Annotated in this window: 55 protein-coding genes and 1 pseudogene (2 of these 56 running past the window's edge); 41 read left to right on the top strand and 15 right to left on the bottom strand. The window is 61.2% G+C overall.

The genetic code is table 11. The features are described from left to right. The 9 genes from CH283_RS19310 to CH283_RS19270 form a co-directional block, all read left to right on the top strand. Positions 1–31 carry the 3' portion of a hypothetical protein gene (locus tag CH283_RS19310; RefSeq protein ID WP_015586077.1) on the top strand. The gene continues 200 nt to the left of window position 1, outside the view, so only the last 31 of its 231 coding nucleotides appear in the window; its start codon lies beyond the left edge, outside the window; it ends in the stop codon at positions 29–31. Between the two features lie 38 nt (positions 32–69). Beyond that, complete coding sequence (locus CH283_RS19305; protein WP_015586078.1) at positions 70–495, top strand: type II secretion system protein; 426 nt, start codon at positions 70–72, stop codon at positions 493–495. Beyond that, complete coding sequence (locus tag CH283_RS19300; RefSeq protein WP_015586079.1) at positions 492–950, top strand: TadE family protein; 459 nt, start codon at positions 492–494, stop codon at positions 948–950. Before CH283_RS19305 ends, CH283_RS19300 begins: the two co-directional genes overlap by 4 nt. Further along, positions 950–1,417 carry a pilus assembly protein TadG-related protein gene (locus CH283_RS19295; protein WP_015586080.1) on the top strand — a complete coding sequence of 156 codons (468 nt, stop codon included), beginning with the start codon at positions 950–952 and terminating at the stop codon, positions 1,415–1,417. Before CH283_RS19300 ends, CH283_RS19295 begins: the two co-directional genes overlap by 1 nt. A 124-nt stretch (positions 1,418–1,541) precedes the next feature. Continuing rightward, complete coding sequence (locus tag CH283_RS28990) at positions 1,542–5,204, top strand: LysM peptidoglycan-binding domain-containing protein (RefSeq protein WP_015586082.1); 3,663 nt, start codon at positions 1,542–1,544, stop codon at positions 5,202–5,204. 115 nt (positions 5,205–5,319) lie between these two features. After that, positions 5,320–5,943 carry a hypothetical protein gene (locus tag CH283_RS19285; RefSeq protein ID WP_015586083.1) on the top strand — a complete coding sequence of 208 codons (624 nt, stop codon included), beginning with the start codon at positions 5,320–5,322 and terminating at the stop codon, positions 5,941–5,943. A 1,060-nt stretch (positions 5,944–7,003) separates the two neighbouring features. Beyond that, positions 7,004–8,518, top strand: coding sequence for a hypothetical protein (locus tag CH283_RS19280; RefSeq protein WP_015586085.1), 1,515 nt, complete (start codon positions 7,004–7,006; stop codon positions 8,516–8,518). Positions 8,519–8,564: 46 nt separating this feature from the next. Beyond that, positions 8,565–9,194, top strand: coding sequence for a hypothetical protein (locus tag CH283_RS19275; RefSeq protein WP_139278539.1), 630 nt, complete (start codon positions 8,565–8,567; stop codon positions 9,192–9,194). Between the two features lie 9 nt (positions 9,195–9,203). After that, entirely contained in the window at positions 9,204–9,392 is a 189-nt protein-coding gene (locus CH283_RS19270; protein WP_015586087.1) for a hypothetical protein, read from the top strand. 636 nt (positions 9,393–10,028) lie between these two features. Here CH283_RS19270 and bcmE read toward each other — a convergent pair. Further along, entirely contained in the window at positions 10,029–11,297 is a 1,269-nt protein-coding gene (gene bcmE / locus CH283_RS19265; protein WP_032364993.1) for a thiamine pyridinylase, read from the bottom strand. Between the two features lie 241 nt (positions 11,298–11,538). Continuing rightward, positions 11,539–12,245: pseudogene (locus tag CH283_RS19260) on the bottom strand (transposase); the annotation flags it as partial. 110 nt (positions 12,246–12,355) lie between these two features. On the opposite strand from CH283_RS19260, the gene CH283_RS19255 reads away from it, so the two are divergent. Continuing rightward, on the top strand, positions 12,356–13,984 hold the full coding sequence (locus tag CH283_RS19255) for a hypothetical protein (RefSeq protein WP_052049375.1): 1,629 nt from the start codon (positions 12,356–12,358) through the stop codon (positions 13,982–13,984). A gap of 34 nt (positions 13,985–14,018) precedes the next feature. Here the strand turns inward: CH283_RS19255 and CH283_RS19250 are convergent, their stop codons facing one another. Continuing rightward, positions 14,019–14,318 (bottom strand): hypothetical protein, encoded by a 300-nt coding sequence (locus CH283_RS19250; RefSeq protein ID WP_015586093.1) that lies wholly within the window; start codon positions 14,316–14,318, stop codon positions 14,019–14,021. Positions 14,319–14,382: 64 nt separating this feature from the next. On the opposite strand from CH283_RS19250, the gene CH283_RS19245 reads away from it, so the two are divergent. The 3 genes from CH283_RS19245 (at position 14,383) to CH283_RS19235 (ending at position 15,665) form a co-directional block, all read left to right on the top strand. Beyond that, entirely contained in the window at positions 14,383–14,925 is a 543-nt protein-coding gene (locus CH283_RS19245; RefSeq protein ID WP_015586094.1) for a hypothetical protein, read from the top strand. A gap of 177 nt (positions 14,926–15,102) precedes the next feature. Beyond that, positions 15,103–15,390 carry a type II toxin-antitoxin system Phd/YefM family antitoxin gene (locus CH283_RS19240; RefSeq protein WP_230591632.1) on the top strand — a complete coding sequence of 96 codons (288 nt, stop codon included), beginning with the start codon at positions 15,103–15,105 and terminating at the stop codon, positions 15,388–15,390. Positions 15,391–15,416: 26 nt separating this feature from the next. Then, on the top strand, positions 15,417–15,665 hold the full coding sequence (locus CH283_RS19235) for a type II toxin-antitoxin system RelE family toxin (protein WP_371828030.1): 249 nt from the start codon (positions 15,417–15,419) through the stop codon (positions 15,663–15,665). Between the two features lie 21 nt (positions 15,666–15,686). On the opposite strand, the gene CH283_RS19230 is transcribed toward CH283_RS19235, so the two are convergent. Beyond that, the gene (locus CH283_RS19230; RefSeq protein ID WP_032364994.1) at positions 15,687–16,307 is read right to left on the bottom strand and encodes a hypothetical protein; all 621 of its coding nucleotides are present in this window, start codon (positions 16,305–16,307) and stop codon (positions 15,687–15,689) included. A gap of 313 nt (positions 16,308–16,620) precedes the next feature. Here CH283_RS19230 and CH283_RS19225 point away from each other — a divergent pair, with 313 nt between their 5' ends. The 4 genes from CH283_RS19225 to CH283_RS19210 all read left to right on the top strand — a co-directional run bounded on the left by CH283_RS19225 (position 16,621) and on the right by CH283_RS19210 (position 19,900). Then, positions 16,621–17,124 carry a hypothetical protein gene (locus CH283_RS19225; protein WP_015586098.1) on the top strand — a complete coding sequence of 168 codons (504 nt, stop codon included), beginning with the start codon at positions 16,621–16,623 and terminating at the stop codon, positions 17,122–17,124. After that, on the top strand, positions 17,121–17,750 hold the full coding sequence (locus CH283_RS19220) for an RES family NAD+ phosphorylase (protein ID WP_015586099.1): 630 nt from the start codon (positions 17,121–17,123) through the stop codon (positions 17,748–17,750). Before CH283_RS19225 ends, CH283_RS19220 begins: the two co-directional genes overlap by 4 nt. A gap of 63 nt (positions 17,751–17,813) precedes the next feature. Next, positions 17,814–18,884, top strand: coding sequence for an ATPase AAA (locus CH283_RS19215; RefSeq protein ID WP_015586100.1), 1,071 nt, complete (start codon positions 17,814–17,816; stop codon positions 18,882–18,884). After that, a complete protein-coding gene (locus CH283_RS19210; protein ID WP_032364995.1) occupies positions 18,881–19,900 on the top strand; it encodes an ATP-binding protein in 1,020 nt (339 codons plus the stop codon). Before CH283_RS19215 ends, CH283_RS19210 begins: the two co-directional genes overlap by 4 nt. Before the next feature lie 78 nt (positions 19,901–19,978). Here CH283_RS19210 and CH283_RS19205 read toward each other — a convergent pair whose 3' ends face one another. Next, positions 19,979–20,500: a hypothetical protein gene (locus CH283_RS19205; RefSeq protein WP_015586102.1), complete on the bottom strand. Its 522-nt coding sequence runs from the start codon at positions 20,498–20,500 to the stop codon at positions 19,979–19,981. Between the two features lie 311 nt (positions 20,501–20,811). Between CH283_RS19205 and CH283_RS19200 the strand changes: the two genes are divergently transcribed. Continuing rightward, a complete protein-coding gene (locus tag CH283_RS19200; protein WP_015586103.1) occupies positions 20,812–21,441 on the top strand; it encodes a TetR/AcrR family transcriptional regulator in 630 nt (209 codons plus the stop codon). Positions 21,442–21,792: 351 nt separating this feature from the next. Here the strand turns inward: CH283_RS19200 and CH283_RS28820 are convergent, their stop codons facing one another. Both CH283_RS28820 and CH283_RS28815 read right to left on the bottom strand, forming a co-directional pair. Then, positions 21,793–22,158, bottom strand: a complete 366-nt coding sequence (locus CH283_RS28820; RefSeq protein WP_015586104.1) for a histone-like nucleoid-structuring protein Lsr2 — start codon at positions 22,156–22,158, stop codon at positions 21,793–21,795. A gap of 38 nt (positions 22,159–22,196) precedes the next feature. After that, positions 22,197–22,820, bottom strand: a complete 624-nt coding sequence (locus CH283_RS28815; RefSeq protein WP_230591901.1) for a hypothetical protein — start codon at positions 22,818–22,820, stop codon at positions 22,197–22,199. A 307-nt stretch (positions 22,821–23,127) separates the two neighbouring features. Here CH283_RS28815 and CH283_RS28390 point away from each other — a divergent pair, with 307 nt between their 5' ends. Continuing rightward, complete coding sequence (locus tag CH283_RS28390) at positions 23,128–23,292, top strand: hypothetical protein (RefSeq protein ID WP_155289035.1); 165 nt, start codon at positions 23,128–23,130, stop codon at positions 23,290–23,292. Positions 23,293–23,393: 101 nt separating this feature from the next. Further along, positions 23,394–23,861, top strand: a complete 468-nt coding sequence (locus tag CH283_RS19190) for a hypothetical protein (protein ID WP_139278538.1) — start codon at positions 23,394–23,396, stop codon at positions 23,859–23,861. 842 nt (positions 23,862–24,703) lie between these two features. Here CH283_RS19190 and CH283_RS19180 read toward each other — a convergent pair. From CH283_RS19180 to CH283_RS19150, 7 genes are all read right to left on the bottom strand, one after another. Then, positions 24,704–25,702 (bottom strand): aldo/keto reductase, encoded by a 999-nt coding sequence (locus CH283_RS19180; RefSeq protein ID WP_015586110.1) that lies wholly within the window; start codon positions 25,700–25,702, stop codon positions 24,704–24,706. Beyond that, positions 25,699–27,360, bottom strand: coding sequence for an FAD-dependent monooxygenase (locus CH283_RS19175; protein ID WP_015586111.1), 1,662 nt, complete (start codon positions 27,358–27,360; stop codon positions 25,699–25,701). The genes CH283_RS19180 and CH283_RS19175 overlap by 4 nt, the downstream gene beginning before the upstream one ends. Beyond that, a complete protein-coding gene (locus tag CH283_RS19170; protein WP_015586112.1) occupies positions 27,357–29,000 on the bottom strand; it encodes an MFS transporter in 1,644 nt (547 codons plus the stop codon). The genes CH283_RS19175 and CH283_RS19170 overlap by 4 nt, the downstream gene beginning before the upstream one ends. Further along, the gene (locus CH283_RS19165; protein ID WP_052047793.1) at positions 28,997–29,698 is read right to left on the bottom strand and encodes an HAD family hydrolase; all 702 of its coding nucleotides are present in this window, start codon (positions 29,696–29,698) and stop codon (positions 28,997–28,999) included. Before CH283_RS19165 ends, CH283_RS19170 begins: the two co-directional genes overlap by 4 nt. 2 nt (positions 29,699–29,700) lie before the next feature. Then, positions 29,701–30,672 (bottom strand): ScbA/BarX family gamma-butyrolactone biosynthesis protein, encoded by a 972-nt coding sequence (locus CH283_RS19160; RefSeq protein ID WP_015586114.1) that lies wholly within the window; start codon positions 30,670–30,672, stop codon positions 29,701–29,703. A 271-nt stretch (positions 30,673–30,943) separates the two neighbouring features. After that, on the bottom strand, positions 30,944–32,026 hold the full coding sequence (locus CH283_RS19155) for an alpha/beta hydrolase (RefSeq protein ID WP_015586115.1): 1,083 nt from the start codon (positions 32,024–32,026) through the stop codon (positions 30,944–30,946). Positions 32,027–32,081: 55 nt separating this feature from the next. Beyond that, positions 32,082–34,283, bottom strand: a complete 2,202-nt coding sequence (locus CH283_RS19150) for an MMPL family transporter (RefSeq protein ID WP_052069823.1) — start codon at positions 34,281–34,283, stop codon at positions 32,082–32,084. Positions 34,284–34,381: 98 nt separating this feature from the next. On the opposite strand from CH283_RS19150, the gene CH283_RS19145 reads away from it, so the two are divergent. Then, complete coding sequence (locus CH283_RS19145) at positions 34,382–35,020, top strand: TetR/AcrR family transcriptional regulator (protein WP_015586117.1); 639 nt, start codon at positions 34,382–34,384, stop codon at positions 35,018–35,020. Positions 35,021–35,342: 322 nt separating this feature from the next. Here the strand turns inward: CH283_RS19145 and CH283_RS19140 are convergent, their stop codons facing one another. Continuing rightward, positions 35,343–36,305 carry a LysR family transcriptional regulator ArgP gene (locus CH283_RS19140; protein ID WP_015586118.1) on the bottom strand — a complete coding sequence of 321 codons (963 nt, stop codon included), beginning with the start codon at positions 36,303–36,305 and terminating at the stop codon, positions 35,343–35,345. A 75-nt stretch (positions 36,306–36,380) separates the two neighbouring features. On the opposite strand from CH283_RS19140, the gene CH283_RS19135 reads away from it, so the two are divergent. From CH283_RS19135 to CH283_RS19040, 20 genes are all read left to right on the top strand, one after another. Then, positions 36,381–37,004, top strand: coding sequence for a LysE family translocator (locus tag CH283_RS19135; protein WP_032364998.1), 624 nt, complete (start codon positions 36,381–36,383; stop codon positions 37,002–37,004). Positions 37,005–37,208: 204 nt separating this feature from the next. Beyond that, complete coding sequence (gene argH / locus CH283_RS19130) at positions 37,209–38,726, top strand: argininosuccinate lyase (protein WP_052047792.1); 1,518 nt, start codon at positions 37,209–37,211, stop codon at positions 38,724–38,726. Then, positions 38,723–39,910, top strand: coding sequence for an argininosuccinate synthase (locus CH283_RS19125; RefSeq protein ID WP_015586121.1), 1,188 nt, complete (start codon positions 38,723–38,725; stop codon positions 39,908–39,910). The genes argH and CH283_RS19125 overlap by 4 nt, the downstream gene beginning before the upstream one ends. After that, the gene (locus CH283_RS19120; RefSeq protein WP_032364999.1) at positions 39,907–40,485 is read left to right on the top strand and encodes a formyltransferase family protein; all 579 of its coding nucleotides are present in this window, start codon (positions 39,907–39,909) and stop codon (positions 40,483–40,485) included. The genes CH283_RS19125 and CH283_RS19120 overlap by 4 nt, the downstream gene beginning before the upstream one ends. Beyond that, positions 40,482–41,306: an enoyl-CoA hydratase/isomerase family protein gene (locus tag CH283_RS19115; RefSeq protein WP_052047791.1), complete on the top strand. Its 825-nt coding sequence runs from the start codon at positions 40,482–40,484 to the stop codon at positions 41,304–41,306. Before CH283_RS19120 ends, CH283_RS19115 begins: the two co-directional genes overlap by 4 nt. A 101-nt stretch (positions 41,307–41,407) precedes the next feature. Further along, positions 41,408–42,463, top strand: a complete 1,056-nt coding sequence (locus tag CH283_RS19110; RefSeq protein ID WP_033188359.1) for an asparagine synthase C-terminal domain-containing protein — start codon at positions 41,408–41,410, stop codon at positions 42,461–42,463. Then, positions 42,460–43,203, top strand: a complete 744-nt coding sequence (locus tag CH283_RS19105) for a TauD/TfdA family dioxygenase (RefSeq protein WP_015586125.1) — start codon at positions 42,460–42,462, stop codon at positions 43,201–43,203. The genes CH283_RS19110 and CH283_RS19105 overlap by 4 nt, the downstream gene beginning before the upstream one ends. Then, a complete protein-coding gene (locus tag CH283_RS19100) occupies positions 43,196–44,662 on the top strand; it encodes a class I adenylate-forming enzyme family protein (RefSeq protein WP_032365002.1) in 1,467 nt (488 codons plus the stop codon). Before CH283_RS19105 ends, CH283_RS19100 begins: the two co-directional genes overlap by 8 nt. Then, entirely contained in the window at positions 44,644–45,855 is a 1,212-nt protein-coding gene (gene argJ / locus CH283_RS19095; RefSeq protein ID WP_306430905.1) for a bifunctional glutamate N-acetyltransferase/amino-acid acetyltransferase ArgJ, read from the top strand. The genes CH283_RS19100 and argJ overlap by 19 nt, the downstream gene beginning before the upstream one ends. A gap of 136 nt (positions 45,856–45,991) precedes the next feature. Then, entirely contained in the window at positions 45,992–47,038 is a 1,047-nt protein-coding gene (locus CH283_RS29060; protein WP_080730062.1) for a helix-turn-helix domain-containing protein, read from the top strand. 610 nt (positions 47,039–47,648) lie between these two features. Continuing rightward, positions 47,649–48,500, top strand: a complete 852-nt coding sequence (locus CH283_RS19085) for an SAM-dependent methyltransferase (protein ID WP_015586129.1) — start codon at positions 47,649–47,651, stop codon at positions 48,498–48,500. Between the two features lie 39 nt (positions 48,501–48,539). After that, positions 48,540–49,391: an SAM-dependent methyltransferase gene (locus CH283_RS19080; protein ID WP_032365004.1), complete on the top strand. Its 852-nt coding sequence runs from the start codon at positions 48,540–48,542 to the stop codon at positions 49,389–49,391. A gap of 95 nt (positions 49,392–49,486) precedes the next feature. Then, a complete protein-coding gene (locus tag CH283_RS19075; RefSeq protein WP_015586131.1) occupies positions 49,487–50,686 on the top strand; it encodes a cytochrome P450 in 1,200 nt (399 codons plus the stop codon). 13 nt (positions 50,687–50,699) lie between these two features. Beyond that, positions 50,700–51,614: a 4Fe-4S domain-containing protein gene (locus tag CH283_RS19070; protein WP_080730063.1), complete on the top strand. Its 915-nt coding sequence runs from the start codon at positions 50,700–50,702 to the stop codon at positions 51,612–51,614. Between the two features lie 6 nt (positions 51,615–51,620). Then, entirely contained in the window at positions 51,621–52,559 is a 939-nt protein-coding gene (locus tag CH283_RS19065) for a transketolase family protein (protein ID WP_015586133.1), read from the top strand. Positions 52,560–52,587: 28 nt separating this feature from the next. Next, a complete protein-coding gene (gene fas4 / locus CH283_RS19060) occupies positions 52,588–53,355 on the top strand; it encodes an adenylate dimethylallyltransferase Fas4 (RefSeq protein WP_015586134.1) in 768 nt (255 codons plus the stop codon). After that, positions 53,352–54,668, top strand: a complete 1,317-nt coding sequence (locus tag CH283_RS19055; protein ID WP_032365005.1) for an FAD-binding protein — start codon at positions 53,352–53,354, stop codon at positions 54,666–54,668. The genes fas4 and CH283_RS19055 overlap by 4 nt, the downstream gene beginning before the upstream one ends. After that, positions 54,668–55,264: a TIGR00730 family Rossman fold protein gene (locus CH283_RS19050; RefSeq protein ID WP_015586136.1), complete on the top strand. Its 597-nt coding sequence runs from the start codon at positions 54,668–54,670 to the stop codon at positions 55,262–55,264. The genes CH283_RS19055 and CH283_RS19050 overlap by 1 nt, the downstream gene beginning before the upstream one ends. A 106-nt stretch (positions 55,265–55,370) precedes the next feature. After that, positions 55,371–56,675: an NtaA/DmoA family FMN-dependent monooxygenase gene (locus CH283_RS19045; RefSeq protein WP_015586137.1), complete on the top strand. Its 1,305-nt coding sequence runs from the start codon at positions 55,371–55,373 to the stop codon at positions 56,673–56,675. A 129-nt stretch (positions 56,676–56,804) separates the two neighbouring features. Beyond that, on the top strand, positions 56,805–57,671 hold the 5' portion of the coding sequence (locus CH283_RS19040; RefSeq protein WP_032365006.1) for a phthiocerol/phthiodiolone dimycocerosyl transferase family protein. It continues 336 nt past the right edge of the window; only the first 867 of its 1,203 coding nucleotides appear in the window; it begins with the start codon at positions 56,805–56,807; its stop codon lies off the right edge, out of view.

The raw sequence follows: 57,671 nt of genomic DNA, 5'->3' as shown, positions 1-57,671 counted from the left end.
TGCACAGCGCTACCTCAACCGAATCCAGTAACCCCACCACTCGCCCAACGAGACAGGGGAGGACCAGCGTTGCTCACCGACACACATGTACCACTACGCGAATGGCTCACCCGCATACGTCGAGACGACCGCGGCGCAGCCCTCGAAACAGTCGTGGTATTCGGCGTCGTCCTACTGCTCTTCCTCATCGCAATCCAGGCAGCTCTCTACGCTCACGCACGGACCGTAGCGATTTCGACCGGTGAAGAAGCTCTACGACAAGCGCGATCGCAATTCGGCAGCGCTGCGGCCGGAACAGCGGCGGGCTACGCCTTCGCATCCACCGCCGGCCCGACGACCCTTCGAGCACCCGTCATTGTCGTCAACCGAGGCTTGCGAGAAGCAACTGTCCAGATCACCGGACAACCCATCCGCCTCATCCCCTTCTTCTCCCTCGACATCAATGTCAGCGAGACGCTTCCCGTTGAACGAGTCACTGCCCCAGGAACCAGATGAACACCGCGAACAAACTGCGCCAGCTGGCAGCCGCAGCCAGAGCCGACGACCGAGGATCGGCCCTGCAGACTGTCATCGTCGCCCCCGCCACACTGTTCCTGATCGCACTGATCGTCACCTTCGGCGTTCTCGCGCAAGCGCACCAGAAAGTAGTCCACGCCGCGAACGAGGCCGCGCGTACCGCCTCCATCGCGCGAACGGCGTTCTCCGCAGCCCCCGATGCGCAAGCAGCCGCGCGAAACGACCTGGCAGCACGAGGGCTCACCTGTTCCGCTCTCAACGTCAACACCGACCTCGGCGGATTCAGAACTCGCCCCGGCGTCACGGCTTCCGTCTCGGCCACCGTCACGTGCGTCATCTCCCTCGACGCACTCGGATTCCCGCAAGTCATGGGCTCACGGACCATCACAGCAACCGCGACTTCACCCGTCGACACCTACCGGGAGCGCGCCTGATGACCGAAGCACTACGCCGGGCGGTGGCCGCCTGCACACGGCGAGACGCGCACAACGACGCCGGAACCATCGCCATGTGGAGCGTCATCACAGCCATGGCGTTGCTGATCATGATGGGTCTCGTCGTCGACGGCGGCGGCAAAGTTTACGCCAAGCAGCGCGCCGAGCAAGTCGCTGAAGAAGCAGCCCGCGGGGCAGGACAAGCCATCATCGAACCACTCGCAGTCCGCGGTACCAACGTCGTCGTCAACCCGCTGACAGCCCAAGCCAAAGCCACCAAATACCTTGCCGCAGCAGGAATCCCCGGCGTCGTCGTGCAGACCGGACCGACAACACTGCTGATCACCACCACAACGACCTACCAACCCCGTGTCCTCGGTTTGATCGGCGTCGGGCCACAGCAGATCATCGGAACAGCCACCGTCAACCTGAACCGCACCAACCTCGGAATCCCCGGCACACCATGACCAATCGACCGCAGAGCAGACGAGTCGCAGAACTCCACGAGAAGACGGAGGACGTGATTCGACAGCTCGCGGCGCAACGCTGCACGACCCCGGCCACCCTGCAGCCATCGGAAAGGACACCCGCATGACCACCATCCGACGGCGCTTGACTGGTTTGCTCTACCTGATCGTCCTACTCGTCCTCGTCGTCGGAATTCCGCTCGCACTGTGGACATTCCGCGGCAACCCAATACCGACGACGCTGCCCGATCTCGACCAGATCAAAACAGCTCTGACCACCCAAGACGACGGATCACTCTTCCTCGGATTCGTGACCTGGATCGGCTGGCTCGCCTGGGCCACCTTCACCTTCAGCACCGTCATCGAACTCGTCGCAGCACTACGCGGCATCAAAGCACCTCAACTCCGAGGCCTCGGCTTCCAGCAGCGAAGCGCCTCCGTTCTCATAGGCGGAGCGCTCATGCTGGTAACAGCGGGCACCGCCACAGCCCAACCCCTCACCGCCACAGCACTACCGCTCTTCGACGCCCCTGCCCACTCGGCACCGATCCAAGTAACGCAACAAAGCCAACCGCATCCAGCAGAAGCCCCCGCCCGCCCCATCAACGGGGAAACCATCACGGTGCAGCAGGGCGACAGCCTATGGAAACTCGCAGAACGCCACCTTGGCGATGGCTTTCGATACACCGAGATCAAGCAACTCAACGCCGACGTCCTGACCGTCGACGGATGGCTGCAACCAGGATGGAAACTTCAGCTCCCCGCCGCCGCACCCACAACCGTCGACGGGGCCTACACAGTTCGAGAAGGCGACAGTCTCTGGAGCATCGCCGAGCAACATCTGGGTGACGGACACCGCTACAAAGAAATCATCAACGCCGACGGAACTGCACCGTCGACAATCATCCACGTCGGCCAGCAGCTCACCGTCAACGATCAAACCGCCGAGACCGTCACGCCCGAACCGGGTCCGGTTGCTTCCCCCGACCCGGCCCCGGTTGCTGCCGCTCCTGTACCTGCTGCTGTGCCCGAACCGACCGTCGCTCCTGAACCGGCCCCGGTCGCTGCCGCTCCCGAACCGGCTCCGGCTGCCGCTCCTGAACCGGCCCCCGCAGCAGCGCCTGAACTGTCCTCCGCTGCACCTCTCCTGGGTGGCACCGACGTTCCGGAACAAGCGGAGATGGTTCCGGGCGGTGACGAACAGGCTCAGGCAGAAGCGCAGGCCGCTGCCGCCGCCGCTGCGAAGATTTTCGGCATCGAACTCAACAGCGCTTCGTCACAGCTACCTGCTCCGACAGCGGCGGCTCCTGAGCCAGCGCCTGCTCCAGCAGCCCCTGAGCAGGCAGAGGCCCCCGCCCCGTCGGCGGTTCCTGAGCCAGCGCCTGCTCCGGTGGCCGCCCCTGAGCCAGCAGAGGCTCCCGCCCCGGTGGCAGCTTCCGAACCTGCTGCTGAGTCCGCGGGCGCAGATGTTGTGGCACCCGGGCCGGCACCCGCTCAAATGCCTGCTCCAGCGCAGACGTCGTCACCCAGTCCTGCTGCAGCTCCCGCCCCGACTCAGCCAGCCACCCAGATCCCACTGAATACATCGACGACAGACCCGGTATATATCGCCGCCACTGCGCAGCCAAGCGATGTCTCCGAGGATCAGAACAGCACATTGTGGCTCGGTATCTCAGCCCTAGCGGCCATCGGACTGGCTGGGGCCTTCGGGCTGCGCCGGCACCGTCAACAGCACGATCGCCGCAGAGGCGAGACCCTCCCTCAAACCTGGGGCGCTGCAGCAGTTGTGGAAGAACAGATTCATTCTGCAGCGGACAACAACGTCCTCACGCGGCTCGACGAAGCACTGAGGACTATCGCCGAACACGCTCGGACACAGGGCAACGCACTGCCGGCATTACTCGGCGCATTCATCGGTCCCGATGCGGTGGAGCTAGTAATCCTTGATGACTCCGTACTGCCGGACCAGTGGCTCAGATCAGAGACCGGCACCTGGACCCTCCCCGCCGACGTCCGGATCGCCCCAGCACCCACCACAATCAGCCCGTACCCCACGCTCGTGACACTCGGTTCCACAGACGACCGAACCCAAGTTCTTCTCAACCTGGAAGAACTCGGCTACCTCGGCGTCTCAGCTTCACCAGAGCACGCCCGCGGCACTCTCCAGGCCCTGGCCCTCGAACTCGTCGAATCCCCGCTCGCCGACAATCTGCACCTGACGCTGATCGGTTTCGGACAGGAGCTCCCCGAACTGTTCGGCAACGGTCGAATCGAGCACACCGACCAACCAGGCGAAGTGCTGGCCAGACTCGCCCGACAAGCCGAACGTGACCAAGACACCCTCGTCGAACAACACATCGACAGCATTGCAGCGGCCCGTTCGATCTACGACACAAGCGAAATGACCGCCCCCGAAGTAGTTCTCATCGCGAGTCAGTTGACGGCCGACCAACAGCAATCACTCGATCAGATCCTGGCCGCCACACCGCGCGTGGCGTTCGCTGCCGCCAGCACCGCCAGCACCGCCAGCGAGAACACCCAGGCCGCGTGGACACTCGACATCGTCGACCGCAACACCGCAAGCCTTGTCAAACGAGACACCGACGGCGGCTTCGCATTCCAGCCAGCATTTCTCGAGCCGGACCAATATGAAGGCATTACCGCCTACCTCGCGACCGCCACACAGCCAGCTATCCCCACAGAGTCGTCCATGCACGACCCCTGGGCTGCAGCCGAAATCGACGCACACCTCACCGACGCCGAAAGCGCTGAGACCTTCCTCGACTCCGTCACCACGATCGACCCCACCGACCAGCTGCTGCTGAACGGAACTACCGCATCGGAGACCGCCCCCGACGTCACAAACGTTCCGACCTACAGCCCGGACGCCGCGCAGTGGACATCCCCAGAAGCGATCAGGTACGACGACCAGGCCCCACCCATCGCTCCTGTCGCTGGTGACGTACCGGCCCCGGGACATCTCTGGCTCCATCTTCTCGGGAAACCAGCAGTCACCACCCCGACCGGGGAGCCACCCAAGGACGGCCGTGAAGTACTCCTAACCGAGATCGCCGCTCTTCTCTCCATCCACCCGGGAATCAAACACGACTCCATCGACAAAAAGATCTGGCCTGCAGACAATTTCGACAAACTCCCTCTGGAGGATCAGCCGAAAAAGAAGGCGACACGACGCCAGAACTACCTCTCGAGACTGCGAAATTGGTTGGGAGAGACAGAGAACGGTGAGCAGGCATTTCCGAAGCACGGCGACCGCACCGGCCGCACCGGCTACCGACTGCACCCCGATGTCCGATCGGACTGGGACTACTGGCAACAACTGATCGACACCACTCCGGCCGCCGCCACCGATGCGGAATTGCGGACGGCTGCAGAACTGGTAAACGATCAACCATTCGCCGGGACACGGTCAGACCGTTACGGGTGGGCACGAAACCTACAGCAGCACATGATCTCGACCCTCGCGGATGCCCTCGAAGAGCTCGCCACCAGACAAATAAAGACCGGAGATCTTTCCGCCGCGCTCACCACCGCAAACCGCGGCGTCACCGTCGAACCGTTCCGAGAAGGTCTCTGGAGACTGGCGATCATCGCTACCCACGGGAGCGACGAGATCAGCAAGACCCAGGAGCTGATCGACCAACTGCTCGCGAACCTCGCCGACATCGATGTCGACCCAGAACCCGAAACCGACGAACTCTTGCGCGCCCTCGCGCAATTCCACAATGGCGGCAACGCCCTCTACCGGATCGGAGCAATAGCCAGTTGATAGCAGTCGCGTCAATCGAGGTGTCTGAAGTGTCCGGTAAGCACGTTACGGTCCAAACAGCCGCACCATTATCGTTATCGCAGTACAACGCACAGAACAACGTAGGGGGTCCACGATGATCAGCACACGACGTCGCACAGGCGCGGCAATCCTCGCAGTAGCAGCCGCTGCAAGCATCAGCGTCGCATGCGGGAGCGGTGACATTGAGGCGACCCCCGTAACGACCACCACGCAGCCGGTCCTCACGGGACCAGAGGGCGTCGAAAAGTCCCCGGAACAACAGGCGACCGAGCAGGCAACAGCAAAGGTGAATGAGTTCTTCGCCGTTCTCGCGAAGGTCGAGAGCGATCCTGCTGTAGACATCAACATGCTGGACTCTGTTGCGAGTGGAAAGATCCTCGATCAGTTGAAGGCAAACGTGAACCTGCGCCGATCTCAAGGAATTGTCTCCACGGGTGCTGCGACTGTCGCAGATGCATTCGTGACGGAACTGCAGGCACCAAAGGATGCTGACGGGAACCCAATTAAGGAAGAAGCGTCGGCAACATTGCGAGTCTGCATCGACAGCTCGAACTATGACCAGATCCGTCCGGACGGCACGAGTGTGCTCCCTCCTGACCGAGTCCGGCGGGAGCTGGGCAAGCCGACTCTGGAGAACGTGGCGTGGCCAGATTCATCAGGCTGGCGCATTGTTTCCGATGCAGTGACTTCTTCGGGTACCCCATGCGACGCACCATGATCGACGGTTTGGCAAGTAGGCAACTGGAATCCATAAGGGCGGTGGGTCATGCGTAAGCCGCTTGGGGTTATCGCATCAGTGCTTCTAGTTGGAGTGTTCAACGCGAACCCAGTATTTGCGCAGCCGGGGATCGGCACCGGAACTGGCGGTGCCTTCGGCGGAGGCTTGGGTGGTTCGACAGTTGTGGTCGAAGGTACGTACACGAGTGTGCCGTCAGGGGGTGGAACGACTGGATCCGCGCCAGCTGCTGTGGGCGGGGGAGGTGGTGGGAGCGCCGCGCCGTCCGGACCGCCGCTCGAGTTCGTTCCGTCGACTGACGCCGCCAATATGACGCTTGTTCGAAATGCTGATAGTGGTGCCCCGATGGCAGTGAACGTCGTTAATGATGACGGCACAACATGGTCCTGCGAAGCGGCCGGTCCGTGTGTTCAAATTCCGGACGTTGGGGTGCCGGCTACGCCTCCGGTGGTCGACGTTATGACCGTTGTCGGCCAAGCGGTTACGGCAATGCAGTTGGATCCGCCCGGAATAGGCATCACCCCGAACCCCGCAAACACAGGTGCTGTCGGCCTGGTTGGTCTACCCGGCTGGTTCTGGGTCGCTGACCCACGGGAATCGACAGTCGGCCCCGTGACCAGAACTGCAGCAGGACCGGGTGTCATAGTTTCTGCTACAGGGGTCAATACGTCCGTGGTCGTCAATTGGGGGGACGGATCCGTGCCGTCGGTGTGCCCAGGTGCGTTACTGCCCTTCACGCCGTATACCGATGTTGCACAAGGGCTTCCAAGTCCGACGTGCGGCAATATCGTTTATCACAAGACGTCCACTACCGAGCCCGGTGGGACATTCAAGGTCTCCGCGACATCGAATTGGCTCGTCACGTGGACAGCGACGACACCCAACGGGACGGTCGGTGGAGTCATACCCACGCCGCTGACTTCGCGTACTGAAGTTCGGATTGGTGAACTGCAGGTCCTGGTCACAAATTAGAGCCGTGCGCCCCCGCTCCTCGGGTGCGAAATTGAGTCACTCCAGGCTTACCGGTTTGTAGGCTGGTGGAATGCCTGAACGGTTGACTGTCAACGTCACGATGCCACCGGAATTGGCTGGGGGGCAAGTGCAGGCCTACCTGGAAGAGTTGGGGTTCGAGGTCGCCCACACGTCCGCGCCCGATGTGTGGGCGTTAACCGAGCCGGCTGCCAGCATGGACTGTGTCGATTTTATGACCGTTCGCACCCTGTCGGGTTCGGAAGCGGACGTCGATGACGAGCTCGTCGACCTCCCGCAAGACCCTTACGTCTCCAGGCTGGACCATGGGCGAGTCGTTGAGGAGCGCCTTCGCGCGATCAGACAGATGAGCGCGGGTGCGGTGGGATCGTTCCTGTACGGACTCCAGCTACCTGTCATCACCGCCAGCGATCGAGCCTTGTCCGCGGCAGTACAGGACGCGAGTAGGGAGTTGGCCGGAACTTCGGACGACGATGACGAGCATCCGTTCGACCGGCATGCTGTCCACGTTGTTCGCTATGGCAACGCCACGCACCGTCGGATCAGGTTTCCTGGTTTCGTGTTACGTCTGAATCAGGACCCCGAACTTCTCGACGACATACGACGCGGGCCGATCGACGTCGATGAGACCATTTTCGCGTCGGGATCGTCGATCCTGAGCAGTGTCTTGATTCCCGCGAGCCATCTCGGTCCGTTGTTGGCCGCACGGTCTCCATGGGTATGGGCGTTTCAAGCGAACAGGGTGTCGGGTGCGGTGATTTTCACTCTCGGCACAGATATTGTCGGGAGGTCTCCTGTTCCGTACGAAGCGCATCAGGTACTTCCCCGATCACCAGTGGGTCGCCTTCCCCAGCGGCAGGAGCCGCCGGCACCGGAGGCGTGGGGTGCGGCCGTCGCTTGGTGGGTTGCTCAGATGAACTCTGTTCTCGGGCATCTCCTGAACCCATGCCTGTTCGCAGATGCTGACGGTGACTACCTCCCCTATGCGCAGCAGAACCGGTTGATGGAATTTGCGGATCTTCTGCAACGAGTTACCTCGACGCTGCTATCGCTGCACGACGACTACGCAGCCGGAGTTCTGATGTGGTCAGCAATGGACCTGATCGAGGCGACCTGGCTTTCATGGGATCTCACGGCACTGTGCAAGCCCTCGGTTGCGGCGAAAGCGCTGCAGCAAGTTCGAGAACGTATGCCTGCTGATGTTCAGTCCGTCCTGCTTCCGTACGCGGCTTTTGGTGTGGAAGCGTTGACCGAAGTGGGGGACGGGTTCTTCATCAAGAATTACCGTAGGTCGGAGAAGGTAATTCTGAAGCTGCCCGGTGGAGCGGACAAATCCCTGTCACTCGATGACGCAGTGAGTCAGTTCATGCGTTTGCGCAGGAACACTACACACGGGTTCGACAAACCTGATCCCGTCCGTGACCGACTTTTCGCGCAACACAACGGCCGGCTGCCGGCGACACTGATGTACCTGCCGCTGCTGTACTTGATGTACATCATGTCCGATCCTGATGACCTGAGACGTCGTCTGCTCCGTCGATCCGCTCGAAGACGCAGGACGCAGTGAGAGGTGTTCACACACGTTGCCGGTGGTGTGCTGAGACAATATTGCGGTGAGTGTCATGGTGCGCCGGCTGATGGGTGCGGTGTGGCCGACGAGGTTCGGCGCAGCCGAAATTGATGTCGAAAAGGGGGCGCTAGCAGTGGAATCGAACGACCGGGGTGGGCGCGAAAATGCTTCACCGGACTCCGCTGCTGGCGAAGAGATGGCGTCCGAGCTCAACCCGGTGAGTGTCGAGCTGAATCCGGCGGCAATCGAGATGGTGCACGCGAGCATCGAACGGACGCTGGATTCTCAGGAACGCCGAGTGACGAGCATCGATCAGCGCGGGGGTGTGCTGCTGGGATTCGCGGGCATTCTGGTGGGGATCGTGTTGCGCAATCCCGCGGGGATCGGTGTGTGGGAGGTTGCGGGTGCTGCCCTGGCCGGTGCGGCGGCAATCATGGCGGCATTCGTGATTGCACCCAATACCGCGTCGGGGCTCAATCCGGAAGTGGTGTTGGAGGAGTATTCGACAGTCGATGAGACGACGGGCCGGTTCGAGATCGCGTCGACACTGGTGTCGATTTATCAGGTGACAGAGATGCGGCTTCGGAGCAAGCTGATGCGGTTGCGGATCACGACGGGTCTGTTGGCTGGATCTGTGCTGGTGTTGCTCGTGACGGCTATCATTCGGATGTAGGAGGACATCATGGCTACGGTGAACGAGCAGCAGAAACCTGATCGACCGGTGGGCTCGGCGAGCCCGGCGACGGCGTCGCGGCGTCGCAAGGTGGCCTTGCGTCCCAATCCTCGGCTGGTGGGCAACTACGAGGGCAGTTCCCGCACGATCGACGAAGTGCGACGCCAGATAGAGAAGCAGCAGGGGGCGTCGGCGTGACGGCCTCGAAAGATCAGAATCCGCCGGCGGGGTCGTCGGCTCCACGTGCCAGCGCGCGCCCTGTGGTGGTGGTCCCGACATCGGCTGCGGGTGATCGCACCATTGTTCGGGCAGCACCCAACGAGAGAGCTATCCGCAGCATCACTGCGGGGGCTGCACCTCAAAATGTGCGGTCCGCTGTCCGCCGCGAGCACTAATTTCGCGCGCACGCCTTTGCGCTGTGTCGTAGATGATCCAAAATTGGGCTAGCAGACGGTGCCAAACGTGTTCGTCCAGGTCGCCGATCTGCAGCGTCGACTGTGTCTGCTCCCGATCACGCTTGGCCGTTACCTGGGCAGCTGTGGTGATCGATGCAGCAGCGGGGGAGGGCTTACGATGCGGCCACCGACCCGCGTCGAGTGCTCGATGTAGTAGTCGAGCATCGGGTGAAACTCGGCAGGGTAATCCCTTAGCCAAAAGCTTGCACGGTGTTCGACGAATTTCGACGCAAACCCCGCGACACTCAGACAGCGGTGGTGTGGGCAACCGGACCGCATGTATGGATCTCATAGCGATACTCCATTGCCGCGTGTCCGAACGGCGAGGACCAAACGTGGCACAACCAGCCATTGCTTACGACTTTGCGACGGACTCCTGTCACGGGCGGCGAAGTAGCCCTGCAGGTGTGGAAGCGTACGCGGGGTCGTTGAACACGGCGCTGTCTTCGCCGACATGCTCCGCAACGCCAGCGGGGGGTGGCCCGAGGATTTCAGTTTTGATGCAGCCTTTGGTCGAGTCGAGCCAGGTACGGGAATCGGCCCCAAGTCGAAATGGATGGGCCATGTCGTTGGAAATGATGTTGCGCATGATGTTGTACACCGCCGAATTGGGTTGCCGGGCCAGGAGCTGATTCATCAGCGATTGCCGGGTGGGCACCAGGTATTGCGGTTTCTTTCCTGTTGGGGACATGCACTCGAGCATCACGTTGGTCGATGCAATCAACTTCACGAGCTGGATAGCCGTTGCTCGCTTTTCCTGGGCGATGGCCACATTGACGGAAAGTGCGTCGGTATAAAGCGGTATCCCCACTTTTTCGATAGGTTCGGAGCTCAGCGGCATGACTGAATAGGTCGAGGCGTCGACGTTGTCGATGAAGTGGAAGATTTCGGTCAAGCCTACGAAGGCTCGACCGATCCGCTGGTTCCATTTCGTGATTCGGTCGTAGCCCGAGTCGGGATATGTCGCCTGGGCGTACCCGGCGATGTTTCGCAGCACCTGCATGTCGGCGAGGCCTTGCTGATCGAGTCCTGGACAGGGGGGAAGGGCGGGAGTGAGCGGAAACTGGCCCGACTCCTCCATGACGGCCTGCTCGTACATGCACGCGACGGTCGTTCCCCCAGTAAAATCCAACAGCATGCCTTGACCCTGCGCGGGCCAGACTGCTTTCGGATCCCCGTCGCCGAGGATTTTGTGTAATTCTTCGACAGTCATCCCCGGCGCACCCAGTGCTGCGTCAGTGAGACGGCGAATCAAAATTTGCATGCACCCTAAATACGGTATTCCTTGATACTCCGAGGATTCCGTTTTCAGCGATGCGAGAGACCACGGGTAAAAGTCTGCGGTGCCGTCGATATCGAACTCGACACAGAACTGACGCATGTGATCAGCGAAGATGCAGTCGTAGGCAAAAACGTCCACAGTGGACGGCGGATCGCCTTTGTAACAGTCGTAGGTGTAGACGAAATTGAGAGCGACATCCGGTTGGACGCTGTGCCACGCGGCTCTGATGGTGGACTCGAACCATTTCGGTTCGGGCGTGTACGGGTACAAGGCGACGTTCAACGTGGATGCGTCGCTGGCTGGAGGTGGCTGGTTGGTGGGGCCGGAATCCTTGTTCAAACTGCGTCCGAACTCGGTACTGGTCACTGCACACTTCCCGTCATCACACTGTCTGCAGGGGAACGGCGATTGCCTCATACAGTCGCATGATTTTCCGAAAGTGGCAAGGATCACATTTACTTACCCTCGATCCACGGACTGAGGTGACCCACTGTGGTCGATGACCGAATTGTGGGGTCGGGACTGGTTGGGCGTGTTTCGTCCGCTGGTCTACCCAGCATTTCCACGATTGTCGTTGCTCGGGCCGAGTCGGCGGGTCGGGTGAGGATCAGGCGGGTGTGGGTGGGCTGATGCCAATGATGTTGCGCCATAATTGAAGCCACGCATCGAGCCACGGCCAGTGTCGCGGCAGGTGCAGTGTGGGTGTGCGTTGTGGCCGCACGAAACGCGCGGCAATGTTGACGATTTGCGCCGTAGCGTTATTCCGCGAGCTTTCGCGTGACGCCCGCCGGAGACGGTTCCGGCGGCGCGCAGCAGGTTGTGGGCGATCGCTGCGCACTGCACCCAGGCAGAGCTCGCGCCAAACGATCCTGACGGCATGTGCGCGAGCGGTCCGTCGATCAGATCCGAGAACACAGTCTCGATGACCGCGTGTGCACGGTGGACGACATCTGCGGTCGTCGTCGGCAGGGTGCTGTTGGTAAAAAACGGGTGATACCGCCACACCGGAAACAATGCATCGCGGTAGCGGGCGTCTTTGACCCGCCGCACGATCAACCGTGCAGAAACAGGATACGCGGTGGAAGAGAAAGCGGTGAACGATGTTTCGGCGACCTCGGCGTCGGAGATCCAGCCGTCGGTGTCGGGGTCGCGGACCGCTCCCGGGTAGCGCACGGGCGTCCACGCGGTGTCAGGGATGGAGGCGATCGCTCGTTGGACGATTCGGTTCTTGATCAGTACGAACGAGAACTTGATGCAGGCGCGTACGACGCGGCTGTTGCCGTAGGCGGAGTCGCCGCGGACCATGATTTTCCCGCTGGCGAGACTGGATGTCGCAGCTCAGCCCTAGTCATCCGGGCGAGCACGGGTGGCCCATTCTAAGTCGACTCTCAGCCCGGTCGCCTGCCCTCCGTACGATCAAGGGGGTGCTGACCGATCCACTGCCGAATTCCGGCTCACTTGAGCGCTATGAGGCTTTGCCCACGATTCTCCAGCTGAGGAGCTACCTCTCGGAGATCCAGGCGGAGCCGACCGAGTGGATCTCGGTTCTACGGAATCGAGGGAGCGGAATCAAGTACAGCTCGCTTCAACCTCTTCTGGTGGCGACATCGGACCAGCGCAAATTCCTCGCCACTACCGATTGGTCCATCAACGACCTCGGCGAGCCCAGTTACAGCTCTGATCGCCTCCCGGCCTTCCGCGACGGCTTGACCTCCAACCCTGATGGCTACGACCTTCATCTGTTCGTCAACGTGTCCTGGGTGCCATCGGCAACCACAGAACCCGTTATCGAATTCACGCCGTCGTTCGTATGGTGGTTGGGCCTGATCACGCGATCGAACGAGACAATGTATCGAACTAATCACGCGGGCCGCGATGAGGAGGTCGTCGAGATCGTCAGACCGAATCCTGGTGAATACGAGGTTCGAGTCAATGCACGGCACCTCCGAAAGTATCTCGCGGCCCGGAGCATGAGCCTGGTGATCCAGCACGCCCATTCTCGGGCTGACGACAGCGTGCATGAAGCTCGGATCGACCTTGAGATTCGCACCAAAGACGCAGCGTTCGCCTACACGGCGTGGGACGCGTATCGGGGGCCTGGTTTCGTAGCGCAGTTGGTTGGGAAACAGGCAGTTTTGCCGTTCGCGTCCGCTGGCGAGCACCCCGACGATCTGCAAAGGCCTGAGCGGTTTCAATCGTTCATCGTTGACATCGACCCCTCGACCGGCGACGAGGTTCGTTTGAGTTGCGAGCGCGATGAAGCGAACTACCTCACCCCAGTCTTCTTCGACACGGATGTTCTGACCCGATACCGCGACAACCCAGACCGCTACACGGTGCTGCGGACCGATGTCTCGTGCCACGGTCGGTGGGCCATCGATGTCGACATCAACGGTGCCAACCTCGTCCAGGTGTGGCTGGGACACCTCATCCGGCTACCCGAGACCGAGCGAGAGCACTGGCTCACACACAACGTCCCGCCGAACGGTGGAATAACCATCACACGTAGCGTGCGGGACCTAGCGGGCCAGTGGGTAGAGGACGAACGCCCTGACCCTGCTCGGCTGAGACGAGCTAAGGCAGAACTCATCGAGGCGTTCACTGGCTACTTCGGTGAGTCGTTGTACAAGCAACTCGGCCCGGCTGACCTCCGTGCGTTCGATGCCTTGGCATTGTGTACCAATCCAACCGAAGGCCAAAGCGACAACGGTGTCATGGTTCTGTCGAAAGGGATCGTGGATGCACTCGATGTCAAGACTCTTCGAGAGTCCTCGGGCGCGGACACGAATAGTCCTTCGCTTGCCTGCCTACAGCTACTCGTCGAGAACTTGGGTGCCGACCCGAATGGTCTCGTCGGACCCCTACGCCAGCTTCAGGGAATCCGATCGGCAGGCTCGGCCCACATGAAGGGCACGAAATTTACGACTGCGCTGTCGGCCGCAGGACTGAATTCTCTTCAGCCGGACAAACAATTCGAGACAATCGTAGATCGGGTTACGATGGCTCTGCAGGGCTTGTCCGAGCTGTTCCGAAGGACGCCCCCGCAAGTGTGATGGTGCCGGTCATTTTGTTCCAGTCTCGCTCTGATCATGGGTTCGCATTGATCTCACCCCACGCGTCTAACGCGTGTTGGTAGGTCGCCACAGCACCCGATTCAGTCGGAGCATCGCAGAGCGCGATCGCAGCCCTGGCAAGCGACGCGAGCGCAAGATCTCCCAGATCCAAGATCGCGTCGTCGCCATGACTGAGCAGAGTAAGCATCGTGGTAGCCATCATCTTCGGATGTTCCAGGACTTCAGCGGGCTGAGGCTGGCCCAACTCGATCAAGGCCAGCGCTTCGAGAAACATCGGTACAGCGAACGCCACCCTCGGATTGATTGCGCTCATAGCGTGAAGGTTAGCAATCGGCCGAATACCGGATGTTCTGGAGAATCTCTGAGACGGTGGAGGTATGACATCGAAACGTACCTCCGCCGGCGACAAACGCGCCCGCAAGGTCCAGCAACGTCGAAAGCGACTTGCACAGCAAGGGGTCTCACGTGAGCAGCACGCTGCGCTGGTGCTCGAGCGCAGCGGTGATCCCTCGTTCGTGCAACGGCGCACCAACGCCGACGGTGGGCGCACTCTGTCGTGGAGCAAGGACATGGTGGGTGGTGCGGAGCTCAACGACTCTCTCGAAGAGCAGCGACAGGCGTTTCGGGACAAGTTCGGCCGAGATCTCGGGCCGAACGATCCATTGTTCTTCGACCCAGCTGCTGACACGCCGCAGGAGATCAGTGAGGAGAACTTGTTGGCGGACGTGGACTCCCTGATCGACAAGGCCCGCGAAGCAGGGGAGAACCCCGCCTACTTCCAAGCATGGCGCGACACCGGGTTCTTGCTCACCGAACACAACATGCATCTGTTCTCCGCGTCGGATATCGACGAATGGAACGCGGCGCTCGAACGGCATTGGGACGAAGCGGCATTCGGGCCGTTCGACGATGCATCTTAGGACCTACGGCATGTTCGGGCGGCTGCAGCGAGTCCGAGAGCGGTGGTGAAATTCCCACGCCGCTGACCGCGCGCACTGAAGTCGGATGGGCGAACTTCGGGTTTTGGTCACCAGTTAGTGCTGTGTCGCGTCGAACGGCAATTGCACCCTCGCACTATTTGCGCTCTAATTATGTACATGACTACTTTGCCGGTCGCGGATGCGCGTGCGCGTCTGTCCAAGATTGTGGACGATGCAGAACAAACCCACGCCCGGTATGAGATCACCCGTAATGGGCACCGGGCTGCTGTGTTGCTCGCTGCCGACGATTTCGATGCGCTGCAGGAGACCATTGCAGTGCTATCGGATCAGGAACTGCTGACATCTCATCTTCGGGGCGTGGCGGAGCTGCCTGAGGGTGACAGTCTCGATGCGAAGGAGTTGGCCGAGGTCATGCGGGTCGCTGGCCGGTCTACCCGCGCGTGAGTGAGCCTGAAGCGCCGTATCGGCTTGTGATTGCTCGATCAGCGTCTCGCGCTATCAGTCACACTCTTCCCGAGAAGGTCGCCGCTGCGGTGTACGAGTTCATCACCGGAGCATTGCTGGAGAATCCGCAGCGGGTCGGGAAGCCCCTGGCCCCGCCGCTTTCGCCCGCCTACAGCGCCCGCAGAGGCACCTACCGGGTTCTCTATCTGATCGACGCCGGGCAGCGCATCGTGCAGGTCACCGCGATTTCACACCGGTCAGATGCCTACCGCTGAGAAGATTGCGTAGCTACCGGATTATGTTGCGGAGATCAAGCCTCGTAGGCGTAAGGCTTCCACCAATGGTGGGTGGGTCGCGGTCTCCATCCAACCAGATTTTCGGTCCGCCTTGCTGCCGAGTGAGTCGGATACTGCGCTTCGCAGAATTCGGAGGGCATCTTCGATCGCCTCGCGATCGGCGTGATCGCGATCGAACCAACTCATGTCCGCGCCGATGACTCGTTCGTACTGCACCAGGGCACCATCCTTGTTCACTCCCGCTGTCTCCATCAGATCTAGTGAACCGATCGAGAAGACCAGAGCCCGAGTGATCGTTGTCGGCATTCCGCGCCGGTTTGCTTGGTAGACGGTCGGATCGACAATCCGGCCCATTGCCGGAATCCACAACACTAGGTGTCCTGTCCACCATGTGTCCGACTCCCATTTCGGTGTGCGGCTTCCCAGCTCCACCCACTGCTCGTCCGACCACGCCACCTGCCCGTACACGACCAACGGCTCAGCCTCGATCCCGTAGTCACGCAATGCCGGAATCAGGCAACGCACCGCAGCAATGCAGGTGCCGGAAAAACCGCCCTCGGTGTAGGCCTGCCAAATCTGGCAATGCCGGTCGATGATCTGCACTTCTGCCGGTGCAGTCACGCCAGGATTCGCAGGGGGACGGATCCCCGCTACCGGTGGTGTGACGTACCCGGCCCGCTGCGCCCATTCTGGCAATGCAGCGGCTCCCGGACCGCTACGCGATCGCCCTGACCCCTTGCCTGCACCCTTGCGTTTCTTGCTCACCGGTGACATTTAGACGCTCCCAACCCACCTCGACTCTCTGCCCCGTCGCAGGAGTTTCGCGTCCCGACCGTACCGGCCAGGTACGACACTTCCCGCACGCTAACGATCACATCCCTGTATTCAGGTTGACATGGTTGACATGACGCGAACAGCCGGGGATGATCAGGGTATGTCCACTGTCGAGAAGGATTTCGAGGTCATGGCGCACCGGCTGGTCGAGGCCAGTGGCGCGCCGGACGAGCGTGATCTGGCGTATGCAATAGCGGGCCTCGGCGGCATCGTCAACGGCCTCAAGGCGCGTCGCGCGTGGAGTGAGCACGTAGGGGAAATCTTGACCCCCAGTCAGGCCCTCGACGTTGCGGGTTGGACGCGTGCTGCCTTGAGCAAGGCTGTGAAAGAGAACCGCGTTCTTCGGTTGACCGGCAGCAACGGCAAATACGGCTACGCCGCCGCAGGCTTCACCGATGCCCAACCGGCGAAGCCGATTCTCGGCATCCAAGAGGTGCTGCGTGTGTGGGCGGGGCAGGACCCGCGTGGATGGTTGGCGGTCGCGTGGCTGACTACCGAACAGCCAGAGCTCGACGGCCGTACACCTCGGCAAGCACTTCTCGACGGGGACGTTCCTACGGCTGCTCGCGCTGCCCGGGCTGCGGTCAGTCGGCTTGCGGCGTGAGCGCTGAACGCGCCGTCGTTCATCTGTTCGAGCCCAAGCCCGTCGGTGAATTGGCGGAGCGATTTCCGTCGTGCGTCTACCCGGCTGGGGCCGAGCTGTTTCGATCGCATCAGGCCAGTCTGGGACCGTGGTGGTACTCATCGAATGGCGGCGGCAGGTTCGACCTCGAAGCCCCTGATGGGACTTGCTACCTGGCCGAAGACGAAGTGGTCACTCTCCTGGAGATTTTCGGTGGCCAACAGGTCGTGCCGAGATACGAGGTCGATGCGCGTGCAGCGTCGACGATCACGTTGGATGCTGATATCAGGCTCGCTGATCTGACTGCGAACACCGGTGTCGCGCTCGGAGTCACGGCAGAAATCTTTACTACCGCCGACTATCCGCTGACGCAGCGGTGGGCGGCCGCGTTACGGGAGGCCGGGTTCGAGGGTCTGCGGTACTGGGCCCGCCACGACCTCGAACATGCCCGGCGGTGCATTGCACTGTTCGGGCAAGCGGGGGTGGCAGGCGAGGAGCATCGTCATACCGTCCAGGCCACGGTCACCCTGTCTGAGCGAGCGGACCTGCTGGAGCGGTGGCGTGAAGAAACTGGTGTCGCGATCTTGGACGTACCAGATCTGTTGTAGCGATCGTGGTCAACCGCCCGCAAGGTATTGCTAACGAAACTTACAGTAAGTACTGTAAGTCTCATGAAGATCAGCGCACGTCCTCTGCTCGACAATTCCGTCGACGCCGAACTGTTCGTCGGCCGGCGAGACGAACTCGCCGCGATATGGGACGGATTGAACGCTGAGCTCAACGTTCTGGTGACGGGGGACCGCGGCACAGGCCGAACGTCGCTGCTTAGACAGCTGCAGCTCGACAGCCGAGAGCCGTTCACCGGTGCCCGCCGCGAAGGCGACTTCCCGATGAGCTTCGTTCGGGTCGAGGGGATCTCGGACGGCCGTGACGTGCTCGCCCGCGTCGTAGAACAGGTCACCGGCGAACCGGCAGTCGACAGTGACGGGCCCGACGTCTTGCTGCGGCGATTGAGTGACTTTCGCCTGCAGTTCATCGACGCCACGCTTCGGAGGTGGGCAGCAGAAAGCGACGACGGCACTGCTCCGCTTGGGACGCGGCTGTATCCGGTGATCATCGTCGACGACGTCACCGCATCGGCCGGGCACGCACTGTTCGGGCGGTACCGCGATGAGGTGTGGGCGACGGGATACCTGTGGGCGGTGTCGGTGCGTGAAAGTGACCGTCAAGGTCTCCTGACTCCGCCTGCAGATGCATTCTTCGAGAAGATCGTCGACGTACCCCCGCTCTCGAGAACGGAAAGCATCAAGTTGATCACTCGCCGCGCGGGAATCGACATGGAACCGCAAGCCAGCACCCTCGCTGATGCGGTAGGGCGAAACCCCCGAGATCTGGTAAGTGCTCTGCGGGGATTCCTGCAGGACCCCGGGTCGTACGAGGACAACTACCTGGCCCTCGCCGATAGAGACAATGCGCTCTGGGCTTTGGGTCGCCCAGCGTCGATGCTGGCGGCCGAAATGAAGGTGCGGGGCCCGGTCAGCGCATCGGATGAAGACTTGCTGGCCGCGTTGGGGTGGACGCGTCCTCGTGCTGTACAAGTCTTCAAGCAACTTTACGAGAAGGGGCTGGTCCGGAGCAGCGAAGTCTCGTCAGGTCCCGGGCGGCCGCGGCGGGTGTACGAGTTGACTCCGCCGGCGGAATGGCTGCGGACCGAACACGCTGATCCGGAGGACCAGAAATGAGTGACGCCCTACTGCGTCAATTGCGGGACTCGAAGGCCTTCGACCCGTCGCCGGATCCGGATCGTATGTGGCAGGTCCATGTGCCGTTCGACGTCCTCACTGGCCCCGTGAGTGGTGACTACGAGCAGCGCTTCATGGACGCTGTTCGGCGGCGTGAGCGTGTGGCTCTGATCGGTGCCAGTGGCTCGGGTAAGTCCTCGATCACCGAGTACGTGATGGACGCTCTTCACTCCGAAAACGTTGCAGCACTGAGGATCAGGATGGGATTTCAGACCGACTCCCTCGTCTCCGATCCGGCTGAATTCCCGCGTCTGTTGGTCAACACCATCGCCAAACAGCTCGACGAGAACCGGGCAGTCCAGAAGATTGCTCGGGAAATGCGTGGAGGTTCCCCACATCGACCGGTCAAATTCTCGGTTGGTCTCCCATGGTTGGCCGGCAATCTCGCGATCGAGCTCGGCAGCGTGGTGAACGAACCATCGCAAGGTGAGGATGTCGTGGATCAGGCCATCAGGGTCCTGGAACTGATTTCGCGCAGTGGCTTGATTCCGACGCTCGTGCTCGATGACACGGACCAGTGGATACGTCGTCCAGGTATCGGCGTCGATCCGGAGCCGCGGATCGCAATGTTCTTCGGCTTGACTCTGAGGATGATCGCCGAGCGACTTCCGGCAGCATGTGTCGTCGCCGTCCATAACGACTACATCGACAGCCCCCACTACAAACAGGCTCGCGAATACCTGAACACGCGAATCACCCTGCCCGCCTTAGCTAATTCAGCCGCGCTGGGGTCGATCATCGGTAGGCGGGCCCGCCAGGCCGCGGGAAATCCGAATCTCGGCGCGGTCGACGTCATCGACGCTGACGCCCTCCAGCATCTCTTCGACCACTACGGGGCCGGTCGCAGTGTCCGCCGGGAGCTGGTCGTATTGCAGGATGCGTTGGTACGAGCGTGTTCTGCAGTAAGTGAGACCATCGCCGCAGCTCACGTCGTCGCTGCGATCGCTGCAGGCTAGGACACGACTACCGGCGTAGGTAGTTCGCAAAATGCATCGCCTGAACTGCAATTCGGGTTTACCAACCCCTTTGCAGCTTCAGTAGTAGGTGTGAAACTGCTTGGCCCTGTCCACCGCATCGAGGACCTCAGCGTCGAGGCCTTGAGCTTCTCGTTCGATCGCGTTTACCCGTCGCTTCATGCCTGCTCTGGCGAGCCACGGCGACCACATCAGTCGACTGAGCTGCGCTGCTGACAAGCGCACACATCGCCCCAGCGCAGTGTTGATTCCCCCGGCTTCTTCCTGACCGTCTTTCTGCTTTACGTCGTCGTCGCTCGTCAGGCGCGCCACAGTGGCCAGTTGGATGTACAAACGCAGTGGCCGTCGCGGAACCCGTGCAATGATCGCGGCCGTCTCAAGCTCGCGGACACTGTCCTTGAAGTGCTGAAACGACGGATCAGTGGACGACGACCCTGCCCATCGGGTGCGTTCGGTGCTCGCCAAGTGCCGGAGAACCTCGCTACGCAGTTGACGGCGTTGCTGACTGCCGATCAGGTACTGGCCCGCAAAGGATCCGATACCGAGAGCTCCGATAATCGAGGCCACACCACTGATATCCATTTCGTAACAGTATTCGGATCCAGAACTTGGGGTCGGTTGACGCAACGTGAGTGGTGAAAAAGGAGAGATTTTTCCGTACCTATTGCGCCTCACGCGGCAGCAGATGTTCCGACTCCCGAATATTTGCCGGTGCTCGAAGTGTCCACCTCCGCAGGCATAATCGTGGACTGTTGGAGCCGATCGACTTTGGAATGGCGAAATTCCTCGCCTAGGGACGGTAGTGCTTCGGTCGCCGACAGATGGTCGGATCCGCGCGTGCGAATCGGAGTAGAAGGCAGTCCTATGTGGCGATGGACCGGAGAGAGTGTGACATGACGGTTGCCGATCAGAAGGTTTCGGAGCGGGAGAATGCCGAGCATCGCGCGCGTCCTCCGCAGAAACGTGCGCAACGGACCCGTGACGCGTTGATTACCGGTGCGGCTCGAACCATCGCATGTGGGGGAAGCGGCGTCACGGTCAACGACCTGATACAGGCTGCAGGGGTGACCAAAGGGGGCATGTACTTCCACTTCCCATCGAAGGACGCTGTTGTTCATGCAGTGGTCGACCAGGCTGCTCGACAATGCGAGTTCCTCCGGGCGCATCGCCCGTCTACAGGAGACACTGTGGCCGATGTTCAGGACTTGCTCGGCGGCTACTTCACTCATGCGAAACGGTATTGGTCTCTGAGGGCAGCAGCGGTGTTGTGGACCGACCTCCACTACGAGGACGTCGCACGGGCCGCGACCTACCACCCTCTCAGGGCCGCGGTCCTGGCCCTTCTGACCAGCAACGGCAGGCTGCCGACGATATCGGTGGACACTGCCGATGCTGTCATGGCCATCGTGTGCGGCGTGACGACCACCGCCGGGCCGGGGGGCTTCGGTGACGGCGGCGATCTCGACACCGTCCTGCGGTTGACGGGGCCCGTGATCGCGGCTGCCGGTGCAGTGGCGGTATGAACAGCGGTGGCGGGGACTCCGGGAAGCCTTGATCTCCGCCGGTTACCCGCGGCCGGTAGTGGGCGACGAGCCGGGCCAGCTCACGTTGTCGTGGGGCACCGGTGTCGGCGTACGAGAGATGTGTGTGAGCCCTTCAGGGGTGGTCGCCCGGACACCGGACGCGGTCTTTGCCTTGGGCCTGTTACGTCAGTCGGCAGCAGACTGGGTATCGCCGCTGCACCCGCTGATCGCAGAGCCGATCGTGCGCACATCCGAATCGCCCTTTCGGGTAGTCGAGCCGGTGACCAACATCGTTCGGAGCGCGTCGGTGATCCGGCGTTCGATGACGTGCCAGGTGAGTTTCCTGGGCTGTCAGTGTGCGGCGTTGTACGCCTCTTCGATGTCGGTGGGGATGCGGCCTCGATCGCCGATCTCGTGACCGTTGTCCGCCGCCCACTGCCGAATTGCGCGAGTCTGCGCCGGGTCACGCTTGGCCGGTGTCCCGGCTGTCGAAGGCGTCGACGCGGTTGCGGGGAAGGGTTTACGTTTGCGTCCGCCAACCCGCGCGGCGTGCTTGATGTAGTAGTCGAGCTTTCTGTGAAACTCGCTGGCGTTCTTTGCTTTCAAGTCGATCACGTACTCGACGCCCTGGACCGCGAACTCGATCGTTTCACCGGAGTCGTCGATGACCGATCCGTCGATGTCGTCGACCAATTGAATCGTTTCTAGCTTGGCCACAGTGAAGAAACCCTCTCGCAAAAATGTATGGAAGACAGCTAAGTGAGCGTATAACGGGTCTGCGTGGTCGTGACAACTGTGGGTGCGGCGCGCGTGGTTCGGATGCAGGATCGAGAGAGTGCGATTATGGGCAGCGCTCCATTCGTGGTCGGCGATGAAGCCCAAGTTACTAGTCGGGCGATGACGTCGACGCCGTCGAATGTCTGGTTGTGCTGTTCTGACGACCGTTCGATCAGGGAAATGAGGCGGACCAGCCCTTCCGCGTATCGGGCCAGGGTCCGCGGCGAGAGGTCGTAAAATCGGTACACCCATATCGTCCCGGAAGTGGCCTCGTTGAGAACGCGCGCGGCCGTGCGCGGATCGATGACAACGCTGCCGCCTACATCAGAGGGGTCGTATTCGCCCGTGTCGGCGGGTCCTTCGACATTCTGCGCGTAGTAGCCCACAACGTTGGTCGCGTCTGTGTAGCGGTACCTCTTCGCTTTCAGTGCGCGGAGCAGGAAGCCCTCGTAGATGTAGTTGTCACCACGCTTGGTGGGGTAGACCGTGCCGTCGTTGTATCCCTGATACGCACTACGCTGATCATCAGCGACATCGACGCCGCCGAACCCCCTGATCAGGATTAACGGTCGGCATTTTATTTCGCCCATCTGAACCTCCACGAGTGTTCGTCGCAGCAGGCACATGCCCCCGCTGTAACTCGTCGTCCTTGACTCAAATCGACGGGTGGAGATACCTGAGGTGCAACCGCGAACCCGCTGAGCTGGTCGTTGCGGCCAGGCCGCTTCTGATGGTCCTCGTGTTGGGGGGCGATGTCACTGGTAGTTAGGGCTGACAACCGTTTGAACGGCAGACCCGTTGGCCTGCGGATGAGAATTCGAGCTGTTCGTGGTGTCCGGTCCTGACGCTAGTGTGCATCGACAGAGACAGCCAACAGGGGCCTTGGCCTATCGGTGGGGGTGAATGATCATGCGAGACAAGAGCGGTGGAGATGTGAACGTCGACGGAAGCGGGGACGCCGTAGGACACGTCGTGGACAGGTTCGCCGCGGTGATGACCGAATTCGACGTCGATACTGCCGGCGTGGGTGTGCCGTGTATCGATTCGGTGTGGCAGGGGGAGTTGCGGGGATGAGGGGCCGGCAGCTCGTCGTTGTTGACGTCCACACCACGGGGCCGTCGTTCGAGGCTCACGAGGCCTTCGAGCTCGCCGCGATCGACGGTGCATCCGGGAGGGTGTGGGATCTCGCGCTGCCTTTGACATCGGCACAGCTCGAACGGGCGGATTCAACATTCCTGCAGCTCAGCGGATACCACCGTCGACGGCTGGTGGAAAAGGCGCAGCATGACGCGTTGACCATTGGAACGGAGCTCGCGGCGCTCAGTGATGTGTTGGCTGGAAACACGCTCGGCGGCGCAGATCCGGAGATCCATGCGGCATTTTTGAGCAAGGTCTTTCACCGGCATGGTGTCCGGTCGCGTTGGCACCACCTGCCCGCAGATATCGCGGCGTTGACCGCCGGTGCCCATGGGATCCCCGCAACCAACATTCCGCGGCTGGAGGTGTGCTGCGAATTGTGGAATGTGCAGCTCGCGGAATTTCCTTCGGCGCTGGATCGGGCGCACGCTGTCGCCGATTGCTTCGCGGCGTTCGACCGCAGAAGCGGACGGGAATCGGTGTCGGCAACGCTCAGAGGCGAGTAGGTGTTGAAGCAGCCGCTTATTGCGCTGGGCCACACCTGAGCCCCGCAGTTCTGTCTCGGTAGTCACGCTATCGCAGGCGGCGAATCCAGACGAATGGTATTCTACGAGTTAATACTCGTATTTGATGGCAGCGGCCGTCACCGTTGGACGTGGGGATCTGATGGATCTGTTCATCGATGTCATAGCCTCAATCGCTTCCTGGTGTGCTCCGATGGTTCTGCTCGTGGCTGCCGCAATCCTCTTGGTGGAATCCGGCTTGCTCGTCGGGTTTCTCCTCCCGGGTACTGGCACGGTTCTGGCGGTCGGTGCTCTCGTGGGGCTGGGCGAACTTGATCCCGTCGTGACGGCGATCGTCCTGATCGCTTCGTCGACAGCAGGGGCTCAGCTGGCCTTTCGGTCCATCAGGCGTGGATCGTGTCGCGCTGATATCGCCGGCGCAGGCCGCTTTGCGCGCCTGATCAACAGGGTGCTTGCTCGGGCACGTCAGTTGTTTTCGGGGGATGCGCGCGTCGGGACAGTGACCACGCATTTCGTCGGAGGCGCGAGGACCTTGGGGCCACGTCTCGCTGCGGGTTCCTCGTTGTCGTTCTCGAGGTTCGCGGTGTTGAATATCGTCGCCGCAACCGTGTGGGTCACTCTTCTGTTGACCACGGGAAGCGTGTTGGGAGCCAACCCCGCGTGGATCCCCTGGGCCACTGGCGCTTTCGTCGTGGCCGTAGTTGGAGTCATCGCAATTCGGGCATTTCGGCGCAGTGACGCTCCGGTTCCCGGCGGCACAATTCCCGCCCGTCGATCTGATCGACGGGGCGGGAATGCGGCTGTGCCGTGCAGTTGTGCCCGTGTCATTCGCGGCCGGCTGATACCCAACTCATGTCGGGTGCTCGGGTTCCGGTGACGGCGTCGGCGAGGGTGTCGAGGACGGCGAGCTGGTCCGCGGTGAGTTCGATGTGCACCGAGCCCGCGTTTTCGGTGACCCGATCCGCATTCCGAGTGCCGGGTATCGGAACGACGGGCAGCGCGAACTGTGTACCTTTCACCCGTAGCCACGCCAATGCGATCTGGGCGGGCGTGGATCCGTGCTGTGACGCGATGTCTGTCAATGGGGCGAGGGCGTCGGTGTTCGTTTCGAATGCGTCGAGTTGAAAGCGGGGTAGATACCGCCGAAAGTCGTTGTCGCCGAGCTGTTCCTGTTTCACTTTTCCGGTGAGCATTCCGCGTCCCAGTGGGGAGTAGGGAACGAATCCGATGCCGAGTCGAGCTGCGGTCGGGACGATGGCGTTCTCGACGTCGCGGCTGAACAAGCTCCATTCGGACTGGACCGCGGCGAGCGGATGGGTCCGGTGCGCTCGTTCTAGTTCGGGGGCGGTTACTTCCGATACTCCGATGTGCCGGACTTTTCCGTCGGCGATGAGCTCGGCCATCGCTCCGATGGTGTCGTCGATCGGGATGTGTGGGTCGACCCGGTGAAGGTAGTAGAGGTCGACGACGTCCACGTCGAGGCGACGCAGGCTGTTGTCGATGCACTGGCGGACGTAAGCCCTGTCTCCGCGGCTTCTGCGGCCGGGTTCGGTTACGGAGGTATCGATACCGAATTTGGTGGCGACGGTGACCTCGTCGCGACGGTCGGCGAGGAGTCTGCCGATCAGTTCCTCGTTGGTCCCGAGGCCGTACACATCTGCGGTGTCGATGAAGTCGATGCCGAGGTTGACGGCGTGATGCAGGGTCTTCAGTGCTTGGTCGGGGTCGGATTCGCCGTACATCGAGGTCAATGCCATGCCGCCGAATCCGAGTGCGGATACTTCGAGGCCTGTTCCGAGGTTCACGTGTGGGAAGTCGGTCATGATGCTGTCTCCTTGGAGGCGCTCGTTTCGGGTCGACCGCGTTCGACTGCCTGTGTGTCCGCGGGTCCGGCCACTGCGGTGAGGTAGGTCCGTATGGCTGCAGGGTTCTGCAGCGAGCCGGTCATGCCCACTATGCGGTCGGGACGCACGACAGCGACACCGCCCTGTCCGAGCTCGCTCGAAACGATCTCGTGGGTGTCGATCACGGTGGGAGTTGCGCTCAGAAGTGTGGTGGGGGAGTGGACCACGACCACGACGTGCAGCCGCGACCCCCACGAGTCGAGGATGGCATGTAAGGCCCGGAGTTCGTCGATACTGGTGATGGTGGCCAGCGCCAGGACTCGTCGGTCATCGAGGAGGTCGGGCAGCAACTTGTCGACCTCTCCGTCGAACTGGACGGGATGCGGGGGCAGGAACTTGCCCGGCGAGATGGTTCGACCGCGCCCGCCCCCGCGGGCCACTGACGGGCCGTAGGCCGTATCGATCTGCGCCAGTTGAGGAACGACACGCCGGGTGAGGAGCCCTGTCGCCGAGAGGATTCCGAGGATTCGGTCGCGGATCCACCGCGAAACGGCAGCACGAGTTGTCCACAGTTTCGTCTGAAGATCGGTCATCGCGGCGACCGATTCTGCGACGGGTCGTCGTTCGAGTTCATATGTTTCGAGTAGTGCTGCATCGGCTCCGTCGACCGCTACTGCTGCAAGTTTCCACGCGAGATTCGCCGCGTCCTGTATTCCGGTGTTCATACCTTGACCTCCCGCAGGACTGTGAATATGTGCAGCGTCGCCGGCAAGGATGAATCGGCCCGACACGTAGCGCGAGGACAGTCTCCGGTGTACTCGAAAGTCGCTCTGCCAAAGCACATTACTGACCCGGAAGCGGCCGAGGCCGCGTTGGCCGAGCATGATGTTGGCGCGATCGGTGATCTGAGTCGGCGGTATGAGCGCAGGGGAAGCGGACTGACGGTGTCCGAGAAATACCCGGTGTCCACCACCTGGGAGCGGGACGACGACCGTCACCCCGTCCGGGTGGAGATGGTACTGAGCCTCCCCGACCGACCCATCGGTTTCTAGGGTGCCGTCCACCAGCAGAAAAGCGTCGTCGTAGCTGTCGCCGTCGAAGTCGATGGCCGCTGTTTTCCGCACGGTGCTGTGTGCACCGTCGGTGCCCACGATCCACTCTGCTGTTGTGGTGAAGCGGATTCCGCTCGGACCGACCAATGACGCCCTCGCCCCGTCGCTGGGCCCGGCAGGGTCCGGATCGAGGGCACCGAGGAACTTGTGCCGCCAGCGGACCGTACCTCCCAGCGCCTGGTAGAGCTCGAGGAGAGCTGCCTCGACGAGGGGCTGCGGAAGGGACAGGGGTTTGTGCAGGCCGGGCTGGTCGAGGCCGGTGAAGTCGACGTGGCCGATCTGTGACCCTTTCGACCAGTACGACGCTCGGTCGAGAGTGACGCCGGCATCGAATACCGCGGGATCGACACCGAGGATGCGCAGGCTCTCCTGGGCGGCACTCCAGAGTACGAGGGCTTTCGGTTCGGTCGAGGGCCCCGACTTGCCGTCGATAATCATGTGGTCGACGTTCCTGCGGGCGAGCTCGCAAGCAAGCGTCAGACCTGTGGGGCCCGCGCCGACGATGAGGACGGTGTGCTCGGTCATGTCCGGACTCCTGACGGGCGAGGCGGGGCGAGGCTGGATTGTTCGGCCGAGATCACGTCCTCGTATCCGGTGGACGGCGCGTCGCGGGGTAGGGGAGAGGCCGCTGCGTGCGGGTCTGCTGCCGCGGGGTCGACGAGGAAGTCCTTGCGTCTGATGAGGGTGAATGCCGCGATCGCACCGATGAGGGTGACGATTCCCGCGATCGTCGTGACCTGATGCAGCGCCGAGATGAACGCGATTTCTGCTGCCACCCCAACGTCCTGCCCGGTCTCTTGCAGCGCCGCGACGGCCCCGGAGGCCACGGCGTCGACGGTGGCGTCGAGCTGGGCCGGAGTCAGGGCGGATCCGTACGCGGTGTCGAGTTCGGATTCGATGGTGCGATGAGCCAAAGCTCCGAGTACCGCCACGCCCAATGCCGCACCGACCTGCTGGAATGTCTCGTTGATCCCAGCTCCCATCCCTGAGTCTTCGGCCCGAACGAGAGCCACTGCCGCGCTCGCACGGGGTGGATTGTGTAGTCCCATACCGAGTCCCGCGATCACAAACCCCGGTAACAACGCCGTCCAGCTGTCACCGACGTCCGCGAATCGAAACAACAGAAACCCGATTCCTGTGCACAACAGCGAGATTCCGATCAGAATCGATGTCGAGATCCGGGCGCTCAGTATTCCGCCCACGGCACCGGATATCAGCAGGACGCCGGTAAGCGGCAGGAACCTCAATCCGGTCTCGATAGCCGAGTAGCCCAGCACGCCTTGCATCCACAGCACCGAGAACAAGATGGTGGCCGTGACGGCGAAGTTGATCGCAAACGTTGCCGCGGACAGGCCGTTGAAGGAACGGTTTCCGAACAGGACCATGTCGAGCATGGGATTGCGGACGCGGCGCTCGACCACAGCGAAGCCGAGGAGGGCGAGCACACCGACCGCCAACGCTACCGCGGTACGTGGGTCGGTCCATCCCACGACGGGTGCCCGGATGATTGCAAAGATCAACGCGAACAGACCTGCGGAGAACAGTGCCAGACCGAGGGGGTCGAGACCGCGGCGCGCGGTCGATGTCTGGTGGTCCCGGACTTTCAGAGCGACGACGGCCAGAATGATCAGTCCCACAGGGATATTGAGGTAGAACACCCATCGCCAGTCCACTTCGGTGAGGATGCCTCCGATCAACGGTCCCGCAGCGATGGCGATGCCCGAGGTGGCCCCGAAGATGCCGAAGGCGGTTCCTCGTTGGCGGCCGTGGAACGTCGCTGCGATCATCGCTGGGCCGACGGCGTACATGATGGCCGCGCCGAGGCCTTGAACTCCACGTGCTGCGTTGAGCAGAGTTGCTGACCCAGCGAGACCGCAAGCCACGGACGCGAGGGTGAAGGCCAGCGCGCCGACGGCGAAGATCCGGGTGCGGCCCAGTCTGTCCGCGATCGAGCCGGCGGTGAGCAGAAACGCGGCCAGTGCCAGGGCGTAGGCGTCGATCACCCATTGCAACTGCTCGAAGCTGGCCGAGAGGTCTCGTTGTATCGCGGGCAGTGCGACGTTGACGACGGTGAGGTCCAAGAACAGCATGAATGTTCCGAGGCAGACCGCTGTCAGCGTCCACCAGCGTTCGGGGGCCGACTGCAGCGGTTCGGGGGTGCTCATGCGGACTCCTCGAGGAGCGCGTCCGCGGTGGGTTGCGCGGCCGGCTGCTGGCGTCCGAACCAGGCGTCGATTGCCTCGATGGCTCCCGCGGTGTCGGTGAAGTGATGTATCTGCATTCCGTGCGCTCGGGCGGCTTGGCAATTGCGTAGGTCGTCGTCGACGAACAGGCATCGAGCGGCAGGGACGCCGAGTCGTTCGGTCGTCCGGCGGTAGATTTCGGGTTCGGGTTTGCGGACACCTTCGTTCGCGGAGACGACCTCGACGCTGAACAGGCCTGTGGGGACGATTCCTCGCCACTCGGGTTCCCATTCTCGGACGTTGTTGGTCAACAGTCCCAGAGTTCGTCCTTCGGATTTCAGCGTGTGCAAGTAGTCGAGAAGTTCCGAGTTGGGGACCCGGCCGGAGAACCATGCCGGCCGGAACTGTGACAGGTCGATAGCGCGTCCGGTCATGGTTTCCAGTGCCGATCCGACTCGGTCGAGGAAGGCCGCTTCGGTGATTTCGCCGCGTTCGAGCGGGGCCATGATCGTTTCGTCCGGGTCATCGTGCGCGGTGAACAGGGCACCCATCAGGTCCTCCGGTTGCACGGACATGTACTCGGTGAACGCCGCGATGGTGTCGGCGATGGGGTTGGTCAGGACGCCGCCGTAGTCGACGACGAGAACGAGGGGACCGGTGTCGATACTGTTGTCGGACATCGTCATCCCACCTCGACCTGCGAGCGGACGATGACGACGTCACCCTGGACGAGTTCGAAAGATGCGACGATCCCAGTCCCGGACTCGGTGGGTGCGGTGTCGATCAAGCGGCAGTAGACAGGAAGCTCGTGTTCGGCGAAGTCGAGGAACTGGATGTCGTAGCGCACCGGGGAACCGACCGACGATTCCGGCAGTGAGTGGGTGTCGAGGACGGCGCACACCGATGCCTGCCTGCACGCTTCGGTCAAGAGCATCCCCGAGACGTGGTCGACCTTGTGATCGGAGAGCGACGGGTGGTTGTTGTCGACGACGACCTCGTACGTCGTGTCGGGGTGTTCGGTGCCGGTGGAGGCGATGACGACGTTCTTCGAGTCCCGCCGGGCAACGCGTGCAGGCGGAAGCGGAACGGCGGCAGAGGTATACGGCTGATCGGGGGTGTTCTTCGCTGCCCGCCCGGCCGCGCGCATCTCGGCGAACATCTGCTTGGGCATGAAGCTCAGGGATCCGACGAATTCGCCGACAGGCACGCCGTCGAGAACGGTCTGGTACCTACCGACTGCCCCGGTCAGGTACCCCTCGACGTGGAACCGCTTCTCGAATTCGACTCGGATGACCAACCGGCCCGGTGTTTCCCCGACCTGGAGGGCAGCGAGGTCGGTCACCGACACCGAGGCCTTGCGGAAGACGAACGCCCAGTCCTTGGGTACTCCGTAGAACTGGTGACTGATCAGGATCGAGGCCTGCCTGCATGCCTCCACGAGGATCATGGGGTCGTACCGGTCGTCGAGTCGGTCGCTGTAGAGGGCATGCCCTCGCGGTAGCTGCGCGGCGACGACGAATCGGTTCTCGCCCGTCGCAGCAGCGTCGGTGAGGAAGACCTCGCTGACAGCTGCGCGGTGGACGAGGCTTCGCGGCACAGTGCGATCGAATGTCAGTTCACTGGCGATATCGAACGGTGGTGTGGTGACAGTCATTTCTTCCCCCAGGAAGGTGGTCGCAGATTTTCTGCTTTGTGCGAAACGCACCGATCGGTACGTGGTTTCAAGTACAGCGCCACGTTTTCGATAAGTCAATTCTTTTCACGTTAATTCCAAATGTTCGGAAAGTGATTCCCGTAACAATATAATTTCAGTTCGAGCGCAGATATACCGCCAGTAATTCGAGCACTATTGTGAGCCTGTGCACACGGTTAAGTGCACAGGCTCGCAATAGTGCGTTCAGCTATTTGATGCCGATCTGATGCGGTCAGTGGGGTTGTCGGGCGTCGAGCCACTGGTCGAGCGAGTCGAAGACGATGGCGGCGTTCCGTGCGTGGCCCATGTAATGGCCTGCGTGAGGAATCGTGATCGCCTTTCTGTCCGATGTTCCGGTGAACGATGCAATATGTTCGTCACCGAATTGCACGCGTGCGTCGTCCTGTCCGTAGAGGCCGAGAACTGGAATGTCTATGCTCGACATTTTGGCCAGGTCGAGAAGAATTCCGGGGCCTTGTGAAAGCATGTCGCCGCACGGGTGTTGGTTCTGATAGGGCGCTGCTGTATCGATTACTTGTTGTTCGGTATCGGCATAGTTTCCTGTCACGAATTCAGTGGTTCCTTGGTCGTAAAAGGTGTAGCCCTTGGCGGCGGGATTGTTTTCCGATGCCGAGCCTCCGGTGAGGCAGCGTGGTGTGGCGGCGAAGAATCTGACGTAGGCCTCGGGTGTCAGTCCGCGATCGGCCCAGTCCATGACGACGAGAGCGTCGACGTCGTCGAAGGTGTAGGCCTCGATCTGGACGATCTGCCCGCCGTTCGACTGGCCGGCGAGGGTGATGTGCCCGAAGGTGGGGGCCGTTCCGGATGCATCCCATTGATAGGTGCCGGTACGCAGCGCTTGGACGATCTGATGGGCCATCGTTGCTTGGGACCCCACGCACATGGCCCCGCCTGCCGGAGCGTCGCTCGTGTCGTATCCGAGTCTGTCGATCGTCAGTGAGGTCTGTCCGCGAGCGGCCATTTCGTAGGTGTGGTGGTATCCCTCGACTGGAAGACGCCAGTACCATTCGCCGGCTGCGATGCCGTGTTCGTAGAGGGTGATGGCGTTGCCGAAACCCTCTGCGGGAGCGGTGAGATGGCCACGGATGGTGTAGGTTCCGCCGTCGGCGGTGCACGGGACGGCTGTGTCGTTGGTGTTGCGGACTGTGAAGGACACCGGTACGTCGATCACGTCCGATCGGGTCGGCTGCGCGGAGGCGATGGCCGTTCCACCGAGAAAGATGGCGGTCGACGCGACGGTTATCGCAATCGCGGCGAGGAGCCGTGAGAGGGGGTGATGGCGGCTGTCGAGCATGGGGTACTCCGATCGGGGCGGGGATGTGGTGGCTGGGAGCGTGCGAGTGCAGTGCTCATACAGGGGTTTTGGGTCTTCCAGGGTCGACTTCGGTACCAGGTGTATCGACGCGTGGAGCATCGGTGATGCCGATGAGCTGGTGCAGGCGTGCCAGTGGGCGCGGTGCCCACCAGTTCCAGCGGCCGGTCAGGGCCATGATGGAGGGGACGAGGATCGCTCGGATGACGGTGGCGTCGATCAGGACCGCCAGTGCCATGCCGATTCCGAGTTGCTGAAGGAAGGTCACCCCGGAAGTGGCGTAGGTGGCGAAGGATGCGGCCAGGATGAGAGCTGCTGCGGTGACGACGGGTGCGGAGCGTGAGATGCCATCGATGATGGATTGGCGATTGTCTCCGGTACGGTCGAATTCTTCTTTGATGCGCGAGAGCAGGAAGACTTCGTAGTCCATCGACAGGCCGTAGGCGATGCAGAACATCAGGATGGGGATGCTCGGCTCGATGGCACCGGTAGGGGTGAAACCCAGCAGCCCAGCAAGATTGCCGTTCTGAAAACCCCACACCAGGACACCGAACATGACCGTCAGTGACAGCAGATTCAGAATGGTGGCTTTGATGGGGGCGATGATCGATCCGGTCATCACGAACAGAATGGCGAAGGTGATCAGTGCAATGAGCACGGCCACGAGCGGGAGCCGGGCGGTGACGCCGTCGGTGTAGTCGTCGAGCATCGCGGGTGAGCCGCCGACGAGTACCTGGCCGGGAGGCTCCACCGACCGTACCGCGGAGACGAATCCGGCTCTGTCGTCCAGTGATTCGCGAGTCGGTACCACCGAGAGGTAGCTGCCTGCGGTGTCGGGAGTGAAACGGACGGCGCCGTTCGGTGGAGCAGTGAGCGCCCTGTCGGGTTCGACGGTGCCCAGTGCGCTGTCCACTCGTAGCACCTGGGGCAGTGCTGCGAGATCGGAGGCGTACCGAGCGAGGCCGTCCGGTGCGATGGTCGGTGCGACGAGCAGAATTGCGTCTGCATCCTCGCTGGCGTAGTCGTCGCGGATGGTGTCGTACAGGGCGCGGACCGGAACCGACTGCGGCAGGATGCGATCGTCCGGTGCGCCGAACCGAACGCCTAGTACCGGCGCTCCGAGCAGTATCAAGATCACCACACCGGCGATCGCGAACACTGCAGGTCGGCCGGTCGTGGCCACGGTGATCCGCCGCCACACGGTACTTCCGTCGGTGTCCGGTTCCTTGCGCCGTAAGGCGCGGTGCCCGAGCAGCACCAATGCGGCCGGGAGTACGACCGTAGCGGCGAGCACGGCGGTGGCGACGACGGCTATCCCGGCGTAGGCGAACGAGGCCAGGAACGGGAACGGGAAGACCAGCAGAACGGCCAGTGACGCGGCGACGGTGGCGCCGGAGAACATGATGGTGCGTCCGGCTGCCTGCGCTGCTCGCTGCACGGCCAACGTCAGGTCAGCGGTGCGGCGGGCTTCCTCTCGGAAGCGGTAGATCAGGAACAGTCCGTAATCGACGCCGAGTGCAATGCCCATCACCAGCGCGATGTTCGCCGCGAAGGTCGATACTTCGGTGAAGGCTGCCACCACGCGCATGATGGCCAGGGTGCCGACGACGGAGAACAGTCCGGTTGCGAAGACCACTGCGGCGAGACGGAGCCGCCGTAGGACGGCCCACAACAGTGCGATCACCAGCGGGGCGATGATCAGCTCTGCTCGGAGAAAGTCGGTCCTGGATTGTTCTGCGACGGAGCGGAACACCTCGTCGCTGCCGCCGAGAGCGATGTCGATGTTCGAGGTAGCCGACCGGCTGAGTGCCTCGTCGAGAGCGGGAAGGACCTGTTGCCGGATTTCGGTGGCGTCGCCCGGTGCCCACGCCTGGATCAGCGCCGAGCTGCCGTCCCCGGCGGCGAGGGTCGGAACCTCTTCGGTCCAGTAGGACCATGTGTCGTCGATGCCGGGGAAGGTGTCGACGAACTCGGTCAGACGTAACCCGTCCGCGGCGACGGCCGAGCTGTCGACGTCGCCGGTCTTCGCGGTGACGAGGATGGTGATGTTGGGTGTGCCGGTCTGAAAGGTGTCGTTGAGCAGCGCCTCGGCTGCCGCAGACGGGGCGTTGGTCGCCTCGAACCTGTTCAGGGACAGTGCATTCATCGCACCGGCAGCGACTGCTGCGAGCACGAGGAAGAGGACGCCGGCCACTACGAGGGTGAGGCCGGGTCGAGTTGTGGCGAATCGGGTGGGCATCGCGGGTCCCCCTGCTACCGTGGATACGAGCGATTGCTCGTGATTTGCGAGAATACGAGCGAAAGCTCGTCTTGTCTACCGGAAAGCCTGGAGTTCACATGCCGAATACCTCGACGCCAACTACCTCTCCTGCACCCAAGCGTCAGGATCGCGGACTCAAGCGCATCGCTGCGATCCTCGACGGTGCGGAGGAGTTGTTCGGAGAAGTCGGGTTCGACGCAGCGACCACGAACGCTATCGCCAGCAAATCGGGCATGTCACCGGGTTCGCTGTACCAGTTCTTCAGAAACAAGGAAGACATCGCCGCAGCATTGGCGGAACGCTACGTCGTGGAGTTGACCGACGCCCAATCGGCCGCGGTCGATCCGCGACCGGACGGCTTCGTGGAATCTCTACCGCAGTTCATCGACCGGGCCGTCGACAATATGGTCGCCTTCAATGCGGCCAATCCGGCTTTCCTGCAACTGTTCTCGCGAGCAGATACCCAGCCTGCCCTGTATACCGCAGTCGTACCATTGCAGAGCGAACTCTCCCAGAGGGTCGCCCAGACCTTGGCCGCACTCGCACCGACCCTGTCCAGCGAACGCATCGACCTCCACGCGCTGGTGGCCTTGCAGATCACCCGCGGAATGATGCCCGTCATCGCCGCAGAAAAAACTAACAAGAAGGACCAGCTCGTGACCGAGCTCAAGGCGGCACTGATTCGTTACCTGTCCGAGGCACTCGCCTCACCCTGACGGAACAGAGACCCGCGCCGCCGCAGGCCGTGCGTACTCCCAGTCTGAAAAAAGCTGCAGCAGTAGCTGTTTTGACGTTTTTCAGTTGTGCTGCCAGCAATCACTGCTTTTCGTACACTATGGGATCCGCGCCGATCGATACTTCGATGCGTGGTGGAGCATTCGGTCGAGGCTCAACGCCCCGCGTCGTATGCTCGGTCAGCGATCGGCGACCTTAGGCGCGCACCCGGCGGCGGACCATGCGACCGGCGTGCATCGCCGCAACTTTGGTCCAATCAGGGTGTGCAATTAGCCGTCACAGCTGGACCGATGACCGCCGGACTCACGCAGGTTCCGGTGTTGCCGCGCCGGTCACCGCATGACCTGGGGGACGGTTCGCTGTTTTTCGTTCTTTGGGTGTGTCGATCAATGCGTTATGTGCAGCATCGCGTACCCAGCCTGTGATTCTGTCGAGGGTTTCGGATGGCAGGTGCCATCGTTGCCAATACAGGGGAATGGTGACGTTGTGGTCGGGGTCGAGGTGAACGAGTGTCCCGTCGGCGAGGTCGCGTGCGATTTGTCCTTCCGGTAGCACGCCCCACCCGAGTCCGAGTCGAGCTGCAGTCAGGAATTCGCGGTTCGATGGGAGGTAGTGGATCGGGGGCTCACGGTGCGCCTTGATCTTGCGTAGATAGGCGTGTTGCAGGTCGTCCTTTTTGTCGAATCGCAGCATCGGGAGGCGGCTGGGATCGCAACCGTCGGAGTCGGCGTCGCGAATGAGTGAGGGTGCGCACGCGGGCCAATAGACCATGGCTCCGAGCGGTTCGACCGTACAGCCAGGTGCTGCGGTGCGTGAGGTCGTCACGGCGGCCATGACCGCGCCTTGACGCAGTAGAGCGTCTGTATGGTCCTGATCTTCGATGTGGAGGTCCAGCAGTATCCGTCGGTCGACGGCTATCGCTTTCATCACCGGTTGGAACCACGTCGAGACCGAATCGGCATTGATAGCAAGTGAAAAGCGCAGCGGTGCAGCAGTATTCGTTGTCGTTGAGCCGCCGCGTAGCTCAGCGTCGGCGTCGACGGTGAGGACTTCGATCTGCCGCGCGAGTCGGAGCAGGGCTTGCCCGTTTCTGGTGGGTAGTACCGGCCTGGTTCGCTGTAGCAGCGCGGCCCCCGACGCTCGTTCGAGCGCGGTAATGCGTTGGCTGACTGCAGAAGACGAGATGTGCAACGCCGTTGCAGCTCCCTCGAACGACCCTGAATCGCAGATCGCGGCAAGTGTGGCGAGCTGATCGTGGTTGTACATCCACAAATACTAAACCTAGATCAGCGATACTTAGGAAACGTGCATCGATGCTGGAGCGGTCGTACCGTTCTTGCCGTGAACAACCCCGTTCTGGCCTATCTCCCCGTCGCTATCGTCTTCGGAATAATCCCAGGTCCTGACGTCATGTTGGCGGTCAAGCACTCGCTTACCGGCGGTGTGCGTCACGGCATCGCCGTAGCTTTGGGTGCGGCGACGGGGTCGATGGCCTGGGGCATCGCTGCGGCCGTGGGGTTGGCGTCCTTGCTCACCAGCGTCCCCGGGGCATTCGACGCGGTACGTATCGCAGGTGCCGCCTACCTGGTGTTTCTAGGAATTCAGAGTATCTGGCAGCGCAAGGGCAGCTTCACCGACGTCGATGCCGCGACTTACAACGCGCACCAGCCGAAGTGGTCGCGAGCGTTCATGACCGGTTTCGTCGCGGACCTGTTGAATCCGAAAATGGGTGCGTTCTACCTGGCGGTGCTGCCGCAGTTCATTCCGCGCGACGGGAACGTTTTCGTTTGGTCCATGCTGCTCATGTCGATCGAGTTCGTGGTGGCGCTGATATGTCTGTCCTCGTACGCACTTCTTGCCTCGTCCGCTCGCCGGTTCTTGGAGAAGGGCCGCTTGGGGGCGTGGCTCGAGCGTGGACTGGGTGTTGTTCTGGTGGGATTCGGCGTCCGGCTGGCCTTCGAGTAAACACCCCCGCCGTCCGAGCCCTTCTCCCTTCGCTCTTTCAACTACTCGACCCGAGCCCGACCTGACTTGATTGTGTAACGACGCCTTGGCCCGGGTCCGCGCCCCGGGCCGTCCAATCCCGCCAGGTCTTGGCTTTGCCGTGCCCTAACCCGAACTTTCCTGTACCGAAACCGAACCATCACGCACACAGAGGGGTACCGATCAATGAGCGAAAAGCTCTGGGGTGGAAGATTCTCCACCGATATCACCGACGATGTACTTCGCTACACAGAGACAGCATCGGTAGACAGCAGAATGCTCGAACACGACCTGTGGCAGAACATCGCTCATGTTCTGATGCTCGGTCGCGCGGGAATCAACACCGAACCCGACACCAAAGCGCTTCTCGCTGGGCTGCTCGACATGGAGAGCAGCCGAGCCGACGGTGGATTGCAGCTCGACGTCCGACAAGAAGATGTGCACCTCAACACCGAATTCATGCTCATCGAACGGATCGGACCCGTCGGCGGCCGCATGCACACCGCACGGTCCCGAAACGATCAGGTGCAGACCGACGCACGCATGGTCACCCGCGAGTGGCTGCTCGATGCCAGCGAAGAACTGCTCATGTTCGTGCAGGATCTGCTCGGGTGCCCCGAGTCGGAACGAGAAGCAGTTCTACCCGGCTACACGCATTCGCAGGCAGCGCAACCGATTTCGGTAGCATTTTGGAAGGCTGCGCACGCACAGGCCTTGCTGCGTGATGCCTCCCGACTGATGGATGCCTGGAAGCGCATCAACATCAATCCGCTCGGCGCGTGTGCGCTCGCCGGAACTACATTCGCCCTGGACCGCGATTACACCTCCCGGCTTCTCGGGTTCGATGCACCGATGGTCAATGCGCTCGATGCGACGTCGACGAGGGACTGGACAGTCGAAGTAGCGGGCGCAGCTGCCAGCGGTGCTGTGAATCTATCTCGCATGCAGGAAGAGATCGTCACCTGGAGCTCGAACGAATACGCTCTCGCCGAAGTGCACGATTCGTTCGCGACCGGTAGCTCGATCATGCCGCAGAAGAAGAATCCGGTGGTTGCAGAACTGGCGCGAGGGAAGTCCGGTCGCGCGGTGGGTGCGCTGGTGCAACTGCTGGTGATGGAGAAGTCGGTCGGTCTCGGGTACAGCTGCGACCTGCAGGAGGACAAACCGGTTTACTGGGGCGCCCTCGATACGTACCTCGACACCATTCGCCTGTGCCGACGCCAGAACCTGCACACCGCGTTCGACGGTGCTCGCGGCAGAGCCCTGTGCTGGGACAACTTCTCGACCGCGACAGAGATCGCCAACATCTTGGTCTCTCGGTTCGACGTTCCTTTCCGCACAGCCCACCGCATCACCGGTGACCTCGTCAACGCCGCCCTCGCAGCCGGTCACACCCTGCGCAACGTCGCGTTCACCACCACTTTCCTCCGCGAGGAACACGACATCGACATCAGTGAGGTCGACATGAAGCAGATATGCGATCCGCTCCACACACTGCGCAGCTACATCTCTGCCGGATCCACCGGACCGACGCGGGTCTCCGAACAGCAGGAGCAAGGCCTGGCCGACGTGACCGACAGACTCGCCGAAATCCGGCAAGCCAGAACCCGCCTCTGGGAGGCGAAGGCGGAATGCCTACGAGCAGCGCGATCCGTCGTCGGCGGCGTGAGCGTGCCCGAACTCGCGATGGAGGTCGGGGTATGAGCATCGTCCTGGCATATTCCGGCGGATTGGACACATCCGTTGCCGTGCACTGGCTCAAAGAGCGCTATCAGACCGAGGTCATCGCGTACTGCGCGAACCTCGGCCAAATCGAGGACCTCGAGGCCGTCTCGAAGCGCGCAACCGCGGCCGGCGCGTCGGAAGTTATCGTCGAAGACGTCCGAGACCTGTTCCTCCACGACTATGCAATCCCGGCTCTCGCCGCCGGCGCTGCATACGAGGGAAAATATCTTCTGGCTGCACCGTTGTCTCGACCGTTGATCGCCGAGCGGCTGGTCAGCATCGCTCGCGAACGCGGTGCATCCGCAGTCGCTCACGGTGCCACGGGCAAGGGAAACGATCAGGTCCGGTTCTACACCTCCGTGCGGGCGTTGGCTCCCGAGCTCGACATCCTCGCACCTGTCATCGATTGGGAAATGACCTCCCGCGGTAGCGAAATTGCCTACGCCGATCGTCACGGTATCGATGTGGGTGTCAGCAAGACGACGCCGTACAGCATCGACACCAATATCTGGGGCACCAGCATCGAGTGCGGGGATCTCGACCTCATCGACCACGCTCCACCGCCCGATGCATGGCAGATCACGACCGCGCCGGTGCAGGCACCGGATCGTCCAACAACGATCACGATCGAGTTCGAAGCAGGCATCCCCGTCGCTCTCGACGGCCGCAAGCTCGACCTGATCGACCTGGTCAGCGAACTCGGGGACACAGCGGCCGCGAACGGTATCGGGCGTACCGAAATTCTCGAGAGCCGCATCGTCGGATTCAAGAGCCGCGGAATCTACGAAGCACCCGCTGCAACAGTTCTTCTCGCTGCACGAACCGATCTCGAAGCACTCGTACTGGACCGAGAGACGCTCCACCACAAGCGGTCCATCGCCGACCAGTACGCAGAGTTGGTCTACTACGGCTACTGGTTCACCGATCTGCGTGCAGCACTCGATGCTTACTGCGCCCGTCTGGCTCACCGCGTGACGGGCACAGTGACCGTCGAGCTGTACAAGGGCTCCGCTCGATGCATCGGCCGGACGTCCCCGAAATACGGCCGATACAGCTCGGCTCTGGCCGATTACGAAGAGGCAGACACCTTTCTACACGAAGCAGGTGCCGGATTCGCGTACTGCTGGGCTCTCCCACTCACCGAAGGAGTTGTCACTCGATGAAAGACACCCGCTCTGTTCTGCTCATCTCCGACGGATCACGGTGGGGCGAACTCGCCCACGACTTTCTCCGCCGCAGATTCGCCGACGTCGACTGGTTTGCCTGGGACTACGGCGATCCAGTAACTCGATCGTTCGATCAGTGGCACGGGTGCGACCTGCTTCTGTCCTTCAAATCGGACTTCATCCTGTCCGAGGCCACACTCGATCGAGTGCGGGAACTGGCCGTGAACTTCCACCCGGCGACCCCGAACTACCGAGGGATCGGCGGATATCGCTACGCGATCGACGACAACCAGACGCAATTCGGGGCCACCTGCCACATCATCACCCCGAAGGTAGATGGCGGTCCGATCATCGCAGTCGACCGATTCGACATCGTCCCAGGCGAATCCGAGACGAGCTTGAGCGAACGCACCGCCGCCGCCGCACTGGCTCAATTCCATCGAATCGTCACCACAATATGCAACGGCACCGCTATCAGCGCCGATCACAGCGAACAATGGGGACAACGTCTCTACACACGCCGCGCCCTCGACGCAGACCGCCGAAAGCGTGGGGAGCTGGTCGAAGCGTGAGAACACTGCACTCACCCTCCGCCACCCACGAGCCCCACGATCGGCCCAGGTCGCCCGAAGCCCATGGCGGTACTGCAGTTCGCAACGGCCCCTTGGCGATCATCGAATTCGACGGTGAAGGACACAACACGTTCTCCACAGACAAGATGCGCGGCATCACCGAGTTGGTCTGGCAGCTAGGGGACACCCCGGATGTCGAGGGGCTGGTTCTGTACGGGGGAGACGGTCGATCCTTCGGTGTCGGCGGTGACTTCAACGAAGTCAAGGACTTCACGGGAGGCTCCGAGGTCAACCGATGGATCGACGCCTGCGTGGACATGTATCGAGCAGTTCTGTCGATCTCGAAACCGACCGTGGCAGTCATCGACAAATACTGCATCGGCATCGGTCTTCAGTTGGCACTGTGCGCCGACTGGCGCATCGGAACGTCGACGTCGGACCTCCGTATGCCCGAGCTCAAGTTGGGTATCTCCTGCATACTCGGAGCTCCGCTCCTGCAACGCCGAGTAGGGCCTGCCGTGGCGAATCGAATGATCATCGGGTGCGATCGATGGCTCGGTACCACCGCACTCTCCGACGGCCTCCTCGATGAACTCGTTGCAGCCCATAGTGACCCGCTCGCTGCAGGATGCACCCGAGCACAGGCACTGGCCGAGTACCAATCGGTGCCGTTTGCCCGCACCAAGGCGTTCGTCAACCACGATCTGCTGCTCGACATGGAACGAGCCCGTATTGCAGCAATAGCCGGCCACCGAGCGGGGTTCGCTGCAGGCGATGCGGCCCAACAGAAGATGCGCACAATTGTCGGAGACAACCCATGACCCCAACCGATCATGGGTGGGTCGTCTTTTCGCACAGCGGCCGCATCCGCCGTGTTGGCGGACATACCGGCCCCGTTCTGAACCGCAACGACGGAACAGTCATGATCACGACGCCGCTGCACGGCGAATGCCGAGTCTTTCTCTCCCGCACCGATGATGCACGGACATGGGCGGTGGGAGCGCAATTCGCGGCGACCGCCGCGAGTGTCGGTCACCGCGCAGGAACCACCACGGCACTTCGCCCCGGGACGACTCTGGTCTGCTCCGCCGACGGAGAGTTGTCGGTGCACCGCGCTGTCCCCCGATCGTCGCCGTCGGGCGGTGTCCCAGGGTGTTCGCTCGAACAGGCCATGGGGTGGCTCGACCATGGATTACGCACTGCAGCAACGGAAATCGCATCGTCGGGTCGTCCCATTCGCTTACTGCTCTCCGGTGGTGTCGACTCCGGACTCCTCGCCTCCTACTTGTGGAGGGCCGGTGCCGACGTCCGTGCACTGACCCTCCGCACACCCTGGGGTGACGAAATCGACGGTGCCTCTCGAACAGCGCGCCACGTCGGTCTGCCGCTCGACGTCATCGACGTCACCGCACAGGAATCGACAGCGGCGATCTACCCGTGCATGCAGCACACTCAATCCGATGATGCAGAAGTCATCACCGTGCATCTGCTGGTGACAGTGGCCTTCGAGTTGGCGCGAGCATGTGGTGCCGACCTCGTGACCGGACTCGGCAGCGATCTGCTCAACGCCGGAAGCGATTTCGGTATGGGCGCAGTCGCCGGCGATCTGAACGAACGTATCGACGACGCCAGCGCATCAGGAATGATGGTGACCGGCCAATTCACCCCAGGGCCGCGCATGTACCACCCGTACTGGAGTCCTGCTCTACTGCACCTTCAACAGAGTGTCCCCGCTCAGCTGAAGACCGTCGACGGCATCGAAAAGTACTACCTCCGCGAGCTCGCGGCCTACCAACTGCCCCGTGAGACTGCGTTCGGGAGAAAAGTCGCAATCCACCAAGGGGCGGGTTTGTCAGCAGGGTTGGACGGCGCGCTCGGAGAACAACTGGCTGCCGTCTGTGCCCAAATCCGGGCACAGACCCTCGATGAGGTCCCTCTGGGAAACCACGATGTTGCGGTCGGCGGTGAGCAGCGGTGACGGCCACCGATCCCGGAGATCTCGCGGCAGTGGCCACCCGGGATGGATTCGCTCTGGTCGGCGACGTCGACTTCGGCAGAAGCGACTTCGAGGTCTTCGTGCAGGGGCTCGGGACTCTCGCCACACATCGGTTCGGCACCGGAAGCGCAGGTCTGCTCGATCTCGACGCAAGCCCGCTACCGGACCGCGTCGTCACCGGGCGCAGTGCCCTGCCTCTGCACACCGACGGCACACTTGTCGGGACCTGTCCCAAATACATTGCGCTGTATTGCAATGCAGTCGATCAGCCCACAGGATCCGGACGCACAGAACTCTGTCTGCAATCGGATCTACTCGATGCAACACTCCCACCGGACCTGAGCACGGTGACCGACGTGGATTGGGAGTACTACGTCACCGACCAATCCCACTTTCCCGACGTCGCGCACCGCTGGCTGTCGATTCCACCTGCAGTGCGATCAGCAACGGGGACAACGCGGTTGAACGTGGCACTCCCGTTCACCGAGGAACGGACCACCCCCGCAGGATGGTCGGTCCGTCTGGCGGGCTCGACCGAAGAAGACAGCCGGGCCGTCTTCGCACGGCTCGACTCCTACCTGCGGGGCAGTACCAGCTTCTACTCGCACGACTGGGCCCCGGGTGATCTTCTCGTCCTCGACAACGAACAGGTTCTGCACGGGCGGACAACGATCGAACCGGGCAGCGTCAGACACTTGTTCCGAGGACAGATCAATGTCTGACGCGCGAGGGTTCCTCGCCGCACTGAACAGCATGCCCCAACAGGATCAGGACGCACTTCACCAGGGACGACGCCATACGACGTTCGGGGAGCTGTCGGCCGCGGCGATGGCATGGCGTGATGCACTGGCACCGGTGATCGACGAAGGCGACGTGGTCGTCGTCGATCATCACCCCGGGGCCGCAGACTTCGTTGCAGCACTACTGGGAACGATGGCCGCCGGCGGCGTGCACCTGGCGAGCCGGACGCGGCATCCAGCATGGGACCGACTGAGCGCACTGGGCCGCCGCTGGCACGCCATTACCGACCACGACATCGACCCCGACCTGCCCGAACTGGCCTCCGTGTTCGATGCAGCAACCCGAAAGCTCCGATACTGCAACCCAACGCGTCAATGCGACGTGACCGAGCACGACACCGTGCGAGGAAGAATCCTCGAAACATCCGGATCGAGTGGTGAGCCGAAATGGGTGTACTGGACCGAGGAATCGCTGTTCGCCGACCGCACCGACTGGTGCCAGCAGCTCGGTCTGACAGCCGACGATGTGATCATCAACATCCACCCCCTCGATTTCGCGCACGGGATGGACGTTCACGTTCTCGCGGGCTTGCTCTCGGGAGCACCCACGGTGCACCTCGACGCCGGTCTCCCGGCCTCTGCCCACGCGAGAGCGATTTGCGACTGGAACGGTACCTATATGAGCGCCCTTCCCTCGCACTACGACGCGATCGCAGCGTCACCGGCGGCATCGGAGCGAATGGGTGAACACCTGACCACCGCACTGACGGGCGGGGCTCTCCTGACGCCGACCACTGCGCGACTGATCCACCAGCGGTGCGGGGTCCACCTACGCAGGCTCTACGGGGCCACCGAGTGCGGCATCATGTGCGCAGATCTGCGGCCACAGTTGCAGAGCGCGGCCGAACTGCGGCCCCTACCCGGGGTGGAGATGCGAGTGCGCCCCATCCACGGAATCGACGCAGATACCTATCGAGTGGGCGAGCCCGAATTCCGCCGAGCGCACCGAGCCGAAGGCTACTGGGGACACCCGGACCGTACACAGAGCGCATTCACGGACGGCTGGTATCGAAGCGGGGACGCGGTGATGGTCCACGACAACGGTGCCATCAACGTCCTGGGCCGCATCGATGACGTATGGACAAACAACCACGGTCAACTCTGTTCGGCAGGCGTCCTGGTCGACGAGATCACCGCACTCGACGAGGTCGACGAGGTCGTCGTCTTCGCCCCAACGGCCACAGGAGCAGACACACCGACGACAGTACTGTGCCGCCTGGCACCCACCGGGGCAGACCTCGGACGAATCCACCTTCGCGTCACCGAAGTGATGAACAGCTGCGGTCTCATCGGAAAGATCACTCTGATGTCCGACTGGCCGAAAACGTCTGTCGGCAAGCCCGACCGGCGCGCATTGCTGGCATGGTGCAGAGCGTCCTGAGTTCGACATCACACGGATCAGAAAGGGCAGACATGAGCGCCGCGTCCCCACAAGGGTTTCACTGCTGGACAACCCATTTAGGACTGGCAGACGAAGGTAAAGACGACTTCTCCATGGTCATCTCCGACAGGCCGTGCACCTCGTCGGTCGTTTTCACGAAGTCACTGTTCGCGGGCCCCTGCGTCACCTTGAGCAAGACCTCGATCGAGCAGACCAGTCCGCGCGGGGTCCTCGTGTTGGCGAAGAACGCCAACGTCGCGACCGGCGCGGAAGGGCTCCGCAACGCCAGCGAGATACGCGCATCCGTCGCACGAACCGTAGGAATCGAACCCGATGCCCTGATAATGGCCTCCACCGGAGTCATCGGAGTGCAATATCCGATGGACACCATCCGCGCCGGACTCGACGGGCTCGGCCAGGGAACACCACTCGACGCGCACGCGGTGGCCCGAGCGATCATGACCACCGACACCCGCGCCAAGGTCTCCGAACGAGCCGTCGGCACCAGCACCATCGTTGGAATCGCGAAGGGCGTCGGGATGATAGAACCGGACATGGCGACCATGCTGTCGTTTGTCTTCACCGACGCCGACGTCCCCCAGGACACGCTCAACCGAATCTTTCGTGACGTTGTCGACCGCACCTACAACTCGGTCTCGATCGACACCGACACCTCCACCAGCGACACAGCGGCGGTCTTCGCCAATGGTGCCGCCGGCCCGGTACCCGATACCGAGTTCGAGCAGGCTCTCGAGGAAGTGTGCACGGATCTGGTGAAAATGATTGCCAGCGACGGCGAAGGTGCGACCAAGCTGATCGTCACTACGGTCTCGGGTGCATCGAGCGAGCGCCAAGCGCGCGTGGTCGGGAAGTCGATCATCAACTCTCCCTTGGTCAAGACGATGATCCACGGTGAAGACCCCAACTGGGGTCGAGTTCTCATGGCTATCGGAAAATGTAGCAACGAGGTGGACATAGAACCCGACAGAATCCGAGTCGCATTCGCGGACATCGATGTGTATCCGAGCTCGTCACTCGACCAGCACGACACCGTCGAGGTGGTTCGTGAACACCTTGCAACTGCCACCGTCGAGATCAACGTAGACCTCGGAATCGGCACCGACACCTGGAGAGTGTTCGGTTGCGACCTCACCGATGAATACATTCGAATAAACGCGGACTACACCACATAGAGATCACTCCAATCACTTCACCAACAGGCCGCAGTAACGTGGAGTGGGCATCCGGCCTCGACGCCTCGACCTGTCGAAGCCGTTACAGCACGTCGCCTGTGGCCGTTGATGTTGCCGGTTCTGCCGGACTCTGGACATGAGCAAATTAAAGACCGAACACGATTCGCGCCGGGGGGCGAAAATGGCTGCAACCGATAGAGAACCTTCAAAAAGGTTCCGAGACAATGCCCATAACGACCGCAATGCCACAACTCTGATCAAAACTTCCGACCACGCATCTAGCGAAGAGCGTAGTCACGAGCTGTACACCGTGTACGGAACCGCGTGTCACGCGCCTGAACGACAGTGTATGACACGACTCACTGCGCGAATAGTCGATGGGGACAGCTTAGCGTCGATTCGGTGCGGACCAGGAGAAATTACTCGTCGACAGGTTGATCTCGAAGCCGATCCACGATTCTCCGTGAGGATTCAATACGTCTTATCGGGCGAAGTAATTCTGTCGCAGAACGGCGTCCAAATATCGCTGAAGAGTGGAGGCATTGGCCTATACTATAGCGATTACAGTTATACAATGACTGTAACCCGTGCCAGCTGTTTAGCGGTAGTCACGTTACGGCAGAGGGTGGGCTCAAGAGAAGACTTCGACGCCGCCTCGGGTCGAGGTCTTCGCGTTGTGCCAAACGCTGAAGGTACGGGGAAAATACTCTCAGATACTTTACATTCTACTTCGAGAGAAATTGGAATGCTGAACACGTTCACGGCTCATAATGTCATCTCAGCCGTTCGATTACTGGCGTGGGAAGGAATGCACCCGCCCCATGGCCACGCACCGCCTGACCAGCAATCCGGCCTCGTAGCGACGGCGCGCTTGATGATCGAGAAGAATCTTTCTGATCCCACGCTCAATCCCGACCTACTCGCGCGCAAACTACATGTATCGGTTCGTCAGCTGCATCGCGCTTTCGAGCGAGAGGAGCGAACTCTGTCCGCTTATATAGCATATGAGCGCATTGAAAGGTGCGCTGCCGATTTGATCGACCCAAGCTTACAACAGATACCGATAGGCGACATCAGTGCGCGGTGGGGGCTTAGTGACCAGTCGAGACTTTCTCGGCTATTTCGCGAGTTGAAGGGTTGCTCGCCTTCGGAATTCAGAAGGTTTTACGCGGAACCCAGCTAATTCGAGAACACATCCACCGATCAATTCCGAGTGGTCAAGACCGGAACGAAGGTTCTCGTACCGGCGCGCCGCGTCGACGTGATCGAACTCGCTGGGCAACAAGTACACGACCGGGTGACGGATTCATCAAGACAAAATTCTTGACCTTGCTCGAGGTAGTGACGGTCCGGCTATCCGTCCACGGTAGCTACCACGCAACTCCGTCACGTCCGCGCGCACTCGCGCCGATCGGGGCATCGCCTTCACGGCATAAGACGATTGATCTGCGGGTTCTCGCGGTAGACGTGGCTGTAGTCGTTGTCGACTTTGGAGGGCCCGACTCCGAGGACTTGATCGTTGGCCGGTTGCGGCTTCCATGGTCTCCTCACGGCCGGCGCAGATGGGTGCCTACCTGCACTGGACCCCGTAGGGGACTTCGACCCCACTTGTCGCACGGTGCCAAAGTTTTGTCGCTTCGCGACGAAGAGCTGTGGAGGTATTTCCGCAATTAATTTCGATAAGTAGCGTCGAAGACATCATCAAGTCGCCGACCTTGCAGGTCGCAATGGTTCATTCGACATGTCGACTTGAGATACAGAAATGATGGGGAGAACCGAAGAAGGAGACTGTGATGATCTCGGCAGATCAATATGCGCGCGATAGCTATGAACGTGAGTTGAAAGCTCACTGGGACGCTAAAACAACCGATGACATCAATCTCCTACTGGGCGCTGATGATGATCTTTACCACCATCACTACGCGATTGGCGATTTCGACCGCTCTATTCTGGATTCCGTAGGTGAGGAGCGAGAGAACGCGATTTTGCGAGAGTTGCATCGAATGGAGAATGATCAAGTCGGACTGATCCTCGACGCCCTCGGTCCTTTGCCGCCCAACTCTCGCGGCATGGATGCCGGGTCAGGTCGCGGGGGAACATCTTTTCGTCTCGCTGGAGCGACGGAGAGCCGAATCGACGGCGTCAATTTTTGCGAACATCACGTCGCGTTCGCCGAGCAGATCGCACGCAAACGCGGTTGGGATAGCCGCGTTCAATTCCACCTCGGGAACATGCTGCAGGCACCATTTCCTGATCACACTTTCGATTTCGTGGTCTCAAACGAGACGACGATGTACGCCGACGCGTACGAAGCAATGGCCGAGTTCTCCCGCCTACTGCGACGGGGCGGTCGCTACGTAATGACCACCTGGTGCCGCAACGACGCAGTCGACCCACGCTCGGACGCGACAAGGCAGATCGATGAACATTACGTATGCCGAATGCACCGCCGAAGCACTTACTTCAAGGCCTTCGCGGCAAACGGCCTGATTCCGTACCGCGTGGCTCAGTACACACACGAAGCTATGCCGTACTGGGAGCTACGCAACAACAGCAAACTCCGCACCGGCGTTGAGGATGCGTTCCTCAGCGGCTACAGCGACGGTTCACTGAACTACCTAGTGATTGCGGCCGAACGCATCTGAGACATCCACCCGGAAACCACAAACTTGAAGGAGCCTGAAATGCCGAACCTCGACGTGGCAGTCCTCGGCCAGCATGACGTACAGCAGCGCCGCTACTGGGATGCCAAAAAATCCGACGATATCAACCTGCTGCTGGGCACTGAAGACGGCTTGTACCACCACCACTACGGAATCGGTGACTACGATCACTCTGTACTCGCTGCACCTGCGGAGCTGCGGGAGTCACTGATCCTGCGCGAACTTCACCGGATGGAGTCGCTGGAAATCAACCTTATCGTCGATGCATTAGGGGAGGTCTCACCGAGCTCTCGTGTCATGGACGCGGGATCGGGGCGAGGCGGAACGACCTTCACAATCGCTGATCGATTCGGCTGCCGGGTAGACGGGGTGAACTACTGCGCTCACCATGTCGAGTTCGCAGAGAAGTTGGCCCGTGAACGCGGGAGCTCGGACCGTGTGCAATTCCACTTCGCAAACATGGTTCAGGCCCCCTTCGAGGACAACACCTTCGATTACATCGTCTCCAACGAAACCACGATGTGTGTCGACCTAGGGGAGGCGTTCACCGAGTTCGCCCGGTTGCTGCGCCCCGGCGGCCGCTATGTCGCAGTCACCTGGTGCCGCAACGACGTAGTTGCTGAGCGTTCCGAGGCATCACGGTTGATCGACGAAGAATATCAGTGCGCTATGCACACCCGCAGTACTTATTTCCAAACTCTGGCAGCAAATGGTCTGGTGCCGTATCACGTTCAGCGATACACCGACGAAGCCATCCCGTACTGGGACCTGCGCAACCAGGCAGCGTTGCGCACAGGTGTCGAGGAACCATTCCTCCAGGGCTTCCGCGAACGCAGCATCGACTACTTGGTTATCGCGTGCGAGCGTCTGTAGCGGTGGCCTGAGATATCCGAGTTATCCACGCGCCAGCGATCCTCGGCATCGGCGCGCCACTTCGTCCTTCTACAAACAATCGAAGGGATTCCGGTATGGCCGGAACGGCTGATTTACCTTTAGAAATGCGACGCAACGGCCTGAACCCGACCGAAGAGCTCGCCCAGGTCCGTGACCGCGACGGTGTTATCCCAGTAGGAGAACTCTACGGGGCCCCGGCTTTTCTCGTCTGCCGTTACGAAGACGTCCGGCGAATCTTCGCAGACTCAAACCGGTTCAGCAACGCCCACACGCCAATGTTCGCAATACCCAGCGGCGGCGATGTGATTGAAGATGAACTAGCCGCCATGCGCGCCGGTAACCTCATCGGACTCGATCCCCCCGACCACACCCGCTTGCGTCATATCCTTGCTGCGGAGTTCTCAGTGCACCGGCTCAGTCGCCTGCAGCCGCGCATCGCAGAGATAGTGGACAGTGCATTGGATGGTCTCGAGCAAGCCGGGCAACCCGCCGACCTTATGGACCGTTACGCGCTACCAGTCTCTTTGCTCGTACTGTGTGAGCTGTTGGGAGTGCCCTATGCCGATCGCGACGAATTGCGAGATCGAACAGCACGCCTCCTGGATCTGTCGGCATCTGCAGAACAACGAGCGGTTGCCCAGCGAGAAGACCGTCGATACATGGCCACCCTGGTTACCCGTGCGCAGGAACAACCCGGTGACGACTTGTTGGGAATTCTGGCGCGCAAGATTGGCGACAACCTCAGCACCGACGAACTTATCAGCATCATCAGTCTGATCATGCTCGGTGGACACGAGACCACAGCAAGCATGATCGGCCTCAGTGTACTGGCCCTTTTGCATCACCCGGAACAAGCCGCCATGATGATCGAGGACCCGAACTGCGTCAATTCCGGAATTGAGGAATTATTGCGGTGGTTGTCGGTCGCCCATTCGCAGCCACCGCGCATGGCAGTAACCGAGGTGCAAATCGCCGGGGTGACCATTCCGGCAGGATCTTTCGTCATCCCGTCCCTATTGGCCGCTAATCGCGACAGCAATCTGACGGACAGACCCGACGACCTCGATATCACCAGGGGAGTAGCCGGTCACCTCGCCTTCGGGCATGGCGTCCATTTCTGTCTTGGGCATTCACTCGCTCGGATGACCCTGCGCACGGCCGTGCCGGCGGTACTGAGGCGCTTTCCCGACCTAGCCCTCTCACCCTCGCACGACGTTCGGCTCCGCTCCGCCAGCATTGTTCTCGGCCTCGAAGAACTACAGCTGACGTGGTGAGAAGCGAGCGGTCATGAAAGTCGTCGTGAACGAGCGGAGGTGTTTCGGCTCCGGTCAGTGCGTGCTCGTCGCGCCCGAGGTCTTCGAGCAGAGTAACGACGGCACAGTCACATTGCTCGTGGACAAACCTTCCCCAGACAACCATTCGCTGGTACGCGCGGCTGCACGTTCCTGCCCAGCTACTGCTATCCGCTTCGAAGAGAATGCGATGCGACAAGAGCCAACCGAATTCAGCTATGACGATCTGCCTGCTCTGATCTCCCGTATGCGGGGAGACGAAAGGCACTCGTTCTCATCCTCATCGACGATGGACGTGCTGTGGGTACTCTACGACGAAATCCTCAACGTATCCCCCGAGAGCCCCGACGACGACGACAGGGACCGCTTCTTGCTGTCCAAAGGTCACGGCCCGATGGCCTACTACGCGGTACTTGCGGCCAAAGGGTTCCTCCGACCAGAGCTCCTCGATACCTGGGCGACAAAGAACTCACCACTCGGCTTCGCGCCGGATCGAACCAAAATCTCGGGTGTAGAAATGTCGGGTGGCTCGCTCGGCCATGGCTTGCCGCTCGCAGTGGGCGTCGCGATGGGACTCCGTATACAAAATCGTCACGCACCGAGAGTCTTCGTGCTCATCGGCGATGGAGAGTTCGATGAGGGCAGCAACCACGAGGCGATGGCTTTTGCAGGACGCGCGCGCTTGAACCAACTGACGGTCATCGTCCTGGACAACGGCACGGCAAGTATGGGTTGGCCGCATGGAATCGATAAACGGTTCGACGGTGAGGGTTGGGACACAATCAACATCAACGGTGCTGACCATGAGGAGATCGCTGCGGCACTGAATCGAGATCACAACGACAGACCGCTCGCGGTGGTCGCCACCGTGACTCGGCAATCGGCCCGTTCGTCCATTCAGCAGAGATGAATCGCCATGAATTCCGCAGACACGCAAGAACCAAAGTCCTTCAACCACACTGACATGTGGACCGCATTCGGAACGACCATGTCTGGTGCATTGGAAACAGACCCCCGCGCCGTAGTTGTGCTGGCCGACATCGGAGCCCACCTCTTCAAAGCGGCCGCGATCGCAGATCCCAACCGCGTGATCAACGTAGGGATCAGGGAACAGCTGATGATGGGGGTAGCCGGCGGGCTCGCCATGTGTGGCATGCGACCCGTGGTACACACAGTCGCCGCCTTTCTCGTCGAGCGGCCTCTTGAACAAATAAAGCTGAACTTCGCCCAGCAAGATGTCGGCGCAGTCCTGGTCAGTTGGGGAGCCTCCTACGACTTGTCGGAGTTCGCCTTCTCCCATTTCACCCCGGGCGATATCACCGTCATCGATTCGATGCCCAACTGGACAGTTCACGTGCCAGGCCATCCACAGGAGGCCGCCGATCTTCTCCTCGAATCGCTACCAGGCGATGGACGGGTCTACCTACGGCTGTCGAGTCAGGTCAACCGTTACCCCCATGCGGTCCGAGGGACATCGTTCACACCTATCAAGTACGGCACCCGCGGAGTCGTCCTCGCAGTCGGGCCCTGTTTAGATGCGGTGCTGTCGGCAACCTCCATGCTCGACGTAACCATCCTCTACGCGGCGACGATTCGCCCCTTCGACGCCACGGGCCTGTGTGCCGCGGTGCAAGCCGTGAACCGTCCGAACGTCGTGTTGGTCGAGCCCTATCTGGCAGGCACCTCGGCGCACCAAGTCTCGTCCAGTCTCGTCAGCCATCCCCATCGGCTGCTCTCCCTGGGCGTTCGACGTGAGATGGAAGATCGCCACTACGGAACCCCCGACGACCACGACCACATTCACGGACTTGACGCCCGTTCCCTGAGTAATTCGATCAATTCCTTCCTCGGCTGAGCACGACCCGCGAGAGAAAGGAATCGGGATGAAGGAATCAACCATGGCACAGACGCAAGCAAGGTTTGATCGGGTGCGATGGGAACCCGGCGTATACGCAATCGTCGGTGCCACCGGAATTGGAAAGAGCGCCGAAGCGAGCAAGTTGGCATTGAGTCACTCGGCTCCGATTGTTGTTGCCGACCGTATCCAGTGTTACTCCGATCTCCTGGTCACCAGTGGTCGAGCGTTCGACGCGAAAGTGGAAGGGCTCAACCGCGTTTGGCTCGACAACCGGACCATACATCAGGGCAACTTCGATCCGGACGAGGCCTTTGACCGGCTGATAAAAGTACTGACCTCGTACGTTGATCGCGGCGAAGCGGTGGTAATGGAGGGCGGTTCGATATCGCTCATTCTTCGATTCGCGCAAACGATATCCAACCTACCGTTCCCAGCTGTCGTGAATGTTATGCCTATTCCTGATAGGCAACACTACTTTGCCCAGCAGTGCGCAAGGGCACGACAAATGTTACGGGGAGATTCAACGGGCAGGAATTTACTCACCGAACTGGCGGAAGCGTGGGTTCTAGGCGATCAGCACAACTTCATAGCCTCGGTTGCGGGTCTGGACTGTGTACTCGACTGGTGCGCCACGCATTCCGTAACACCAGAGGAGTTGGCCAACCGAGACCTCACCACGGAGGTGCTCGACGAACTGGCGGCATCAATGGGTGGCCGGTATGTCGAGCACGGCGTCCTTCAGCAGGAAATATTTTTAAGAACCTTCGGTGCCCCAGGTGTGACCGCCAGATGAGCGGGATCTGGCACACCGACGACGTGCACCTGACATCCGCCGGGGCTGATTTCGGAAACTGCATCCATGCGAAACCGTCCGTCGTTGTCGTGCCACGGACCGTGGCCGACGTGCAGGAAGCCCTGCGCTACACCGCGGCGCGGAACCTATCGCTCGCGGTGCGCGGATCCGGACACTCGACTTACGGGCAATGCCAGGCAGATGGCGGAGTCGTGCTGGACATGAAAAGGTTCAACACCGTCCACGACGTTCGATCGGGGCAGGCCACGATCGATGCGGGTGTGCGATGGAGCGACGTGGTCGCTGCCACGCTCAGCCGCCAGCAAACCCCTCCGGTACTCACCGACTATCTCGGGACCACCGTCGGCGGAACGCTTTCGGTCGGCGGCTTCGGGGGATCGAGTCACGGCTTTGGCTTGCAAACCGACAACGTGGACTCTCTTGCTGTAGTTACCGGATCGGGAGATTTTCGGGAATGCTCCGCCGTATCGAACAGTGAACTTTTCGACGCCGTGCGCGGCGGCCTCGGTCAATTCGGCGTAATCGTCAACGCGACAATCCGTCTGACCGCTGCTCACGAGTCGGTTCGACAGTACAAATTGCAGTATTCCAACCTCGGCGTATTCCTTGGCGACCAACTCCGCGCCATGTCCAACAGACTATTCGACCATGTACAAGGACGAATTCGTGTCGATGCCGACGGCCACTTACGTTATCGACTGGACCTAGCCAAGTACTTCACCCCACCACGAAGGCCAGACGACGATGCGCTGTTGTCATCGCTCCAATACGATTCGTGCGCCGAATACAACTCGGACGTAGATTATGGTGACTTTATCAACCGTATGGCGGATCAGGAGCTTGATCTTCGGCACACAGGTGAGTGGTTCTATCCACATCCATGGGCCAGCCTGCTGATCCCGGCAGACAAGATCGAGCAGTTCATCGAAACTACCAGCTCCTCATTGACGGATGACCTAGGAAACTCCGGGCTGATCATGGTTTACCCGATTCCAACAACACCGATCACCGCACCGTTCATTCCGATTCCTCACTGCGACACATTCTTCATGTTGGCCGTACTTCGAACAGCATCCCCAGGGGCCGAAGCCCGAATGATTGCCAGCAACCGCCTGCTCTATGAACAGGCTCGGGATGTAGGCGGGGTGGCCTACGCAGTCAATGCTGTCCCCATGTCACCGGGAGATTGGTGTACGCACTTCGGTTCGCGATGGCAGGCCATCGCACGGGCTAAGCGTCGCTTCGACCCATACAGGATCCTCGCCCCTGGATACAGAATGTCATTCGACTGATGAACCTTCGACCAATGCCCGCGACTACGGTCTCGGCACAGGCCCGCCCGACCCCCAAGAGCGTCACGGTCTTCTGCGGAGCTATGCCAGGGCGCGGGACCAAATATGGACAGCTCGCAGAGGGGATGGGGCGTGCGATTGCTAGATCGAAGCTGCGCCTCGTTTATGGTGGCGCCCGAGTCGGCCTCATGGGCACCCTCGCGAACGCGGCCTTGGACTCCGGCGGAACCGTCGTTGGCGTGATCCCTGAGAGCTTCACTGCGATACCCGAGGCTGCGCATCATGGACTGACAGAACTACACGTCGTCCATGACATGCACCAACGCAAAGCTCTCATGGCCGAACTCGGTGACGCATTCATTGCCCTCCCCGGCGGTGTCGGAACCGCAGAAGAGTTCTTCGAGGTCCTTACGTGGTCACACCTGGGGCTTCACAATAAACCCTGTGTACTGCTGAACGACAACGAGTATTACCGCCCCTTGCTCTCCTACATCGAGCACGCTGCCGTCGAAGGATTTATCACCCCCGCAACCCGGTCTCGCGTAATCGTCTGCAAAGACATCGAGGGGGCTATCGCGGCCATTCGCTCACCCTAATTAGTGGGACTTCTGCCTGGCCGGTAGATCTGCTCCGTCCTCGGTGCATTCTATATCGCTCACGTTCCACCCAGTTCGTCCGTATACGAAATTTGGAGGCACGTCGATGTCTGTACGAAAATTTCACCTAGGCTGGTTTGTCGGTTTCTTTGCTAACGATTTCACCGGCGACTTCTCGCCGCCTGAAGAGCCATGGGATGGCCGATTCTATGTCGAGATGGCGAAGTCGCTAGAGCGCGCAGGATTCGACTACATGATGTTCGAGGACACGGTGTCGGTACCCGATGCATACGGGCGATCCTTCGATGCGTACCTGAAACACGCCCTGTGGGTGCCGAAACACGACCCAGTGCCGTTGGCGTCGGTGATCGCGGCCGCGACCGACCGCATAGGCGTAATCGCTACGATGTCGACGGCCTTCTATCCCCCATACATGCTGGCACGCACTGTCTCTACGGTCGACCACATCGCTGGTGGGCGCTTTGGATGGAACATCGTCACCACCGGTCAAGATCAGGCCGCGCGCAACTTCGGCATGGATCGTCTGCTGCCGCACGACAAGCGCTACGAGGTAGCACATGAGTACGTCGACCTTGTCCGAGATCTATGGAATTCCTGGGATCGAGACAACATCGTCCGTGACCGCGAGTCAGGGACTTATGTTGCGCCCGGCACTGTTCGGGCAGTGAACCACACTGGGGAGCATTTCCGTTCGGCGGGTCCGCTCAACACGGTGCACCCACCCAATGGGCAACCAGTTTTCGTCCAAGCTGGCGGATCCCCCAAGGGCCGCGACTTCGCCGCGAAGTACGCCGACTCGATTGTTGCCAACGTCAACACCGTGGAGACGATGCGGGAGTTTCGTGACGATGTCCGTAACCGGGCGCAGGCACACGGTCGAGACCCTGACGACATCAAGGTTCTCTTCATCGCGATGCCAGTACTCGGTGCCACTATGGATGAGGCTCAGGCCGCGAATAAACGGAGAATGACCAGCGACCGGGCCATCGAAAACATTCTTTTGCAACTGTCTTTCGTCACCGACATCGACTTCTCTCAGTTTCCGCTCGACGAAGTACCTCCGCAAGACTTGACAACCAATGGCGAGCAGTCATCACTGGAGAGCTTCCTGCAGCACGGTAGCGGTAAAACTCTGCGCGAGCTGACCATTGATTACCTCGCTCCGTCTATCGAACTGGTGGGGACGCCTGATCACGTAGCGGAGCGCATGGGGGAGATCGTCGACGAGGTAGGCGGTGACGGATTCTTGATTTATACCGGGTCGAACTCGCTCACCCGCCGATTCATCGCTGAGATTACCGACGGCCTCGTGCCAGCTTTACAACGAATTGGGCGAACGCGGGTGGGATATTCGTCGGTGTATCTACGTGACAACCTTCGTGAGTTCTAGTTTTGGTGCTCGTTCGCGCCATCTCCCGAGGCCATCCCATGATCAGAAACGCTCCTGGTGGTGCCGGGCTCGTGATCATCGAGCTGCACGTCCCCTATCGAACAGCAATTTAAGTGACAGGAATTTGTGGTGACTGTGGATTACTCTATTCGGGGGCTCGCTCCCAGTGAGGCGCTCTACGTCGACTTGGGAGTTTTCATCGGGTATTCGGTGCGGGCTCGCGGCGATTTGAACATATCGGGGCTCTCGGCGGCATTTGCGACATTGCGACGCTCGTATCCTGTGTTGGCTGCGCACGTGGAGACGATCGATGGAGACCATATGATCGTCAAACCATCCGGTCCGCTGCCCGGCCTCAGCGTGCACACAGGGGATCCCGGTCAGCCGCTGAGCGGGGTGAACCTCAGTGCGGGCCGCGCCCTTTCCGGGCTACACGTCGTCGGCGATTCCGCCTGCGCGAGTGTGACTTTACTAACCCACCACTGCATAGCCGACGGTCGCCATTCTGTAGATTTGCTCAGCGATCTGTGGTCTTTCTACACCGACATTGTGGAAGGAAAGACCCCTGACGCGGTTGTTCATGGCTATCCCGAGTCGCTGGAAAAGCTGTTCTCCGAGAGAGGAATCGACACACCCGATGTCGGCAATGACGAACCATTAGAGTCGGCATTAAACAGGCCGCCGACGGCTGGCTATACCGAGCCACATCGTGCGATGACCCAACTGCGTTGTCGTTTGAGCAGGCGAGTCACGACCGGGCTCATCGACTTCGGACGTCACCATGGAGTTACGGTAAACGGCCTAGTATCTGCCGCTATCATGCGGACCGAGTCAGATCTGAGAAGTGTTCGGCTCGCCGACATCGCCTACCATTTTATTGTGGACCTCAGGCCTCACGTCACACCTGCAGTGGATTCCACCGCGGGAACAAATATTGTCGGCTTCCCCGTCTATCGGGCTACGGCCGAGTCCGTAGAAATCGTGGATCTGGCTCGC

Origin of the sequence: Rhodococcus sp. 05-2254-2, from assembly GCF_002259095.1 — a bacterium.
Lineage (GTDB): Bacteria > Actinomycetota > Actinomycetes > Mycobacteriales > Mycobacteriaceae > Rhodococcoides.
This window is presented reverse-complemented; position numbering and strand designations above follow the sequence as displayed.

Excerpts from the sequence above, each read along its gene's own strand:
- CH283_RS19300 (WP_015586079.1), top strand. The coding sequence starts at position 492 with ATGAACACCGCGAACAAACTGCGCCAGCTGGCAGCCGCAGCCAGAGCC.
- CH283_RS19295 (WP_015586080.1), top strand. The coding sequence starts at position 950 with ATGACCGAAGCACTACGCCGGGCGGTGGCCGCCTGCACACGGCGAGAC.
- CH283_RS28990 (WP_015586082.1), top strand. The coding sequence starts at position 1,542 with ATGACCACCATCCGACGGCGCTTGACTGGTTTGCTCTACCTGATCGTC.
- CH283_RS19285 (WP_015586083.1), top strand. The coding sequence starts at position 5,320 with ATGATCAGCACACGACGTCGCACAGGCGCGGCAATCCTCGCAGTAGCA.
- CH283_RS19280 (WP_015586085.1), top strand. The coding sequence starts at position 7,004 with ATGCCTGAACGGTTGACTGTCAACGTCACGATGCCACCGGAATTGGCT.
- CH283_RS19270 (WP_015586087.1), top strand. The coding sequence starts at position 9,204 with ATGGCTACGGTGAACGAGCAGCAGAAACCTGATCGACCGGTGGGCTCG.
- CH283_RS19250 (WP_015586093.1), bottom strand. The coding sequence starts at position 14,318 with ATGAGCGCAATCAATCCGAGGGTGGCGTTCGCTGTACCGATGTTTCTC.
- CH283_RS19245 (WP_015586094.1), top strand. The coding sequence starts at position 14,383 with ATGACATCGAAACGTACCTCCGCCGGCGACAAACGCGCCCGCAAGGTC.
- CH283_RS19240 (WP_230591632.1), top strand. The coding sequence starts at position 15,103 with ATGACTACTTTGCCGGTCGCGGATGCGCGTGCGCGTCTGTCCAAGATT.
- CH283_RS19225 (WP_015586098.1), top strand. The coding sequence starts at position 16,621 with ATGTCCACTGTCGAGAAGGATTTCGAGGTCATGGCGCACCGGCTGGTC.
- CH283_RS19215 (WP_015586100.1), top strand. The coding sequence starts at position 17,814 with ATGAAGATCAGCGCACGTCCTCTGCTCGACAATTCCGTCGACGCCGAA.
- CH283_RS19210 (WP_032364995.1), top strand. The coding sequence starts at position 18,881 with ATGAGTGACGCCCTACTGCGTCAATTGCGGGACTCGAAGGCCTTCGAC.
- CH283_RS19205 (WP_015586102.1), bottom strand. The coding sequence starts at position 20,500 with ATGGATATCAGTGGTGTGGCCTCGATTATCGGAGCTCTCGGTATCGGA.
- CH283_RS19200 (WP_015586103.1), top strand. The coding sequence starts at position 20,812 with ATGACGGTTGCCGATCAGAAGGTTTCGGAGCGGGAGAATGCCGAGCAT.
- CH283_RS28390 (WP_155289035.1), top strand. The coding sequence starts at position 23,128 with ATGCGAGACAAGAGCGGTGGAGATGTGAACGTCGACGGAAGCGGGGAC.
- CH283_RS19180 (WP_015586110.1), bottom strand. The coding sequence starts at position 25,702 with ATGACCGACTTCCCACACGTGAACCTCGGAACAGGCCTCGAAGTATCC.
- CH283_RS19175 (WP_015586111.1), bottom strand. The coding sequence starts at position 27,360 with ATGACCGAGCACACCGTCCTCATCGTCGGCGCGGGCCCCACAGGTCTG.
- CH283_RS19170 (WP_015586112.1), bottom strand. The coding sequence starts at position 29,000 with ATGAGCACCCCCGAACCGCTGCAGTCGGCCCCCGAACGCTGGTGGACG.
- CH283_RS19165 (WP_052047793.1), bottom strand. The coding sequence starts at position 29,698 with ATGTCCGACAACAGTATCGACACCGGTCCCCTCGTTCTCGTCGTCGAC.
- CH283_RS19160 (WP_015586114.1), bottom strand. The coding sequence starts at position 30,672 with ATGACTGTCACCACACCACCGTTCGATATCGCCAGTGAACTGACATTC.
- CH283_RS19155 (WP_015586115.1), bottom strand. The coding sequence starts at position 32,026 with ATGCTCGACAGCCGCCATCACCCCCTCTCACGGCTCCTCGCCGCGATT.
- CH283_RS19150 (WP_052069823.1), bottom strand. The coding sequence starts at position 34,283 with ATGCCCACCCGATTCGCCACAACTCGACCCGGCCTCACCCTCGTAGTG.
- CH283_RS19145 (WP_015586117.1), top strand. The coding sequence starts at position 34,382 with ATGCCGAATACCTCGACGCCAACTACCTCTCCTGCACCCAAGCGTCAG.
- CH283_RS19140 (WP_015586118.1), bottom strand. The coding sequence starts at position 36,305 with ATGTACAACCACGATCAGCTCGCCACACTTGCCGCGATCTGCGATTCA.
- argH (WP_052047792.1), top strand. The coding sequence starts at position 37,209 with ATGAGCGAAAAGCTCTGGGGTGGAAGATTCTCCACCGATATCACCGAC.
- CH283_RS19125 (WP_015586121.1), top strand. The coding sequence starts at position 38,723 with ATGAGCATCGTCCTGGCATATTCCGGCGGATTGGACACATCCGTTGCC.
- CH283_RS19120 (WP_032364999.1), top strand. The coding sequence starts at position 39,907 with ATGAAAGACACCCGCTCTGTTCTGCTCATCTCCGACGGATCACGGTGG.
- CH283_RS19110 (WP_033188359.1), top strand. The coding sequence starts at position 41,408 with ATGATCACGACGCCGCTGCACGGCGAATGCCGAGTCTTTCTCTCCCGC.
- CH283_RS19100 (WP_032365002.1), top strand. The coding sequence starts at position 43,196 with ATGTCTGACGCGCGAGGGTTCCTCGCCGCACTGAACAGCATGCCCCAA.
- argJ (WP_306430905.1), top strand. The coding sequence starts at position 44,644 with ATGGTGCAGAGCGTCCTGAGTTCGACATCACACGGATCAGAAAGGGCA.
- CH283_RS29060 (WP_080730062.1), top strand. The coding sequence starts at position 45,992 with ATGAGCAAATTAAAGACCGAACACGATTCGCGCCGGGGGGCGAAAATG.
- CH283_RS19085 (WP_015586129.1), top strand. The coding sequence starts at position 47,649 with ATGATCTCGGCAGATCAATATGCGCGCGATAGCTATGAACGTGAGTTG.
- CH283_RS19080 (WP_032365004.1), top strand. The coding sequence starts at position 48,540 with ATGCCGAACCTCGACGTGGCAGTCCTCGGCCAGCATGACGTACAGCAG.
- CH283_RS19075 (WP_015586131.1), top strand. The coding sequence starts at position 49,487 with ATGGCCGGAACGGCTGATTTACCTTTAGAAATGCGACGCAACGGCCTG.
- CH283_RS19070 (WP_080730063.1), top strand. The coding sequence starts at position 50,700 with ATGAAAGTCGTCGTGAACGAGCGGAGGTGTTTCGGCTCCGGTCAGTGC.
- CH283_RS19065 (WP_015586133.1), top strand. The coding sequence starts at position 51,621 with ATGAATTCCGCAGACACGCAAGAACCAAAGTCCTTCAACCACACTGAC.
- fas4 (WP_015586134.1), top strand. The coding sequence starts at position 52,588 with ATGAAGGAATCAACCATGGCACAGACGCAAGCAAGGTTTGATCGGGTG.
- CH283_RS19055 (WP_032365005.1), top strand. The coding sequence starts at position 53,352 with ATGAGCGGGATCTGGCACACCGACGACGTGCACCTGACATCCGCCGGG.
- CH283_RS19050 (WP_015586136.1), top strand. The coding sequence starts at position 54,668 with ATGAACCTTCGACCAATGCCCGCGACTACGGTCTCGGCACAGGCCCGC.
- CH283_RS19045 (WP_015586137.1), top strand. The coding sequence starts at position 55,371 with ATGTCTGTACGAAAATTTCACCTAGGCTGGTTTGTCGGTTTCTTTGCT.